This is a genomic window from Legionella sp. JM-2024 (assembly GCF_055389095.1).
This window is the reverse complement of record NZ_AP039388.1, coordinates 3,200,043-3,257,713: the sequence shown is the minus strand read 5'-3', so window position 1 is coordinate 3,257,713 and position 57,671 is coordinate 3,200,043. Positions and strand designations below refer to the sequence as shown.

Below are 57,671 nucleotides of genomic sequence, written 5' to 3'. Positions count from 1 at the left end.
TCTGGCTGCTAAAACTTTTAAAGATGGTACCTTCGATGTATTGATTGGCATTTGTCGACCTATAACTGATATTAGATTTCTCGGAAACTTATCAAAGTGAGTTTCTGAGAAGTCTATTTTTTAATTTTGACAATTTGACCATATTATTGTTTTTTTGTCCATTAAATAATACTTATGACTTGATTGATTTTTTATCCAGATCTGAGGTTAATTTAAATTATTTTTAACGGCTCAGTGTTGGGTACTATTTGAGTTTCCTGAGAAGATTCTGGAAAATCACTACTCCAAAAGGAATGAAATTTGCTTTTATTCTCTCTGTTAAGGGAGTCTTTTGAGACCGGCCGCACATCGGTTCGGTGAATTTTAAATGAACTTATCAGCTTACGACCTAATGAGAGAGGTAAAAGTCCTTGCTCGAGGAAAGTACGAGCCAAGTTCTGGTTGCCATTTCAGTTAAGCGCCAGGATACTCCTTAAATTTAAAAACAGTCCATTAGTGATGATAATTCAATCAATATAGGTTATATTAAGGCATTTTATTGGTTGTTGCTATCATGCCAAAGAATCTTATTTTTCAAAAATCCTTTCTAATTTCAGGAATTATGTGTTTCGATGGTTGTGGAAACACCATTCAAGGATTTCTTAAGACTTGTATTAGTGAATGTATAGAAAAAAAAGTTCTTCCTTCTGATGCCAAGCTTATCGTAGACGCCGAACCTGGCGGTTTAGGTATTCATGAGTTAACCATTTCAATTGAAAGTGAAATGGATGATTTTATTCCCATCAAAGATTTTCATTCTATTCTTTCTGCCAAGATTAAAGAGGATATTATTTTCGAGGTTATTGATGAGCAAGAAGAAAATGAGAATAAACCAGACCAAAAAAAGAATTGGATTAATATACTAATCAATTTGCTTTCTATGGGACTAGTACTAACTTTATCCCTTATATTTCCACCATCCATATTCTTAACTATTGGCTTGGCCTCTCTTACCTTCTTATCAACCTTGTTCACTTCTAGAGAATACCTATTTACGTTTTTTCAAAATTTTCGTACCAAGAACTTTGCAAATATGGCAACCACGATTAGCCTGGGATGGTTTTTATCTATGGCACACACTCTTTTTCATGCCATCAGCATGCCGTTGGCAAGCAATTTTTCCATGATTTTTATGAATTTTATAATGCCTACGATGTTAATTACTTGCATTAATGGTATGGATGAGATTAAGCGTATTATTATTGAAAAAGCCAAAAAAATTCAATTAAAAGGAATTAAGACATTATTTCCCCAAATGTCAGAAACTTATCGTTGCTATAAACTCCCTCAATCTGAATTAGAACTCTTGTCTAATGCGATTGAGTTCGCACTCAAATCATCTGGTTCATCAGAAACTTGTTCGCCCTTGAGCCAGGAAGAAGAGGAACGCTTTCATCGTTTGTTAGATCTTCAAGAAGTATCTGAAGAAAAAAGAAAACTTTTAAGAGAAGGACTTGTTATTGATGTAAACGCTGGAGAATGCTTTCCAGTTGATTGTATCTTAATTAAAGGAAATACGGTCATTGATGCCTCTCTTCTAACTGGTGAACCGCATCAATCAAAAGGATTATGGCAATCTATTCCTGCGGGGGCTATTAACCTCGGGCAAAAGGTTTCTGTCTATGCTGTCAAAAATTCCTATAACAGTACGGTGAATACATTGCTCTTTCGCTCAAATAGGGCTAAAGAATCCTCTGTTGGTAAAGAAGCAGTTCCCACATTCGCTTATTTTTATACAGCACTTATCATTGTTGGTCTTTTGGGAGCAGTTTTTACACCCATTGGGTTGGGTATCGCTACTATTCCTTTATTGATGCAAAACATCATTGGTATTTTGTTTTCCGTATGCCCTTGCACTATTGCCATTGCGCATCAATTACCACAACTGATTAGCCTCCATCATCGCAGCAGTAAAGGCATTCAATTACGAGATGATAGCTTAATTAGGCCTCAATCTGATGAGATTCATACGGTGGTTTTTGATAAAACAGGAACATTAACGACAGGGAATTCTATTGTTGAGTCCTCGGATATTCCCATTACTTCATCGCTATGGCAGAGAGTTTATCTATTAGAAAAAATTTATGGCAGAGAACATCCTCTTGCTAAAGCAATTCAAAAATACTACGAAAGCAGTATCAACCATGAATTGCTTTTTGATGAAGTAAACGAATTTATGAGAGACCCTAAAAGCCGAGGATTCTCTGCTCGAGTGCAAGGAAGAAAAATTCACATCGGAAATTTCGATTATTTTAAGGATAATGGCATTGCACTTCCTAAGCCTGAAAAGTCAAAAATTGAGCAAGGATTTTCAGCAGTCTGCGTAGCGGAAGATGGTGTCTATAAAGGGATTATCTATGTGAAGCATGAAGTAAGAAAAGGTGCTCTGGAAGCACTCACTCGGTTAAAAAAAGAAGGGAAAAAAATTATCATGCTAACGGGAGATAATTTTTTATCAGCCCAGGGCTTTAATAAGCAAATGAGCTCTATTTTTGAGGAAGAGGATATTCATGCGGGTCAAACACCGAAAGATAAAGAGGCGTTCTTATCAAAAATTTTGCATACAGGAGAAATCAACCCTAAAGGCGTGTGGTTTGTAGGAGATGGTTTAAATGACGCGCCATGCTGTCGGATGGTTTCCGAAAAAGGTGGGGTTAGTTGTGCTATGAATTCGAATGATAAATCAGCATTTTTTACTGATATTACTTTAAATGGCTCATTAGATTATCTATTCAAACACAATAAGCTAAATTATTCGCTACAGCAAAATATCACCCAGAATAAAAGTATACTTATTTATAGCACGGTTGCTTTTCTTGCTTTTATCATCAGTTTTTCTATAGCAGGCATAGCTGTTTCCCCATTAATTCCAATGGCTATTATGCTATCAACAACACTTTTTGTGCTGTTTAACTCTTACCGAACGCAACTTAATATCGATACAACCTTAGACAAAGAATGTGCATGGTATAAAAAACTATTAAGTTCCAATTTCTCTATTGGATTACTATTGGCAGCAAGCACTCTACTCATTGGTGCTACTCTAGTAGCCACTATTGCCACTGGAGGATTAACCTTGCCAGTTATCGCATTTACAGCAGGTGTGTCTGTGGCATTTAGCAGCGTATGTACACTATCTGCAATCGCTTTGTTAGGTATATTCGCTGGTATTCTATCGGCTTCTTTATTATCAGAACACTCTTTACAGAAACCAAGTGAGATCCCATCGAGGAGAATTTCACGTACCGATGAACTTTCTAAGCCAGCGCTAACTGATGCAGCCGTCTTGGGAAATACTAATGATTTTTTCCTTTGTAGAGCACGTAAGACAAAAGACCTTACTCTAACGGACATTCCGGTGGAAAGCGATGAGAGTTATTCCCCCATTCTTTAGTTATAAAATTCAGTGGTAGAACCAAAATATAAGCGCACTAACTCTAAGATGGTAAGTGCGCAATAAATAATTATAATAATGCCTATATTAAATTTTTCGTCCTGATAGAGGTTCTAGCTGTAATCGTTTTTTCATAAGTCCAGTATTATTTCATTGAGGATATTTCGTACGGTTTCTTTAGTTGTTTGGGCTCATACCATACCAGTTATTTTTTGCATCATGATTTAGAGAGCTAGTCGACATTTTATGATATTGTGGATTAAAAAGATTTTTGGGGGTCCATTATACCTTGAATTATTTATTATCCAGAAAAAAAACCATTTTAACAATTTTGATAGCACTTTATTGCATTTATGACTTGATTATCTCTCTGTATACAGCGTGGGATTTTACTACAGATGATGCTTATATTAGCTGGTATTATGCAAGACAGTTAGCAAATGGAAATGGCTTATTATGGCATACGACCCTAACGCCGGTAGAGGGATTTTCCAATTTTTTATGGGTTATGATTGCTGCATTAGTCATTAAGTTGCAGTTACCTCTCGTTGCAACTATGAAAGCGATTTCCTGTTGTAGTCTGGGGTTGTCATTATTGTTCTTATATCGTTTGGCTAGACTTTTTTTTAGTTCCTTGTTGTCTATTATCCCGGTTTTTTTGTTTAGCCATTATATTGGAGTTACTTGGTGGACTGTGAGTGGGATGGAAACTCTGTTTTATTGTGCCTTATCTTTGGCGCTAATATGGCAGTGTGCCTTAGCATTTGGTTATAAAACTGAAAATAAAAAGCAATTCATTAATCAAATTCCTCTTTATTCAACCAAGTATTGGATAATAACCAATCTTCTTCTTTTATTACTGAGCTTGACTCGATTTGAGGGATTAGTATGGATGATCCCTTTGATTTTTTTTATTGGATGTCAATATTTCAAATACAAACAGAACCTCATTTTCAAAGACTTAAAACGATTGTATTTATGGATTCTAATTGCCCTTATGTGTTTCGTATTGCCTTATCTTGTGTATTTTGCTTGGCGATTATTCTATTTTGGACATTGGATTCCGAACAGTTATCGCTGCAAAGCGTTAACCTATGGGCAAATTTTTGTGGTAGATTTTGATTATTTGATCGTTATTCTTCCTTTTCTTGTTTTATCCATACCTTATTTATTATCTGCCAATAAAGATTGCCGTCATGTTTTACTTTGGCTGCCCTCTGTTGTGTATGGTTTATTACTTTGGAAAGCAAATCCAGTGATTGCTTATTGCCTGCGATTATTTTTAGCTCCCTTTGCTCTTTTTTCTATATTGCCTGTTCTGGGAGTTAATCACTTGATAAAGTATATTGCTCACTTTAAGTGGGATCGAGACTATTTGGTAGCAGGGATAATGATATTTATGACCTGGTTTTTTATTCCAGGAAATGATTTAAACAATTTATCTAAAAGGGTTATGGAATACAAAGAGCGGACTCAAAACCGGATGTATATCGCTGATTTATTAAATTATCGGGCTAAACAGGACGCTAAGGTTCTTTTAAATGACTGTGGAATTATTCCATTTTTTTCTCGGAGAGACATTCGATTTATTGATGCGCAATGTTTGAATAATGCCGATTTAACTAAAAGTCCATTTAATAAAGATATGAGTCTTTATGCCAATTACCTGGATTCTGAATTGAAACCCGATTGGGTGATTATTAATTATTATCCCGAGGAATCACGTGGTGATTATTTGACAGATCTGCTAGAAGAAAAGGGTTTCTTTAAAAATTACCAATTAGTCACGGTTTTAAAGTCTGGTTATTATTTGAATGAAAAAGCCCCTGAAGAAGAAAAAATGATTGATTTCGTTTATCGAATTTTTAAACGTAGTCATTGATTTCTTACCAAACTACTACTGCTGTAGAGTTTGGTAAGAAGTCTGATGAAGTATTGAAATAGGCTCCAGGAATTAGCCCCGGGAGCCCAAGTGATAAAATTATTGCTCAGAAGGAGTACCTTGACTTGAAAAATCTGCGCTAGGTTGAGCGGCTTTTAGATTTTGCAATAACATGACACTGTTGGTCATTAAAATACGCTCTTGCAGCTGTCGATCCAGGTACATTTGATAATTAATTTCGGCAAGTAATATCGCAATTTCTTTTTGGACTGTCGCAGGAGACGCATTATTAATTTGTAGAAGCCATTGCGAATTTGGTTTGCCTGGATCATTAGAGGCATTGGGATCAAATAATCGTCGTGTAGCCATATTAAATTCATTCAATGCTTGGCTTGGTAAATCGGCGCTTTGTCCTCCTGAGGCCGATTCCAGTTTTTGGGGTAGTCTTTTTGATAAAATATAATAAAGATTACTCACTCCTACGGAGGTTTGAGCGGCGTAGACACGTAAGTTATTAAAATAACCGCTCAAAGTCGCTACGGCTTGTTTTTGCTGAACTTCATTATAACCTGAATCACCGGGTTTAGACTTTGCCTGATTATATAAGTTGGCGTAAGCAGTAAGCTTGGGAAGTGATGGGGGGGTAACCTGAGCACTGGCGTACCTAATAAAGTTAAGCGCTTGTTGAGCCTGACTTTTTGCCGTCAACCCTGATTTTTGATCGCTGGACACAGGAGAGGTATCTATTAGTAATGGAGCGATTAAAGAATTGCTGTTCAGTTGGCTAATCAGTGGTTTATTGTATTGATAGGTATAAAATGCTTCCTCGGATTGGCCGCCGGGGGGTATGGTACCTACTACTTGCTGCATTACCAGGTTTTGATACTTGTAATTACAATTGGGTAACCAGGATTGTTCATCATTAGCCATGCAAAAAGTATAATCAGGTGTTCCCAGAATATTGAATACTGCTTGACTGACTGGATCATCCAGATAAGATCCAGACGGTGTGGGTTGTAGGGCAGCAAAAACTCCAGTACCTCCCGTTGCTTGAACAGCGGATGTTGATTGATCAATTATGCCATTTGCGGATACTGTTCCATCTTGACCAGACGAAGGAGTACTGTATTTTTGAGTTTTAAAAGTGTTGTTAGCTAAATTATTGATCAATGAATTGCCCTGCACATTACTGGTTACAAAATTCATTAACCCTTGGGACATGGCATCCACAGGGATTGAGCCTAAAAAGGTATTAAAGGCGTAGTTTTGAATAAGCTGAGAAGCGTTAGAATTGAATAATTGTGAATAAGGCGGGTTAGGTGCTTTATCAGATTTAGTGATGTCGTATCCTAAATACTTTCCCAGATTGGTCAGGTAAGTGACCAGGTTGGAGGTATTCGTGCTGGTCTGTTGTCCAGTGAGATCAGGACCCTGAGCTGAAACAGATAGAGCGGTAAAACAAAACAGATTGGCCAGAGCCAGTTTAGGTAATACATTCATTATTCATCCCCTTCGAGTGCTCGTAAAACGAGTTTTAGGCGGTATTGACAAAAAACCCGCGATAATAATCTTAGTCTTTCAAATACAATATTCCGCTTTAGAAAAAAACCTGCTGGATCGTTACTGCTCAAACTTGTTTCTTCGGCATGGATTAACACACGAGAAGCGCTACCTGGATGAACTGTGTCTATAGCCTGTAGCAAGCGTAAGCCTCTGCCTGATTTAATATTACCAACGATACGAATAAATTTGTCTTCCTCTGCTAATAAGCCTAAATCAATTTTTTCAATATCATCAAGTTCTTGTCCTAACTGTTTCATGGCTTCTTCCAGCTCTGGATTTCCATCAAGAGTCCAGTTTTCTACACTTTCCATAAAAGTAATGACCCTGTAAATCATGGGATCAAGGTATTCAAACCAGTACTTTGCGGAGGCTTCATAGCTTAAATCAGGCATTATTTACTCTTTTTTTACTGAGTTTCGGTGATAGACGAAACAACTACATAATACTATAGTATATTATGATATATAAAAGTCCATTATTTAAAATTATGAAAAAGTAAAAAATATGAAAAAGAAGCCGGGATCAAGAATAGTAAGAGTGTTTACAAGGATTATTAATGTTCGTAAATGGTTCGATTGGGAACGAATGAAGGCATTTACTATGTATTTAGTAAATGGCATCAAACGTTTATTTGTGCCGCAAAATCCAACCCATGTTGAATCCTTTGATGAAGCAGCCAAGAAATTAAAATTAAATGAAACTGATTTGTTACTAAAACAGAATGCTTTATTTAGGCTTAGTATCATTATGCTCATCGCTGCTTTTATAATATTTGGCTATATGGGTTATCAACTGTTTTACGGCACATTCAAAGCAACAATAATAAGTTTAGTGGTAGTCCTGATCGCTTTGGTACTGGCCTTTCGTTACCATTTTTGGTACTACCAGATTAAACATCGCAAATTGGGATGTACTATTAAAGAATGGTACAGGCAAGGCTTATTGGGTGAGAAAGAATGAATAAATTAGCTATTACAATTCTCTTTTGTTTGTTTCCAGCTCTTGCTCTGGCTGATAATGGAGCCTTAAGCTTCGCTCCGCCACCAAGTGATTTATCTGTGATTTTCTTAGGAAATCTGTTCGGCGTGGTGGATGGGGTACTACATGGTACCGGAAGCCAAATAATGGGTAATATGTTTGGGGTTTTTAACTCTGCTGTTTTGGCCTTGGGTGGAATCATTATTATGTACACCCTCTTGGTTTCAACCATGAATACTGCTCATGAAGGGCAAATGCTTGGACAAAAATGGTCTTCTATCTGGATTCCTATTCGCTCCACATTTGGTTTGGCTTTGTTGATACCCAAAGCATCTGGCTATTGTATGATGCAGATTTTTGTGATGTGGGTGATTGTGCAAGGCATCGGGGCTGCTGATAAAGTTTGGGAGGCCGCCCTGAGTTATTTGAATCGCGGAGGTGTTATAATACAAGCCCAGGCAAATCCAACAGAACAGTATCAGAAAAATGATCAGTCTGAAGTGGCAACTGGGGCTATGACAATCCTCTCTGGCCAGGTTTGTATGTTAGGTTTGCAAAAACAGCTACAAGCTAAAAGGCAGAGCTATTTGGATGCCAAACAAAATAATAGCCCTCCTTGTGGCGGGAACCCTACACCTGAAATGGATACGTTTTGCAAATCTTCAATTCCTGATTTCTTAAGCACAGTGAATATTGTTAAAGCACAAAATGATGCTACGTCGGATAAAACGAAACCGCCCCCTGCGTATTATGATGTTTCAATGCCAAATTTTGAGAAATCATCCCCATTTTATTTTTTAAATGGCATTTGTGGAACTATCCATTGGAACAATATTAATGCGTTAAACAGCAATCAACAAGGCGGTAACATAAACCAGGGAAAAGTTGGTAAAATTAGTCTTTCTTCTTCAGAGTTAGATACTGCTCGATTGTCTCGCGCGATCGCTATTCAGCAAATGTATGTTACTTTGTCTTCTGTTGCTCAAATAATGGTTAATAATGATCCAGCCTTTTCCACGACAACAAGTACTGGAACTACCAACAACAATTTTTCTAAAATTGCAAAACAGCAATTTGGTGTTCCTTATACAAAAGGGGGGCAACCTTGCACCATATATAATCAGGTTTGTGAAACTTGGGGTGCTTCAGCGAGTGATACGGGAACCAGTTCGGCAGGAGTATTGTTTAGTGGATCAGAATTTTTAGGGGCCGTTAATGACTATAATGGCATCATGATGCCCACTCTAAATCTTTTAAACCAAGCCTTAATTGAAAAAAATGACGGTTCCTCACGAGCGTTTATTGCAGAAGCTAATGCCAAAGGTTGGATTATGGCAGGTTCCTATTTTTTTGATTTGGTTAAATTAAATGGCAATGCCGTAACGTCTGCAAATCAATTTGATTCTAATACTGGCTTGAATAAAAGTACATTTGATGAAACCAATCTAACCCAACCATTTGGAAAGGCCTGCCAAGGGAATCGTAAATTATTATGCACCTGGTTTCAAAATGACAGCTCTGGTCTTTCTCAAGTCCAGTCGTTAATTACTGGTGTGCCTGCTTTAGGTCAAGATGGAGTTCAAAAACCGGATTTAAATCCTAATGCTGATCGCAAATCAGATAATCAACAACTTTCTTCAACAGTGTATGGATTTATTAACAACTCTGTGATGATACAATTACCTGGTCAACCAGGAATACAACCGTTGACCTTTGCCAACCTCATTAATTTTAAAGTGGATACTTCTCTGTATTATATGAAGCATCAGGATTTCGATTGCGGCAGGGTTAAAATTATGTTTTTCTCTTTCTGTCTTGGTCGGATGATGGGAGATTTATTTTATAATTACATCTTTAGATACATATATAACTTCTTCCTGGCCATATTTGGAGAAATGATCAATTCCATAGTAATGGCATTTTTGATGATCCCTCTGCAAGGTATGAAAGATATTTTTGTAGTAGGTGTTAAAACCCTTTCAGAGCCTGGAGTTAACCCAATCGTAGCATTAGCTAATATGGGGACTATGTACATTAACTTTTCTGGTACCTTGTGGCTAACGCTATTGAACATGGCAGTAGTCAGTTCAATCATACCACTCTTTGGTATATTTATCTTTGCTTTAATTATGATGGCAATGCCGTTGTTGATGGCATGGATAGGAACCATGGTATCTATAGGATTTATTACAGCGTATTATATACCGGTTTTGCCCTATATGATTTTTACTTTTGGATCAATTGCCTGGTTGATTGCAGTCATCGAAGCTATGGTTGCCGCACCTATTGTTGCTTTAGGTGTTACTCATCCAGAAGGTCATGAAGCCTTTGGTAAAGGTGAGCATGCCATTATGATTTTGATCAATGTCTTTTTAAGACCCTCTCTGATGATAATAGGTTATATTACAGCAATTGCCTTGTCTTATGTTGGAGTTTGGGTGCTGAATGCCGGATTTGATCATGCCATAAGCTTTATCCAAAGCGATCAGGGTAAGGATACTTCAGGAACCGATTTTGGTGGATTTAAAACAGATACATCTCAGTGGGATAACTTTAAAGATAAATTGACGGGTGAGTATCAGACTCAGTCACTGCAGAGTGGGGCAGGGTACCATGGTTGGGCTGGGGTATACGCCTTCTTCTTCTCGATATTAATTTACACCACAATGTATTTGGTTATAGTTCAAAAAGCATTTACTTTGATTGCTGTTTTGCCAGATAAGGTGTTGAGATGGATTGGCGGTAACCCAGAGGGTGCAGGTCAAGAAGCTGCTCAATGGGGTGAGGAAGCCAAGGGTAAAGTAGCAGAGGCTGGCAAGGAAACTTATGGAGCAGAGAAAGCTATGGGTGACAAGCTGGGCGCTAAAGGACAACAAATGCTTGGTAAACTGGGACCTCAAGCTAAAAAAGTGACAGAAAATCAAGGTCAAGTTGAAGGGAAAGGTAAAAGCAGTGGTCAGAGCCAGACTGGTCCCAATTCTACTCAGTCACAACCACAAAGTACTGATTCTCCACTTGGCAGTAGTGGTGGTAGTACACCTCTTCCAGAATAGGATTCTAAACAGTAAAACAAGAAGGGCTCAAATGAGCCCTTCTTGTTGTTAGAAATTAATTGTAATGATGATAATGATTTTCTGTGTTGTCTGGAACACTAAAATGGGTGATAACCTAGGTCGTGTTGACAATTCAATCTAAAATGTCGACGTATCGTGGTTTATCTACGGCATCCATGGATGCCCGCGCACAAAGCGTGTGACGTAAGTTTTAGATCAAATTGTCAACAGGATCCAGGGATTTACAAAAAATAAGGATGAATGTGTTAGTAACTGAAGAAATAAAATACGAAGATGGCGATACAACTTGCAAGGGGTTTCTGGCTTATGATAACAGTTCCTTAAAGCCACTACCCTGTGTTATGGTTGCTCATGATTGGGGAGGTCGTGGAGAGGGGGCTTGTGATAAAGCGATACGAATTGCCGATATGGGCTATACGGGATTTGCTATTGATATGTATGGGAATGCGCGGATAGGGCGCGATAAAGTTGAAAAGAGGGCTTTAATGACTCCTTTCATGCAAAATAGAGAAAAATTAATAACTCGTATTAATGCTGCTTTCACTGCGGTGACACAACTGCCTCAGATTGATAGCGGAAAAATTGCAGCAATGGGATATTGTTTTGGTGGATTGTGTGTGTTGGACTTAATGCGTTCAGGGGCTGCTCTTAAAGGGGTAATCAGTTTTCATGGGGTTCTATCAGCCTTGGAGGGGGAAAATAACAAGCCATTAAATGCCAGGGTCTTGATATTACACGGTTATAAGGACCCATTAGTACCAATGGAACAGGTGAATCAATTTGCTGTTGAAATGTCAGAAAGAAAAGTGGATTGGCAAATACATGTTTATGGTCAGGCCGCTCATTCATTTACTGATCCTAATGCCAATGACGATGAAATGGGTTTGCATTACAATGAGTTGGCTGATCGTCGCTCTTGGAAAAGTACGCAGTTGTTTTTAAAAGAATTATTTGATTAATTTGTTGTTAGTAGAATAGACCTCTTGCATAACCTGTCTCTTTGGTTTTATTGCTGCGTTGCAAACGGTTCTGTGGTGCTCATTTACTATAATGTAAACTCCGTTCCTCAAAACGTTTGCGCCTTGTCCTAAAACAAAATAATCAGGTTATGCAAGAGGTCTAATTTTATAAACTTAATAATTTGATGGCATTGGTTAGGAATAGTTCTTCCTCGCGCTTTTCAGATAAATCCAATTCATGGAATATTTTCTTTGAGAAATTAAACCAATCCGGGATATCCATTTGGTTGGGTTGTCCAAGGTCAGAACTATAGACCACTCGCGGGAGATGCGTTAGTACTTGAGAGAAATCTTGTTTATCCTGGTGCCCAAGGATGAAGGTTAATGCGGTTTGTTCCACCCATAGCCATTCATTTTTAACCAGTTCACTGAGTTCGGAAAATTTTAAACCAGTTAAAGGATTTGCTGGCTGGTTTAATAATAATGAGGGAACATTGTATTGGTTACAAGCATCGATCAGTCTATAGACCTCCTCACGTGATGCATGACCTGAAGATAAAACGATAGGGTAGTCTTTAGTCATTTTTAAAATATCTATAGCTTCCTTACGTAGCTCTTGTTTTGAACTAAACAGGGTTTCACCCTTTTGGGTATATTTTTCCAAATCATTATGGGTTAACTGTCTTGATAGTTTTGATTGAATTTTACGTCCCGTGATGGTGGGAAAATGAACAATCATTTTACTTGCAATCTGCGGTTGATATTCACTTAAGGCATGGATAACTACCCTGTAATTTATTCCTCCACCAATATGATTTAGCACGAGAGAGGGTAAAACGGGGAGCCCCATCTCTTGTAAAAGCGTTGCCTGAATACTGGTACTGCCAGTGTGGCATTTTAATACGACTGCGCCATTTAAAGATTGATATAATGTTCCTGCTTCCATTGCATTCCAGCGACGAGTATAAAGATCGGGGTTTGCGTGATAGTGAATGTCTATGAATTTAAATTTTCCAAGTGAAAACACTATTTTCCCCTGTTTTTATTAAGACCTAACCAAGGTTGGTCGTAATGATAATCCTTCCGTGCTTGTTCCAGTGTAGAACCCGATTTAATTGCTGATTTAATACGTTCTTCAGTTAATCTTATTGATTGAATCTTACTTATTATTTCTGGAAGAAAAGAGCTAGGAAATACTAAAATACCATTATCATCACCAAAGAGAATATCCCCAGGATTTATAGTGATCCCATTAATGAATAAGGGACATCGTTCATTTGTTTTGTAAACCCGGTTTTTACCTGAACGCATATATACCCCCGTACAAAAAACAGGGTAGTTCGTTGCGCGAATTGCTTCTATGTCTCTGACTGCTCCATGTACTACAGTGCCTGCGATATTATTTCTTAGTGCAGTTTGCGTTAATATATCCCCCCAGACGGTACAGTCATTCTGACCATTGTTATCAATCACTATGACCGAATGTTCAGGTACCATATCAATATAATTTGCTGCATTATGGAAGGTTGCTTCTTTTTCCCTTCTGGGTAAATATTGGACAGTATAAGCTGGCCCAACAATTTTCATTCCTTGTGATAACGGTTTAATATTTAATAATCCACCTTCGACTCCACAAGCGTCCAGGGCATCAGAAATTTCTGCAGAATTATAATTCTTTAATTGCTGAAATAATTTTATCATAGTGTTACAGTCCATTAATTCTTCTTTAGTGAAAGGATTACGATTATTGGCCAATTGAGAAGAAGCATTTCGTGTGCAATGTTCAATAACTGCTTGAGCCATATCGGTGGTAGATGCCTGTCCTCCTATATCATAAGTAATAAAACGTCTCTCTTTAATGACCTGAATGACGGCATTACCAATTTTTTTTGCCTCGTCATGGTAACCAAAATGTTTGAGTAGCATGCTAATAGTAAAAAACATAGCGGATGGGTTGGCACAATCTTTTTGTATCCTTGGGCCACTTCCATGTACTGGTTCAAAATAGCTCCCTTTAACCCCAATATTGGCGCTGGGCGCAAAACCTAAACCACCCATGACTCCTGCACCAACATCCGACAAAATATCACCAAACATATTTTCAGCAACGATTACGCCAAATTTTTCTGGACTTCTTATCAACCATAATGCTACGGCATCAACGTTTAATATGTCAGCCTGGATTTCCGGATATTTTTTTGAGATGTCTTCAAACACTTTTCTTGCGAACTCTCCACTTTCTCTAAGAACATTGGGCTTATCAGCAAAAGTGACTCGATTCATGCCAGTTTGAACGGCATGGCTAAAGGCAAAATCGAATAAACGTGTTAAACCTGATTTTGATTGCAATCTTAATGCACAGCTTGCTTCATTGGCTGGAATAGTTTGCCAGTGCTGGCTGTCTGCTAATAAATCTTGTATTGCTCTTGGCAAAGGGAAATAATCAAAACCAGAATATAATCCTTCGGAATTTTCTCTAATAATACAAAAATTAAAAGGTTTCGTTTTTTCATCTAGAGCAAAACATGGCCTAATATTGGCAAAAAGGTCTAAACATTGCCTTAATTGAATAACGGGAGACACATAATATGGATTATTCTTTCTAAGAGCCTTGCTCAGTTCCTTTTTTGCTTCACGTTGCGGTTTGCTTGTAATCGCTCCTAATAACACAGTGTCAGAAGAAGCTATTAGTTGCCATGTTCTGGGAGGTATTGCTGTTCCTTCCTTTTTCCAAAATTCCCAACCAATGTCACCGTAACTCAAGATTGCAGGAATATTAAGGGCTTCAAAGATTGGAATTGTGGCATGGGTAACATCAATACCAATACCATCACCGGGGAGCACAGCAATTTTGATGGGTTCAACTGGGTTCATTGTTTAGACTCTCTAATAGGACTTCTTTGCAAAAAGTGAGATTGCTTTCCAGAACTCTCATACTCGCATTGGGAACTGTAATCAATTGACCACATGATGGTTTTATCACATTGTTAGCGTTCACCAATTGAGATTTTTCACCGATTAAATGAAGATGATACGTATAGCAATTGTTTAAAATGGCTTTGGAATCGGTCTCCAAAACTTTGGTTAAGCCAAAAATAAGTCTCTTGATGGCTAGTTCCCTATTTAAGCATTCTTGTGAAAAAGGTGGTATGGGATTAGGAGAATAAACGGCTTGATAGAGAGAAAATAGACCATCCTCCAATTTATTTTCAGAACAAAGAGTAATTACTTTTTCAAGTTTTTCTCTTAAGGAAAGATCTGCAAAAGTTGGTGTTGAAAAAAGAATGATTGGTTTGTTTTGCTTGCTCAATAGGGAAAAGCATTGTTGAAGGATCACGCCTCCAAACGAAAAACCAATAAATACATCATAAATTCCTACGCGTTGTTTTAACTGATTTTGCCAAATTTGATAATATTTTTTATTAGAACACTCTTGCATATCCGCAAGTGGGTCAATGTAATCAATAGAATAATAGGGGTTAAGAAAAGATAAATTTTTGCCAAGATGATTTAAATCAGATGCTTGAGGTGAAACTGGTCCGATAACCAATAATTTTTTTTTGGGGCATTTTACTCTCATTTCATATCATCCCAAGAGTTATTCACATTTCGTTAGCTTGAGCTTTACTCTCCCTTGTTTTTAAGCACCAGGTGCTGAAAATGAAGGTGTTGTGGCTCAAGATAATGGAAACGACAGCAAATCTCTAGAAATTGCCTGATTTATAGGCTTTCAGGTCAGCTGTTGATAGATCAGAAATTCCTCTTATAAATTCATTCATTTCAATAAGTTCATGACCTATTTTCAAGGTATCTCTTACATAATTAGCCGCAGTCAACACATCTTCTAAATTGTATTTTTTTATATTGTTTGCATGCAAATAGGCTATGAAAAATTCAGTTTTTAAATTACCTGTTCCTTTACCCATACCGGCAAGTGAGGAGTCAATAAAATGAACTCCTGAATGGACTGCCGCAAGAGCATTAGCTTGTGCCAAGCCAAGGTTATCATGAGCATGAAATCCAAAAGAAATTTTATATTTACTGGTATATTTTTGATATAGTGTAACGATCTTATCGGGAAATAAACTTCCATTAGAATCAGCAAAATAGATCATATCTGGTTCATGCTTGCATATTTCCTCAACCAATGTATCAAGTTCATTATCCGTGTAATAAGAAATATGGATTACATTGATTGATGTTTCTAAATTTAAATTTTTGGCTAGTTTAATGATGGGTATAGCATTGGCCATGTCATTTTTAGCAATACATATTCTTATTAATTTCACGCCACAGTTCTTTAATTCCAAAAGATCCTGCTCGGTTACATTGTTTGGGTGAACCATAACTGCAATTTTTGCTTTTTTTATCAGAGACTGGCAATAAAGTAAGTAGTCTTTTGGACAAATTCCAGCCTTTCCTATATTTTCAATAGGATGAAGAGAGCCATTACGATAGCCAATTTCAATGTATTCAATACCAGAATTATCAAGAGGAACCAGTATTTTTTTTAAATCATCGTCCTTGAAGTGAAAATTGGTCCTGTGTCCACCATCTCTTAATGAGGCATCTAAAATCGATATAGAACCCATTTAATACCTCTAATGTTAATAATTTAACCTCATTATTAATAAGTATAAACCTTAAGAGAGTACTTGCCAAAAACGACGACTAAAGTATTCTTTATAACATTACCAGACCGTTAAATAAATTAATCCCATAATCGTGATTAGAATAAAGCTTCGAACATAAAAAGCAGTATGCTGGTTATGATAGATTGAGTATAAATACGCTAGAGGATGGTGCATTATAAAACTACGCATAATTTTTTTAGTCACTCTTTGAGGAGTTCCTCTCATTGGGAATTCATGGATACGAATACTTGGTTTATGATTAACCTCAAGTATTACACCGTTTGATTGTTCTATAGGGGTATTGATGATGTCAGGGCACTCCACATCGATACCAACTAATTGCAAATTGAGTACTTCAGCTACATCAAGCAATAATTTACGATTTTGTCGACACATTTTTTTGTTTAAGGTGGCATATGAGCCGCCTCTTGTGGCATTACTTGTGTAACATAAAACAACCTGCTCTCCAAATGCCGGGATATAATTCTCTGTGATACCAAGCTCTTGAAGTTTGATTCGAATTTCATCATCAATAGTTATATCCCCCAAGGCTTCATTTATTTTTTTTCTGTTTAAATTTTCTAATTTAATTAGTTCCTTAATTGTGTGCACTCTGTCACCAGTTATAGTTGCAGGGTAACGTTGAACTATACCTATGATACGTTTATTGAAAACCAATACCCTATAAGAGTTTAACTTGCCATGAAATTCTTCTACTAATAAACACGGATAGGATGAAAAATATTTTGTTAAATGAATTTCAAGCTCATTCAGTGTTTGAATATTACATAAAACATCTATTCCTAATGAACCATCTATTGGTTTAATGACCAATGGAAAGTTCAATTGTGCTATTTTATCTTTGTGTAAGTTTTGTTGGAATTCAGTCCTGTTTAAAGAAATTGCTTTTGGAACGGGTATACCGGCTTTTTCTAGTAATTTAGAGGTGCAATATTTATCCACAGCAATATTAGCACTGCAGCTGTTATTAAAGGGTGTTTCATTTTTGCAAAAATGGTAATTATTCTTACCTAACTTTAGAATAAAGCCATCAATCTCAGAGATTGGTTTTACAGACAAGAACAAATCCTTTGCGCTTTCAAAATATTGCTGAGCATTCCTCTCTATGGCGGCTCCTCCTTTAATTACCAGATGCAATAGTAAACGAATATAGCATCATAATTGTAAAAATCGCTATATATTTAGCTTTGAAACACGTAGTTTACTTTTTTTATTTGTAAATTATCCATGATAAATTAGCTTTTTATTTTATAAATTGTCAGGAATTATTTTATAGTTCATAGTAACCCAAAACCATCGTTATTCTGAAAAACAGGAGTTTTTAATGAAGCAATCTGTTTATCTAACTAACCAATTTATTGAGCCAATCGTTCCTAGGCTTATTCCTGATTGGAATATTTTTCGTGGTTGGACATTCGTTTCAGAAATGGATAAATGCCAAATTGTAGCATTAGCTACAACAGTATGGGATACCATTGATAATTCGTTTTTAATACAATTCCCTAACTTAAAAATAATTACTCATTTAGGAATCGGAACAGATAATATCGATATTCATTTTTTAAAACAAAATAATATTGCTCTTCATTCACAGCCTAACGCCGGTGTTCACGATACAGCAGAGCTTGCAATTGCTTTATTGTTAACACTTTCTCGAAAGATAATTCTAAATGATCGCTATACTCGAAATAATGATTGGTCCGAAAAAAAAGCACGTTTTCTAGGAAATCATTTATTGGGGAAGCAATTGGGATTGGTTGGATTTGGCCAGATTGGTGTGAAAATTGCACAATTTGCAGAGCCTTTCGGCTTAAAAATTGCTTATACGGCTCGAAACAAAAAAAATAATCCTTATTTGTATTGTCCGACAGTCGAAACACTGGCATCTATTAGTGATTTTTTAATAATTTGTTGTTCTGGTGGCCTTGAAACACAACATTTAATTAATAAGCAGGTTTTAGATCATTTAGGCCCAGAAGGATACCTAATTAATGTTGCTCGGGGTAGTATTGTGGATCAGAATGCGATGATCCATGCCTTGCAACATCATACTATAGCAGGCGCAGGTTTGGATGTTTATCAGTCTGAACCAGAAGTGCCTTTAGCTTTAAGGCAACTTGATAATGTAATATTATCACCTCATATGGGTAGTTCAACCAAAGAAAACTTAAACCAGATGTTTGAATTGCAGGCAAAACAATTAAACCAATATTTAAATCAGGCATTGCGGCAAAGAAATACTCATCAAGCACTTATTGAAGAACAATAATTATTTTTTCATTATATAAGGATATATTATGACAAGCACTTACATTTTGAACACTAATGACAAGGCAAGAGAGCGTCTTTCTCTGCAGCATCAATTGTATGCTAAAAGTAGTCTGGATTTACTATATGAGATTGGACTTCCCAAGAAAATGTCTGTTCTGGAGATGGGATGTGGTTCTGGTGCTATGACTCTTGAATTAGCAAAATTAGTTGGCCAGGATGGCAATTTGCTTGCTATAGATTTGAGTCAAGATCAATTAGATCATACTCAACTACAGACTAGAGCGTACAACAATATCAGATTCAAGTTATGGGATGTTAATCACCTGTCAGATCTAGGGGAACAATTCGATTTAATCTATTGCAGAATGGTCTTACACCATGTTGCTGATGCCCGCTCTGTAATTCTTCAAATGAAAAACTGTCTTAATTCTGGTGGTTTCATTATATGTGAAGAGCCATCCCTATTTGATTCCACATTTTGTTCTCCACCTTCATCAGCCTATGAGCAATTTACTCAATGGGCCAAGTTATGTTTTAGTAAAAATAATCGGGATTTTCAGGTGGCTCATCGATTAGAACAAGAGTTCGCGGCCTGTGGCTTTGAAATAAAACATCATTCTTTATTTCAACCAGTGCTTAGAACTACTAAAGAAAAACTAATCTATTCAATGGCTCTTAATGATCTGACTCCACAGCTTTTAGAACTTGGGATAGCTGAAAGTGATGAGATTGAGCAATTAAATGATGAGCTTGAGCAATTAGCGAAAACAAATTCTACTATGTCCTGGATTAGGATGCATAGAATAGTAGCAAAAGTTAATTAATGTGAGTTCGATATCAAAAAATGATGCTATTTTTTGATATCGAACCAGACTGGGAGTGGATCCCGTATCGATGCTACGCATCCCCGCTTTCGCTGGGGCAAGCTTTACGAGATAACGTTCGTTTAGCGATATAAAAGGCAATGAATTGCCTTTTATATCGCTAAACGAACGTTAAATAATAAAAAAATGGGGCCGCGGTATGACATGCTTTGTATGTGCGACCTATATCGGTAACTGTTCAATCTGGACGCAACTCTGGTATTCCACCAAGATTCAAGATGTATATCCTGAAGGCTACTCTTTACTGTAGATATATTATCCAATTTTTTTTATCCTTCCATCAATTGACGAGTGGAATGGCTGAGGTAGGTTTTTGATGTATGCAATCACAGTATCATGATCACTTTTACCTATATTGATTATCTTTCCTCTTTTCATAACTGAAAACACACCATTCCCGCTCGCAAGAAAATCCGAAGTGGCTATAGTATAAATTTTTTCCTTAACTAACGGTTTATTTTGATGCTTAATTTCTATTATTTTATGTCCCAACGGTTTGCGTGAATCGTAGGTGTAAGTAAAACCAGAAATTTGCAGCATATTGATATAAGAACCCATCCATTGTTGCTCTAATAAGTCATAAATATCATTTCCGGTTAAAGTGACTGTAACTATCCAATTGGAGAATGGCAAAATGGAATAAATATTCCCCCAGTTCACTTCTCCTGATTTTAAATCATCACGAATACCGCTAGGGTTAGTCATGCCCATCTCTGTATTCATTACTGTTTTAAATGCATCCGCAACCAGGTTACCTAAGTTAGACTCTCCATCGTCATTTTGTTTTCTTAGTAAATCATATTGTGATGTTCCTACATGGCTGCTTATTATGGGTTCAATTTTATCTTCTGCCAATTTAACAATTTCCATGGCTTGTGCATCTGGATTTGTTCCAGGCCAACGATTGGCATACGTTGTAACAATTTTAGCAGATTTGCTTTTTACTTTATGATTATTTGCATTGATTTTGAGATCGATCTCGGCAAAGGCAGCACTATAACTATTGGCTTGGGTCACCAATATCTTGTGACCATTACGATTTGGGAGATAAGTATTTAAAAACTGATGCGTATGCCCACCCATCACTACATCGACCTCATCGTCAAGGTAATAGACTACTTCTTTAATATGCCCTTCGACTGTTCTTCCAGTTTGAGTATCTCCTTCATAAGGGGATTGATTTCCACCTTCATGAATCAGAACAATTATAATATTGGCCCCTCGTGCTTTAATTTCTGGTATGTAGTGATTAATACTTTCAGCCTCATCTAAAAATTTAACACCTTCTGCATTAGCAGGAAACATGGAGTCTGCGGCATTTTTTAAAACAGCACCTATAAAGGCTACGGGAATGTTATGGATTAGTTTGATTGTATAGGGTGGGAAAAGAGGTTGCCCTGATTGGGCATCAACAATGTTTGCAGAAACATAAGGATAAGATGAACCTGGATAATAGGGTAAAGGGAACCATGAGTCTGTAGGAGGGTTATTTGTACCATAAATTAAATCAAACATTGCTTTTTGCCCTTTATCAAATTCATGGTTTCCTACTGTTGCAACTATATTGCAAAGAGGATCCATTCTTGACTCGGGTTTGCATTGGTTGTTACCTAAGCTATTGATAAACAGAATACTTGGTTCATCATTAAGGAGTCCAGAAGAAGGAGGAGAGGCTCCAACTAAATCTCCCATGATAGTAATTACTGTGCGATCTTCCATTCCGGACTGAGCTTCTTTAAGATAGGCTGCAAGAACAGCTGCGCCACCAACAGGCTCATTTTTTACCGTTCTACCACTACTGATCTGACCATGAAAGTCGTTAATACCTAAAATTTTGATGTCGATGGTAGGTGAGTTAGGGTTTTGTTGATCAGTTGAAGCAAAACTTAGAGTGGTGCTAATGAGTAAAATAAATAATTTGAAATAATAATGTAGATTTTTCCTTTGGAACATAGTTAATCGAGTCCTTGATTTTGTTTATTTTATTAAGGTCTGTTTACATTTCTACTATCTTGGCCAAACTGGCTTGATTTTCTGCGTTCTGATGCTCACATACTATGTGTAGGCTGCGCTCCAGTACTCGAAAATCAACTCATTTTGGCTCATGCTAGCGTAATGTAAACAGACCCTGGGACATGTTGACCATTGTTTGAGTAAGTGCAAAAAGAGTACTCTTGATTATTGTTGATATTCTTTGGCTCCAGCAATGATTAGCTTATAAACTCGCTCACTGATAATGCCTTGTTCAAATTTCATTTTTGCATCCCAAGTCATGAGCTGGCCTTTTTGTCTTACCAATTTACGGGTAGCTGAAGTGACTTCGTTTGGATCGCCTTCTAAAAGTATGTCTCTAACTTCTTCATCGAAGACCAAATATTCTCTTAAAGCCACCCGTCTTTCATCTACGGTAGGAACCAGTTTTTGCCAAATGCAAAGTCTAATCGTTTCGAGAATATCAATGGTTCGGCCCAAGCGTTCCTCACCGCTAAAAGAGGTCACCAGACGTCGCATGGTTTCTGCTACACCCGATGTGTGCAGGGTTGTATAGACAGGGTGTCCTGTTAAGGCTGCTTCAAGAGCGGCACTTATGGTTTCTGCATCACGGCACTCACCCACCATGATTAATCTGGGCTTTCTTCTTAATGCATTTCTGACGCCATCGGCAAAATCTGGCAAATGTCGCGGAATTTCCGATTGACTGACTACTGCGGAAATGGTTTCAATTTCATCATAAACAAATTCTATCGGTGATTCGTAGGTCAATACCTTACGGTTGGAATCTGATGTTTCAATAAGCTCACGGATAATAGAGGCCAATAATGTTGATTTCCCTGAACCTGTCGCCCCTGTAATGAATACGATTCCTTCCTGGGGGGCTATTGCCTCAATAATATTATCAGGAAGGTTCATAGTACTAAGTTTTGGGGGGGTGGTTGGGATGGTTCTTAATGTGATTTGAATAGCATCATGTCCTTCAACCAGGCAGGCAGTAGCATTTACCCTGTATCGATAGCGTACACCGCGATTAGGTCGAAATTCATAATGAGTATCTATATCTTTACCAGAAAGTAATTGGGTTGTGGCATTCGGACCATAAATGGAATTAATAAGATCACCTAACTCAGTATTTGACAGTCGTCGGTTGGTAATTTTAAGGAGCCTGCCGTAAACCTCTGCAAAAATTGGTTCCCCAGTCTGAATGGTAATATCTGAAGCATTCAGACTCTCCGCATGCTCTAGCATTCTATCCATGAAAACAGGAGTGAAACGGGTTGGTTCATCAGGCATTAAATTAATATTATCCATAGACTCAACTTATTGGTGCTATAATGGGTTGCCAAGATTTGTTTGTTATAACAATTTTAGCCTGATTTGCCAGTTTTTCCATATTTTTGAAGCGCTCCAGAGCATTTTCATCCTTGGCTACAGCAGCCCTCCATTCCTCGCTGTTTATGTTAAGCGCAGGTAAAGCGGTAATGCGTAATACCCTGTCATCAATGTGAATTTCAGAGCCGTCTCCTGTCACGCCCAAGTCAGTATGAGAAACATAGGGAGGAGATACCATATTCATCGCCAGTAGTTTTCTATAAAGAATCATACCGCCGAAATCTTCTTTAATACGCGCAATGTTTTCTTCCAAAATAATATTCGCCTGGTCTATACCATTTTTCCATCCTCTTTCGGTATAGATACACCATATTTCCTTTTCGGCTTTGGTTTTAGGGAGTAAGGTTACGTTAGGAGCTTCAGGCTTTACATAATCCATCCACAAATATTGTCGCCAGGTGGGTGGCGCAGTAATAAAATGAGCTTGTTTCGCAACTTTATAAGTGCGATCTGAAATACGGATGCTTTGAGCATCTGCAAGATTCAGAGTATTTCTTCCTTCCAGTAACACAGGAGGTAAAATATTGTGCTCTAAAACCAAAGAGTTAAAATCATAAATTGTGTCAAGATTTCTTGCTTGTTTATTTAATTGAGCATCAATTATTTTGGCTCTCCATGCCAGGCCTGCCTGGGCCCCAACGCTTAGTGCTGTTTCCTTAAGAGCCATCTCGCGAATCTTACCCATTTTTTGTTTCTTTTGAGCTCGGGTGTATTTTGAATCAGCCATAGCTTGCAGTCCTGCCAAGGAACCTGTATCCCCGTTATAATGGCGAGCAGAACAAGCTATCAATAAGATAGATAGCAAAATAGATAAACTAAGAGTACATTTTCGCATAGCGTAATTCGACAACCTGACTGTTAGGATAAACATGGATGCTGGCTTTTACACCAGCTTGATAATCAATATTTCTAAGTATTTCAGCTAAACTTTGGTCCTTGATACTTAAGCTAATTAAAACTGGAACAGAAGGAGCTTTTCCTAAAATATGAATCCTGTAATGTGCTGCTTTAGCTATACGTGCAGTTACTTCTTCAATGGGACCAGACCAATCAACACTGGCTCTTGCCTGTAAATTATAGGCATTAGGTATGGTTAAAGTGTTATCTTTGCCAGGTGGAGTAATTACTTTTTCAACTTTAGCCATTTCAAGCATTGAGTCACTGACTGAAACGGCAGCTTCAGCTAACTTAATAGTTGCATCGTCGCTAGGATTATTGATAGGTGGCTTTTTAAATATTTTTCCAGCGCAGCCTACAAGTAGCACTGAAGAAATAAACATTATGACAAGCTTATTATTGTTCATCCAATGTTCTTTATAATTTAAGAAATATTAGTTTGATTGAAACAGGAGGAGGGCTTATTGTCAAGATATTGTTGGCTCGAGTTTTTCAAATAATCCATAGATGACTTGACCGGCTTGTTTTAATTTGAGTTGTTTCCAGGAGTCTGTTTTTAATTCTATGGGAGTTGATGATTCAATGTAGATAAGCCCCCCATGGCTAAGAAGATTATTTTTTACTATATAATCAAGACATTGAGGAATATAATTGAGTGTGTAAGGGGGATCTAAAAAAATGATATCGAATTGTTCAGTGTTTTGTTTAAGATAGTTTAACGTATCTGTTTTTATAAGTTTTAAGTTGGAACTATCAAATTGATCAATGATTTTTTGCAAGTTGGCATGAGCTTTAGGTGATTGCTCAATAAAAACAACTCGCGATGCTCCTCTGGAATAGGCTTCAAATCCCAAGGCACCGCTGCCTGCAAAAGCATCCAGACAGCGAGCATTTTTGATGTCGTTCATTAACCAATTAAAGAGTGTTTCACGAACTCTATCTGGTGTAGGTCTTAAGCCTTCCACTTCGGGGAAATGTATTTTTTTCCCTCTATACAATCCTCCAATAATGCGTATTACTTGTTTCAAGATTGCCCTACCGTCACAAGTAGCAATTTTTCAGGATTAACCTGTTGTTTGAACGCTTGTTTAATTTCAGCATCTGTTACCGCGTTGATTCTAGCCACGTAGGTGTCCAAATAATTATCAGGTAAATGGTAAAATGCCATTCTTAATAATAGATTTGCAATACTACTGTTACTTCCTAGAGAAAGAGGGAAGCTGCCAGTAAGGTATTGTTTTGCTGAAGATAATTCCTGTTGATCAGGCCCATTATTTATAAATTGTATCAAGGTGTCCTGTGTAATGTTTAGTGCATTTCTGGCTTCGGAATTTTTGGTTGATAAACTAATGATAAAGGGTCCCTCACCTAACATAGGAACAAATTGACTGTCTATACCATAAGTTAAGCCTCTTTTTTCCCTTACTTCAGTACCAAGCCTGGAAACTAAAGTACCTCCACCTAAAATGTAATTACCAACCATTAAAGGAAAGTAATTTGGGTTGTGATGATTGATTCCTATTTGTCCCAAACGAACTATAGTTTGTGAAGAAGGGAACGGCACATTTATTTTTTCTGCATCTGCTAGTTGGGATGCTTTGGGAATTGTTTCAGCCGGTCTCCCCTCGGATAGGTCCTGGGTCAGTTGCTCCGCTAATTGATGTGCCTTGGGACTATCAATGGCACCAACCATTACTAATATACCATTTTTAGCCACAAAATATTGCTTATAAAAATTAATGACTTGTTTTTCATTAATTGTCTTCAATGACTCAATTGTACCATGGACAGGATGAGCATAAGGATGTTCATGATATAAGGTTTTGAAGAAGTTCTGGATGGCTACATCATCAGGAGATTCTTCCGTTTGCTCAATAGCCATCAGCAGTTGATCCTTTTCCCTTTCGAAAGCACTTTTAGGGAAATCAGGATGACTAATGATTTGGCTGAAGGTTTTTGTTGATTGTTCCAAAGCCTCTTTGCTGGTAAGAGTTCTTAGATTAAGCACAATCATATCTCGACTTGTTTCTGCATTAAATTGTGCTCCAGTATCTGCCAAAGCTTCTGCAATAGCCGTAGCATCTTTTCCTGAATTTCCCTGGTTAATCAAATTAGTAGTTAATGCACTTAAACCAAAGTATTTGCCGTCATAAGCAGAACCAGCAGCAAATGCCAAGCTAATATCAAGCATCGGTACTTCCATTGCTTGATAAAAAATAACGTGTACTCCATTTTTCGTCTGCCATTTTTCTGTTTTGAACGAATTAGCTAACGAACTATGAGAAAAAATTACTATTAAAGTGAATATAAAGATTCTTAAAATGTTCATGGTCTTACCTCTTCCTGCCCGTTTGGCCTTAATTCAGCAACAGTCATGTTATTTTCTTGAAAATATCGTTGAGCAACTTGCTGAATTTGCTCAGGAGTTATTTCATTAATAGCTTTCGTGTATTTGTCTGTGTTTTGCCATCCAATCCCTATTGTTTCTAATAACCCCAGCTCCATGGCTTGGCCAAAAATCGAGTCTTTTTCAAAAGTTTTTTGTGCGATGATTTGATTTTTAATTCTTTGTAATTCTTTATTGCTAACAGGAGCTTTTTTCAAGGAATCCAATTCAGTAATTAATGCTTTTTCTAAATCCTTTATTTGATGATCTTGACTAGGTGCTCCATAGACAATGAATTGACTTTGATATCTTGAATAGAGGTTATAATAGGATTCAGCACCTGTAGCCACTTGATTTCCTCGGACCAGGTTTTTTGCAAATCGAGCACTTTCTCCGGCATCCAGTATTCCAGCAATAAGTTCTAATGCATAAGGTTCCCAGGCGTTTTTGGCGGTTTTTACACTGGGCACAGTATAACCAATCAGGAGTAACGGCAGTTTTGCTGGCGCATTCACATAGATCGTTTTTTTGCCTAGTGCCGATGGTTCTTGCTGGGGTTTACGAGCTCTAATAGGGCGTTTGCCTAGTGAACCAAAATATTGCTCCGCCAAAGCATGAACTTTTTCTGGATTCACATCACCTACTACCACCAATGTGGCATTATTTGGTGCATAATAATTTCGATACCACTTTTTTAAATCGTCTACTTTCATTTGCTTTAAATCATTCATCCATCCTATGACTGGATGATTATAAGGAGCGGTTAAATGGGCTGTAGCTAGAAAGCGCTCGAAAGCAAGGGCCTGAGGATTGTTATCAGTGCGTAAGCGTCTTTCTTCCTGAATGACTTTAATTTCTTTGGCAAATTCATCACTATTCAGGAGCAAGCCATTCATTCTGTCTGCTTCCAACTCGAAGCTTGTCGCCAAATGAGACGCATCCAACTTTTCATAATAGGCGGTATAATCGTTATTCGTAAAAGCATTTTCTTGTCCACCTAATGCGGCAATCGTTTTGGAAAATACCCCTACAGGATATTTTGCGGTGCCTTTAAACATCATGTGCTCAATCGCATGAGAAACACCAGTTATTCCTACAGGCTCGTCTGCTGACCCAACATTATACCAAACCATGGATACGGCTATAGGTGCTCGATGATCCTCTTTAACCAGTACTTTTAAGCCATTGTTCAAAGTAAACTCATGGATTTGGCTAAAAGCCTGAAATGAGAGCAGCATCATAAGAGAAATGAGTAATTTGTGCACAATGTCACCTCAAAGCTAAAAAGATGATAGAATTTCATATTTTTAAGGAATTGTACACTAAAATGATTAAATGGTTTAAACGAAATCAAAATTCCGGTTCAAATTCGGATACTGAAGAACAAAATACTCATGCTGAACAAAATATCGAATCCATGCCAGAAGAACCCCAGGAACTGAATGTCAAAGAAACCGGATCAAAGGAAAACATTTTTACTCGGTTTAAGAAAGGATTAAGCAAAACACGCCATCAACTGGGAGAAGGCATAAGTCGTTTGTTATTAGGTAAAAAGGAAATTAGCCAGGATTTACTGGAAGAGCTTGAGACTTTATTGATTAGTGCCGATTTGGGTTTAGATACTACTCATGAGGTACTAAAGCAATTAAATGAAGGACTGGAAAGAAAGCAACTGTCCAATGGTGAAGCAGTTTATCAGAGTCTAAAAACAAATTTGCAGAATCTATTGATTCGGGAAGAAAAACCGCTATCCATAGAAATTGAAGAGGACTCCCCTTTTGTGATTTTAATGGTGGGTGTCAATGGCGCTGGTAAAACAACTACGATCGGTAAATTGGCCAAACAATTTCAGAAGCAAGGTAAGAAAGTCATGTTAGCTGCTGGCGATACATTTCGTGCCGCTGCCGTTGAACAATTACATGTGTGGGGTGAAAGAAATGGTATCCCAGTTATTGCTCAACATACAGGTGCTGATAGTGCATCAGTGATTTTTGATGCTCTTCAGGCTGCCAAAGCAAGAAAAATGGATGTTTTAATTGCTGATACTGCCGGACGTTTGCATACGCAAAGTAATTTAATGGAAGAATTGAAAAAAGTAAAAAGAGTAATGCAGAAACTAGATCCTAAGGCACCTCATGAAACCATGTTAGTATTGGATGCGAGTATAGGTCAAAATGCTTTGGTTCAGGCAAGGCAGTTTCATGAAGCAATACAATTAACTGGAATTACAATGACCAAGCTTGATGGAACAGCCAAAGGCGGGATATTATTTGCTATAGCGAATGATTTGGGGATACCATTTCGTTATCTAGGAGTCGGTGAGGGCATTGAAGATTTGAGGCCCTTTGATGCAGCGCAATTTGTCAGTGCAATATTTGATGATGATCACATTTGACCAGGTTAGTAAACGTTATCCAGGCGGCTTTGAAGCATTAAGCCAAGTTAATTTTTCTTTACAAAAGGGCGAAATGGCTTTTCTTACTGGCCATTCTGGCGCTGGGAAAAGTACTTTTCTCAAATTAATCGCCCTACTTGAATGGCCTACTTCGGGTCAATTGACCGTGAATGGTTTGAAATTAAATCATCTTAAAAAGCGAGATGTCTCCGCTCACCGAAGTCAGTTGGGGATTACATTTCAAACGCCTCAATTGCTTAATGACAGAACTGTTTTTGATAACGTAGCTTTGCCTTTGCAAATACAAGGAGTAGCATACCCTATGATCGCTAAAAGAGTGCATGCTGCTTTAGATATGGTTGGACTGTTGAGTAAAGAAAAAATGTTACCAGCCCACTTATCTGTTGGCGAACAACAAAGAGTAGGTATTGCTCGGGCGGTAGTTCATAAACCCTCATTGTTATTAGCGGATGAACCCACTGGTAACCTGGATCCAAAACTTTCTTCTGAAATAATGAAAATTTTTGAACTGTTTAATCAGGTTGGTGTAAGTATACTAATTGCAACACATGATTTGGCGTTAATCGCAGGTATGAAACATCGCATAGTAATGCTTAAGGGGGGGAGACTGTGTTAAAACGCTCACAATCACTTCTTGCTTATCATCTGCAGGCCGCCACTAATAGTTTGAATCTTTTCTGCCGTAAACCATTAGCTACGATGATGACAGTTGCTGTCATCGCTATCGCTTTAGCTTTACCCACACTGTTTTGGGTGTTTACGGATAATTTAAGCGATTTAACCAATAGCTGGCAGCGTGGTGGTCATATTTCCCTGTTTCTAAAGTCTTCACTAACAGAAGCTGAGCAAAAGCTTTTCCTTGAAAAGGTGCGTAATACGGAAGGGGTTGGCCAGGCCAATATCAAATCTTCTGAGGATGGGTTATCCGAATTAACCCAACAGGAGGGAATGGAGGATATTATGCGATATCTTCCTGAAAATCCTTTGCCTGCAGTCATTGAAGTGGTCCCTGCAGTAACAATTGATTCACCGGCAAAGCTGGATTTATTATCTCGTAAATTCCAGGCATTTCCTCAGGTAGCAATTGCGAAGCTGGATATGGAGTGGATTAGTCGATTGCACGCTATTTTGAGTTTTTCAGGTAAAGTAGCCAATGCTTTAATTGCTTTGTTAGCTTTGGCTGTAGTGTTTATTATTGGTAATACGTTGCGTTTGGACATTCATAATAGACAAGAAGAAATTAAAGTTTTAAAACTTGTTGGAGCAACTGATCCCTATATCATTCGTCCTTTTTTGTACTCGGGTATTTGGTATGGAGTAGCCGGTGCTCTTTTAGCAATTTTTCTGGTTAATATTTTTATCCTGACTTTGGGTGTTGCAGTGAATCAGTTAGCGAGTGCCTATCAAATGCACTATCCTTTAGCTTGCTTATCATTAAGGCAAATCTTGCTACTTGTATTATTTGCCATTATACTCGGGTGGCTAGGAGCTCTATTGTCGGTAAAACGACGGTTGGCTTCTATAGAACCCTATAGTTAATGTATAATACTAGTAGGTATAATAGTATTTATTTTAACCAGTATTCTAATAATTTCAGAGTGTTCTATAAAAGGGTAGAAAACCATCTATGGATTTCGAATATTATAAAACATTGAAGGCTTTTGAAATAATGGCTGAAACTGAATTATCGCTATAGTGGTGTTAAGTTATGAGTTTTTACCTAACTTACTGTGTTTGAAAATTCATAACTTAGAGTTCATTTTAGTGAATCACTATCAGTTAAATTAAGTTGTGAATTTTAATACTATTTCAGTGTTAATGACCGGAGGAAGAAGTATGAGTCAACAATTGCAACTTGCTGCAATGAATCTACCTGTTGGTAGTCTTGATTCTTATATCCATCGAGTAAATCAGATTCCAATGCTGACTTTGGAAGAAGAAATTGCTTATGCCGAGCGTTTTCATTCTGAAGGAGATATAGAAGCAGCACGACAATTGGTTCTTGCCCATTTGCGCTATGTAGTTCGTGTAGCCCGAGGTTACCTGGGGTATGGGTTACCTTTGAGTGATTTAATTCAGGAAGGTAATGTGGGTTTGATGAAAGCAGTGAAGCGTTTCGACCCCAAAATGGGTGTACGTCTTGTTTCTTTTGCTGTTCATTGGATTAAAGCAGAAATCCATGAGTTTGTTTTACGCAATTGGCGAATTGTTAAAATTGCAACAACCAAGGCGCAACGTAAATTATTTTTTAATTTGCGCCAAATGAAAAATCGTTTAGGTTGGTTTAGCAATGAAGAAGTAGATGCTGTAGCTAAAGATTTGGGTGTAAGTCGAGAAGATGTACTGATTATGGAAGAACGTTTAAATGTTATGGATTCTTCTTATGATGCTCCGGATGTTGATGATCATGATGAGGCTTATAAAGCGCCTGAGCGTTACCTTTTTAATGTGAATGATGATCCCGCCGTTTTGTTGGAAAAAGAGGATACTGGTGATCAGGGACGAGAGAAATTGATGTTTGCTTTGGAACAACTTGACGAGCGTAGTCAGGATATTTTACAACAACGTTGGCTGGCTGAAGAAAAGCTAACTTTACATGATTTGGCAGAGAAATATGGTGTTTCGGCTGAGCGAGTCCGGCAGTTAGAAAAAAATGCCATGAAAAAAATTCGCCAATATATGGAAGGTTGACGGGAAATATTCAACTTGTTTACAGTTCCTTAGTGTCTGTTGACATTTCATCGTAGACTCTACACCCCGTGGCTTGTCTCCAGGTACATGCCGTGGACAAGCCACGACACCTAGGCCTTGGCAAATATCAACAGGCCTTACTGCTTAAAAAATCCAAGGCAATTTGTTCGACACGTTCATCCATTAATACACTCACATGATCAGCATCAGGCAAAAGAGATAAGCTGGCGTTTTTGTAATTTTTGCAAAAGTCTATGGATTCTTTAGGATTAATAGTAGCATCCAATTCTCCATGGATGCATAAAAAATACGTATCAGGTTCCTGGGAAATAAAATGGCTTAAACGAATCCGATTAGGGTCAACTGGGGCTTGTTGGCGGATTAGTTGGCGCAGTTGCAAATAACCGTGTCCACTTAATTTAAAACGTCTGGCAATTTTATTAACAGGAGTTCTCATTTGTGTTGGAGATGCAATTAAAATAGCTCTTTCAGGTTTATAATTTAATTTCCATTCCGAAAGTTGGCCCGCCAGATTCAAAGTATTTAATATCATAGAGCCGCCAAAAGAATGGCCAATGACTCCATAAAAAGGCCCGAATTGGTTGATTGTTTCTTTGATGATGGCAATGGCATCAGTCCACGGAAGCTGAATACCTTTTGCTTCACCATGAGCAGGAAAATCTATCGCATACACTTCATACCCTTCTTTATGAAGAAGTCTGATTAAGCGGACCATATAAGCAGCACGAGACATCCAACCATGAGTAATCAGTATTTTTTTTGCGTTTGACTTATTGACTGGGCTAAATCGATGTAAAACATGATGGCGTGGGTATTCGCGATGTATGATCTCATCTCGCCTTCCTTCTATGAATTCACAAGCCATTTTGGCAAATTCTCTATATTTCCTATCTATAGGAAGATGGATAGGAGTAATAAACATTTGATAACAAAATTGAGCATGTAACAAATCCCTTATGTATATTAGCGAATCAGTCATCATGGCAATATTCCTTACAGAATTTATTTTTATTTTAGACCAAATTAATTACTCACGTTAACTAATGAGTAAGTTGACAGTTTATACAGAACAGATTAGACAAGATGTGTCAGAATATCATGCTAATATTATTTATCTTTCTTTTATTAATGAGACATTATAATGAGTCTATTCGGGCATATTGGTTCTTATTTTATGCTAGCTGTACTTTAATGCGAGCACACCCGAAGTGATGGCTGTCGTAATACGGTTAGTTATTTCCAAAGCAGCATAAGATGAATCATCGGGGGGTTAAAGTCAATAAAGCAGTACTGACTGCAAACATTCCGCGATAACTTCCTCTGTCCAAATAAAAAATACATTGAGATTGCCAATCAAAACTGACGTTAATGACTGGACTTTTAATTATATTGCCCTAGACTATTTTTAAATAAGTTATGGAGAGATTTTATGTATTCAGCAAATTATATTTATCATCATGATGACCAAGAGTTGCACGGATTTTTAGCCCACAAAGAAGGTATGGAGCGGTCTCTCCCTGCGGTAATTGTGGCTCATGATTGGACTGGACGAGGTGAGTTCGCCTGTCAGAAAGCAAAACAACTAGCTGAGATGGGCTATGTCGGTTTCGCCTTAGATATGTATGGGCAAGGACAAATTGGTTCTAACAATGATGAGAAGATGGCGTTAATGCAACCTTTGTACAGTGATCGCTCTTTACTTAGAAAAAGGTTGCATGCCGCATTTGAGGCAATTAAAACAATTCCAGTAGTTGATAACAATCGTATAGCAGTTATAGGGTTTTGTTTTGGGGGTTTATGTGCTCTTGATTTGGCAAGAAGTGGTGCGGACATCAAAGGAGCAATAAGCTTTCATGGGTTGCTTAATAAACCTGAACATCTTAAATCAGAGAAAATTAAAGCAAAAATTATGGTTTTGCATGGTTACGATGATCCTATGGTGAAACCAGAGCAGGTTCTTACTTTTTGTCAGGAGATGACAGAAGCCAATGCCGATTGGCAAATGCATATGTATGGTCAAGTAAAGCATGCTTTTACTAATCCCCAGGCGCATGATGATAATTTGGGGTTGATTTACGATGAGGTTGCCGCACGTCGCTCCTGGCAAGCAATGAGCCAATTTTTACAAGAGATTTTTTAATGTTTAAAAAAATTCTGGTAGCCAATCGAGGGGAAATCGCACTGCGCATTGTCCGGGCTTGTAAGGAGATGGGAATAGCAGCAGTCACCATTCACAGTGAGGTGGATAGATTTGCTTTGCATGTAAAGAGAGCTTCACATTCACATTGCCTTAGTAAAAAACCTCTGGATGCTTATCTTAACGGGCGACGTATTATCGAGTGTGCAAAGGTTGCCGGGTGTGAAGCAATCCATCCAGGATACGGTTTTTTATCCGAAAATGCTGAATTTGCTGAGGATTGCAACAAGGCGGGGATAGTATTTATTGGTCCCTCTTCGTCAGTGATCGCAACTATGGGTTCCAAGATTGCAGCAAGAGAAGCTATGATAAAAGCAGGTGTTCCTACCATACCTGGAAGTACGGGGAATTTGGAAACCATAGATGAGGCTCTGAGTTGCGCTGACTCTTTAGGGTATCCTGTGATGCTTAAAGCGACTTTTGGGGGAGGTGGTCGAGGGATCAGATTATGCCATGACGCCAGTCAAATAAAACAACAATTTGCTCGAGTGCAGTCTGAAGCAGAAAAATCGTTTGGGGATGCACACGTCTATATGGAAAAATATATTACTAATCCTCGTCATATAGAGGTGCAAATTTTAGCAGATCATCATGGAACAGTACTTCATCTTTTTGAGCGTGATTGCTCAATTCAACGACGCCATCAGAAACTAATAGAAATAGCTCCATCCCCACATCTAGATAATGCCACTCGTAAAATTCTTTTGGAGTATGCGATCAAGGCAGCAAAGGAAGTGGGGTATACTAATGCGGGTACTGTTGAATTTATTTTGGATAAAGATAATCATCCTTACTTTATGGAAATGAATACTCGATTGCAAGTCGAACATCCTGTTACAGAACAGATTACAGGTATTGATATAGTGCAAGAGCAAATTCGTATTGCAGCTGGCGAACGCCTTACCATGTCCCAAGAGCAAATTAATTATAATGGCTTTGCTATAGAGTTTCGTATTAATGCGGAAGATCCTCAAAACGATTTTTTACCAAGTTTTGGTAGGATTACCCGTTATTACGCACCCGGAGGACCTGGTGTAAGGACAGATAGTGCTATATACACGGGATATCAAATTCCGCCTGATTACGATTCCTTATGTGCCAAACTTACTGTGTGGGCACTTGATTGGCCATCTGTCCTTAGAAGAGCCCGTCGTGCACTGGAAGAAATGCGTATGTTTGGCGTGAAAACGACCATTCCTTATTATTTGGAAATGATTAAATCTGAGGAGTTTCAGCAAGGGTTATTAAATACAGGTTTAATAGAGGCACATCCTGAATGGTTAAGATATTCCAACAAATCGTTACCTCAACATAAAGCAGCTGTCATTGCTGCAGCAATCGCTCTAAAATATAAGACCACTCATTAATATTCCCCTACATTTTATGTACTGCAAAGCGGGGTAGTTTCATGCACTATTAACTGACATGAGATAAAATAATTTCTAATCGTTTTTCTATAGAGACTGCAGGCAGTTCAATAATTGGGTAGTTAAGGTCAACATAGGCTTTATAAATGTGGTCGCTGATTTTCTTCGCAGTGACATCATCTTCATCTCTTATTAAATCAGGAACAACTGGTAGTGGATGACAGAAAAAAATCTTTTTGTAACGTAAATGTTGGCATGCTTTAATAACATGAATTTCATTCAAATGATGAAAACGAAAATAACCTATACTGTCAGGAGTGCCTCGGTCAAAGAAAATTAAGTCACTCTTGGGTAATTCTCTTTCACGCCTTAACATAATGTTAAGAATTTTTCTTTGTAACCAAAGAATATCCTGTTTCACTTCTTGCAAAGTCTTTTTTTGGTTATGTGCCAAAAGTTGGTTAATATAGAGTCTGGCTATTTCAGGTGAGGTTTTATATCCCAGTTCTGACAAATGGTTAATTAAACTGGTTTTACCCGAAGACGGCCCACCTGTAATGACACACCAATTGGTTTGAATCATAGTAAGTAATTATCGATTAAACGAATATCTCCAATTTTCACCGCAGCAAAACGCCTGCCTTGAAACTCTTCAACATATTCTACTGATATCCCCAGGTTTTCCAATTCTTTAGTTATCATGACACTGGGTTTGTTTTGATGAAATATTTTTGCAAACTCATCAGCAATTTTTCTTTGCTCTGGAGTCAACCTATTATTGCGAGAGCTGTAGGCCAAACCACTTTTTTCTCTTACCGTAGGGCAAGATTTTACTTCAATATTCATGAATAAGGCTTTCACCATTCCCTGAATTAATAAAAATTGCTGGTAATCTTTTTCGCCGAAATAGGTTCGGGTCGGTCTTGTCAAATTAAGGAGTTTCAGGACGATGGTCAGTACCCCATTAAAATGCCCAGGCCTGTATTTCCCTTCCATATGTTGAGAAAGTTGGTTTTCCTGAATTTGGTAGGTATATCCCTCAGCATAGATCTCTTTCTCATTAGGAAGGATGCAATAATCGACACCGCTCTGAGTCATTAATTCGAGATCAGCATCAAGTGTACGTGGATAGTGAGTAAAATCATCAGAATTATTAAACTGAGTAGGATTAACAAACAAACTTGAAATCGTATAATTATTTTCTTTGCTACTGGCCAAGAACAATGAAGCATGTCCGGCATGCAAATTACCCATGGTCGGAACAAATCCTAAAGAAAGTTCGGAATGCAGAGTATTTCTAAAGTTAATCCACTCATTTAAATTATGAAAAATTTGCATCAGTAATTTTCCTAAAAAGCATGCTCATTGGTTGGGAAATGCATTTGTTGTACTTGTTCAGCATAAGTGTTTAAAGCGTCGATAAAATGATCTTTGGCCCTAAAAAATTTTTTTACGAATTTGGGATTAAACGAAGTTTGCAAGCCTAACATATCGTGCCAAACGAGGACTTGTCCATCGGTTCCTGAGCCTGCACCAATTCCTATAGTCGGAATGGTCAAAGAATCAGTGATAATTTTTGCCAAACTTTGTGGAACACATTCAATGACAACCGCAAAACAGCCTGCTTGTTCCAGGGATAAAGCTTGTTGTACCAGCATTTCTGCTTGTTCATCATTTTTTCCCTGTACTTTATAGCCACCTAATTGATGAATGGCTTGAGGAGTTAAACCGATATGTCCCATTATCGGTATTCCGGCGTTAACCAGATGAGAGATGGTTTGACAAGTGTCTTTATCAGCACCTTCGATTTTTATTGCTTGAGCCCCTGCTTGTAGCAGTTTTTTAACGTTTTCAACCGTATTGGTTTGAGACGATTTATGAGCTAAAAATGGCAAGTCAGTGATTAAAAATTGTTTATTTAAACCACGGGCTACTGCTTGGGTATGTAATTCCATCATTTCTATAGTAGCCATTATCGTTGTGGAATGACCGTGTACCGCCATGGCCACTGAATCACCTACTAGAACACAATCGATATTTGATTCAGCAATAATGCAGGCGGAAGGATAATCATAGCAGGTCAACATGGAAATCTTGCTTTGTTCTTGCTTTTTTTGTTTAAAATCCTGGATTTTCATGCTGCTCTCCCTAAACAGGGAAAGTGGTTAGGCATCGATACGAATAATAGTAACACAGGTACCTGTCTCATGGATCAAGTCCTCCTAGAAAGTTAATAAGTCGCCGCCAACAAAATACAACCTTTATGCAAGAGGTCTATTGGGGGTCAACGCATCCATTGCTATAATATCCTAAGTCTTTTAGTTAAATCCACCTTAAATTTGAGTTATTAAGGGTTGTTATGTATTTTACCGACAAATTAAATAGCCCCGGTGAGCATGAGTTAATGCTTAAAGGATTGGTTGGTTCATTGGAAGCAATACTGACTGTGCCACAGGAAGCTAATACCACTTATGTTGCATTTCTTGGTCATCCACATTCTTTACAAGGTGGGACAATGAATAATAAAGTGGTCACTACTATGTCCAGAGTGTTTAAAGACCTTCATATTCCTGTATTGCGGTTTAATTTCAGGGGAGTAGGACAATCTGAGGGGCGCTATGATAACGGTATTGGTGAGAGTGAGGATATGCGCAGTCTTGTAAAACAATGGCAATCTGAGCAACCCCATACCAAATTTATTTTTGCAGGCTTTTCATTTGGATCTTATGTGGCATACAGAACCGCATCGCAATGCGAACATGTTATGCTAATTACCGTAGCTCCTCCTGTCCATCACTATAATTATAGAGAATTTGAACCAGCTCCTTATCCTTGGCTTATTATACAAGGCAAAGAAGATGAAGTAGTTCCATTTAAATTAGTTATAGAATTCGCCAAGCAGTCCTCACCAGTATTACCTGTCATTGAGTTTGATGAAACGGGTCATTTTTTTCATGGTAAATTATTAATATTAAAAGAGAAACTAATGGAGAGTGTTCGTACTCAGGTTTTTTTATCATGAATTTATTAGCACATTATGACGCAGCAATTCATAGAGGTGAAATAGATAACAATTCTGCCCAGAGAGAAATTCTCGAACATATGCAAAGGATTACAGAAGATTTAAAAAAGGCAGACAAATCATGGTTTCCCTGGAAGAAGAGATTCCCCATTAAAGGGTTATATATTTATGGTCCTGTTGGAGTTGGCAAGACTTATTTGGTGGATTTATTTTATCAATACGTTGAAGAAGAAAAAAAAGCAAGATTTCATTTTCATCATTTTATGCAGCAAATTGATGTTCAGTTAAGACGATTGCAAGGCAAAAAAAATCCTTTGCACTCTATTGCCAAAGAAATTGCCAAATCGATTCGTATTCTCTGCTTTGATGAGTTCTTAGTCCATGATGTTGCTTATGCAATGATTTTAGCGGAGTTATTGCAAGCACTGCATAAATACGGGATTGTTTTAGTTATTTCTTCTAATACTATACCAGATGAGTTGTATTTAAACGGAGTGCATAGAGAGCGATTTATCCCCGCTATTGAGATTATTAAAAAAGATTGTGAAGTATTAAATCTTAATTTAAAACGTGATTATCGTTTAGGGCGACAACCTCTATTGGAGGCCTATTTATACCCCTTAAATGAGCAAACTCAAGAAGCAATGGATCAACAATTCGCTGCGATAACTCAAGAGGAGGATAGGAAAGGCTTTATTACTGTACAGAATCGCGATATTCCTTATATTAAATATGGCACACGTTCCATTTGGTTTGCTTTTGATGTGATTTGTAATTTTCCCCGTAGTCAATTGGATTATTTAGAAATCGCTGATCGATTTGATAATGTTTTCTTAAGTGGTGTTCACAAGTTAACCGAGAGCCATACTGCACAAGCCATTATGTTTATTCATTTTATAGACGTTATGTATGATAGAGGAATTAAACTCATTATCTCTGCTGATGTACCCGTGGAAGAGTTGTATGTTAAAGGTGAAATGAAAGAAACATTTAAACGCACTTTGAGCCGATTGATTGAGATGCAATCTGTGGATTATCTAAGTCGGCACCCTCGGCGTCTGATAAAAGAAATGGCTTAATTTTGTATAAATTTTTTTCTGGTGAGAATGATTCTCGATATCATTTGTGTTAAAATTAATTTAATGAATTATATTTTGTTGCCCTATTATGCAAATTAGTGAATTAAAACAAGGAGATAAAGTGCGGTTAGTCGACTTTGGGTTGACTGATATGCAGTATAGACGCAGGCTTTTATCTCTAGGTATTACTTGTGGAGTTGAGTTTTCTATCGTGAGGATTGCACCATTAGGATGCCCAGTACAAATTGAGGTAAGAGGAACATTTTTAACTTTGCGTAAAGATGAAGCGAGTCAATTAGTATTGGAGTACATATGACTCATGTCTTATTAGTAGGAAATCCTAATTGCGGTAAAACAACCTTATTCAATGCCTTAACTAATGCTAATCAACGGGTAGGAAATTGGCCAGGTGTCACTGTTGAGAAAAAAACAGGGGAGTTTTTATCAGGTGGTCGTTTAATTGAGATCACTGATTTACCAGGAGTCTATTCACTCGTCGCCAATGCTGAAGGAATAAGCCAGGATGAGCAAATTGCCGCTCAGTCAGTGATTGATTTGGAATTTGATTGTATTATTAATGTGATAGATGCTTGCCATCTCGAAAGACATTTATATTTAACCAGCCAATTATTTGAATTAAGAAAACCCATTATTGTAGCACTTAACATGATGGATATTGCTCAGCAACGGGGTATTTCTATTGATATAAAAGCATTGGAAGAAATATTAGGTTGTTCCGTTATTCCCATTCAGGCGCATAAAAAGATTGGCATTCCTGCACTTCAACAGTCATTACTTCATTTACCTCGCGAGATTAAACCATTAGAGCTTTCTCTACCAGCCTGTGCGCAAAAAGCTTTGGATAGTTTGCAAAATCGTTTGATCGCTGAAGGCTATGAAGAGTCGCGTGCGTATTATTTCTCGCGCAGACTTGCTGAAGGGGATACTTTGATAGGGAACGAGGCAAGTAAAGTGGGGCTTGTGGAAATAAATGAAACTGACCTGAATCTTGATGTGCTGTTGGCAGATGCACGTTATCAGAAAATTCATGAAGTCGTCGCCTTAGTGCAACAAAAGCGCAGTGATGCCAGTGAACATTTTACTGCTAAGCTGGATAAAATTGTTTTGCATCGTTTTCTGGCATTACCCATATTTTTCGCTATGATGTATTTGATGTTTTTGTTTGCCATCAACATCGGCGGAGCATTCCAGGATTTTTTTGATATTAGTACAGAGACTATATTTGTTCAGGGTAGTGGTTGGTTATTACAACAACTGCATGCACCTAACTGGGTGATTGCTCTTTTAGCCAACGGAGTAGGAAAAGGGATTAATACTACCATTACTTTTATCCCTGTTATTGCTTCTATGTTTTTCTTCTTGTCTTTATTAGAAACTTCTGGATATATGGCAAGGGCTGCCTTTGTAGTAGATAAAGCAATGCGAGCTATGGGTTTGCCCGGGAAATCGTTTGTACCTATGATCGTTGGTTTTGGATGTAATGTTCCTGCAATTATGGCAGCACGTACTCTTGATTCGGAGCGAGACAGATTATTGACTGTTATGATGAGTCCATTTATGTCTTGTAGCGCGCGATTGGCTATTTATGCCGTGTTTGTTGCGGCATTTTTTCCCTCCGGAGGGCATAATGTTGTTTTTTCGTTATATCTAATCGGTATTTTAATGGCAGTGTTTACCGGATTTATTTTACGAAAAACTACATTGAAAGGACATGCCTCTCCATTGATATTGGAATTACCTGCTTATCACAGACCCTCCATCAAACGACTAATTAGAGAAACTATGATGCGATTGAGGTTTTTTGTTTTTCGTGCCGGTAAGCTTATTATTCCTATTTGTGTGATTCTGGGAGGGCTAAACGCTATTACTTTGGGGGGCGGTATTAGTTCCGGGGAGGCGAATACTGATTCTTTATTGTCATTGATTGGCCAGTGGATTACGCCTTTGTTTACCCCAATGGGAATTCATCAAGAAAATTGGCCGGCTACTGTTGGTTTATTAACTGGTATGCTAGCTAAAGAAGTAGTAGTTGGTACTTTAAATTCACTTTATGCTCAAGTAGGTCATTGGGGAGGGACGGTGGCTAGCCATTTTGATTTTTGGAGTGGCATCAAATCCGCTCTATGGTCTATTCCAGAGAATTTATCAGAATTGGGTTCCGCTTTGTGGAATCCTATTTCTGCCAGTGCTGCCGATAGCGACTTATCTCAATCGGTTTATGGCATTATGTCCCAACGTTTTGACGGTGCGATAGGGGCTTATGCTTATTTGCTTTTTGTCTTGCTGTACATCCCTTGTGTTTCAACTATGGCAGTGATTCGTCAGGAGGCAAATAAGCAACTTATGTGGACCTCCATCATATGGTCATTTGTCGTAGCCTACGCTACAGCAGTTGTTTTTTATCAAGGTGCTAAATTTTTAGAGCATCCACAACAAAGTATTATCTGGATTGTTGCTATGTTACTGAGTTTAGTACTGGTTTTAACAGTATTCCGTTATAGTGAGCATAGTATGGAGAAGCAAAATGTTGCTGCAAATACGTGATTTTATCTGTCGGGAAGGGGTAGTAAGTACCCAACAGTTGAGTAGAGAGTTTCGGTTGGATTTGACAGCATTGCAACCTATGTTGGATTTATGGGTTAAAAAAGGCGCAATAAGACAATGCGAGGGAGGAACCAATTGTAAAAGTGCTTGCTTTAAATGCCGTATTCCTCCTGATTATTATCAGTACGTCGCGTAACATTCATAGTAACTGTTCACGCTGTATCGCCGGAATGCCATATTTGGTCTGTCTTAAACAAAAAATTAGTATTCAACCAAGGTTCAAGATATATACCCCGAACAGTTACCATTAATATTCTGATGCAGAGAAGAGTCTAATAATTTCTTTCCAGGGCAAATTTAGCTAAATCGATTAGAGCTTCTTTATAAATGGACTCAGGGAGTATTTCCAGAGCGGTTAGTGCTGAGTCAACTTCTTGAGCAGCAATTCGTTTGGTAAACGGTATTGCTTTTGTTTGCTCAATAGCAATTAAAATATCAGGCAGGTAACTTAGGCTGCCTTTCATTAAACTCTCTTTTATTTGCTTTTGTTGAGTAGCGTTACCATGTTGTAATGCATGGATAAGTGGTAAAGTGGCCTTCCCATCTGCTAAATCGTCACCAATATTTTTGCCTAAAGTAGTAGCATCCGAGCAATAATCCAGGGCATCATCAATTAATTGAAAGGCATTTCCCAGGTGCAAACCATAGGTATATAGACTATTTTGAACATCAATAGGTGCATTAGTAAGTATTGGGCCTATACAAGCAGCAGCAGCAAATAAAAGTGCTGTTTTGGCTCGGATTACATCGAAGTAATCATCCAGATTAAGGGCAGGATTATGACGATTAGCAAGCTGTTTTACTTCGCCGCAGGTAATCTGGTGGGAAGTATTGGCTAGTAGATTAAGAATCTCGGTAATACCAACTTCTACCATTAGTTGTACGGATTGAGTAAAGAGATAATCACCGACTAAAACACTGGCTTTGCTCCCCCAAATACTGTTTGCGGTCTGTTTTCCTCGTCTTAAAGTAGACTCATCAATAACATCGTCATGCAATAAGGTGGCAGTATGAAAAAATTCAACCATAGCTGCAAGTGAAATATGATCTTTTCCTTGGTATCCACAAGCATTACTTGCCAAGAGTACAACCAGAGGGCGTAGACGTTTTCCACCACTTTCGACTATGTGTTGTGATAAGTCATGAATTAAACCGACTTGAGATTGAATTTTATCAATAATTAAATTATTAACCGCGTTAAAGTCCTCACTAACCAGCGCTCGTATACGGTCAATAGTCATTCATTTATCCCCTGATGTTTAATCAATGCATGCTAAGGTCGTATAAGTTAATTGTCAAGTGTGAGGCAAATTGCTTCGCATAGTGAATAGTAAAATGATAATCAAATAATACTTGTAAGGAATTAGGCATATTGACTAAGAGCTTTGTTTAAGAGTTGCATATTTCTTCTTTTTATTTTTATACATTATTTTATCAGCCAATTTTAATAAATCCTCAACACTTTGCGCATTAATGGGGTAGTTTGCCATTCCAACGCTAATAGTACACTGTATTTCCTGATTTTTTATTAGAAAAGGTTGTTTAAATTCCTGCTCAATTCTTTGAGATAAAGCGGTAGCAATTTTATCCTTGGGTTTGTGGATGATGGTTGCGGTAAATTCATCACCTCCTAATCGTGCTATGAAGTCATTTTCCCTAAAACAGGATTGCAGGCGTTTGCTTGTTAGCAACAAAAGAAGATCACCAATTTCATGCCCGTATTTATCATTAATCGATTTGAAACCATCTAAATCCATAAAATAGAGAGTGACGGCATTGTGATTAGGATCTGTTGTGTCCAAAATAGTTTGGAGATAGGTGTAAAAATAAGCTCGATTTGGTAAATTGGTTAGCGAATCATGTTGTGCCAGGTAATGAAATTTTTGTTTGTCGGCCAAAAGTAAATAATTTTGCTCTTTCAAGAGAGATTCGTACCGTAAATTCTGAATTAGAAAATGATAAAGAACTGTAAAAATAAGCAAAAAAATAAATAAATGATTCGTATTATCCAGGAAGAATATGTATTCTTTAGAAACTGAATAAATTGGGATATAAAACTCAAATACAAAAATAATCATTGAGCTAATAGCTAGCAAGCCATATATTAGTAACCCATTTAATCCAAGAGTTGCAAAAGCTATAATTGGAGAAACATAAAACCACCCCAAATAAGACATGGTAATTTTCCCGGCAATAAGATTTCCTCCAATGATTATAGACAGCACAAGAATATTCAAAACGTGCCCACTAAAAGTAAGATTGTAATTTTTTTTTATTAAAATTAAATTTCCAAGTAGAATTAGGATACCAGCGGTTAACATCCCGATTATGAACCGTATTTTTAATAAGTAGATGTTTGTTATTATCAGTAAGATACCCAATATTATAAGTTCTATCGAAATAGCGTATAGTAAATGATATTTTCTTTGTTGGTCAGGAGATATCACTTTTGTCTGTGAATCCCGCTCTTTTGTTTTCATTTGCAATGACATCCACCACCTCAATAATCTCAGTCGGTAAAGAATGAAATTCATTCCTATTATCAAGTATAGAATAATATAGTCACTTGAATTTTAAATGACCGATTCTCTACGTACCGCTGCTTGACAGCGGTATCCACAAGGTGCGCTCTGGATACCTCGGACAAGCCAAGGCGCGTAGGCTGTTTAACGGGTCATTTAAAAATCAAAGAACTATATAATCTTATATTGTTTCATTATGTCTATCTGAAGCAATTATTGTATGTTGGGTATTGCAAAATGTTCGGCACATTCATTGATGCAAACAGATAAGAACGATTTAAATGGAATAAACAGCTGCTATCATTACGCTCGTTGGGAGATCTGCATCGGTTGGGCAATCCATAACCGATTGCCACACCAATTCATTTCCAAATTTGGATTACTTTGTCAAAACTCGTAATGACGAAGTGAGTAATTAAGTCCCTTTATTACAAGATATTAGTAAGGCTGGACATGGATCGCAAACAATTTAAACATTAAAACGAAAATGCATGACATCTCCATCACAAACTACATATTCCTTACCTTCAAGACGTAATTTGCCAGCTTCTTTAGCGCCTTGCTCCCCTGAAAAGCGAATAAAATCATCATAAGAAATCACTTCAGCTCTGATAAAGCCTTTCTCAAAATCCGTATGAATTACACCAGCAGCTTGCGGCGCTGTTGCACCTTTATGGATGGTCCAGGCTCTTACTTCTTTCACTCCGGCGGTGAAATAGGTTTGTAACCCTAATAATTCGTACCCTGCGCGGATGACTTTATGTAATCCGGGTTCAGTAAGTCCCAAATCAACCATAAATTCTTGTCTGTCTTTTTCATCCAGTTCTACCAACTCCGCTTCCGTTGCCGCGCAAAGTGCTACTATGCTTGCCTGTTCCTGGACAGCTAAAGCCTGGACTTTATCGAGTAAAGGATTGTTCACATACCCATTATCGTCTACATTAGCAATATAGAGAACTGGTTTGGCGGTCAATAAAAAAAGGCGTTTGGTCGCTTGTTCTTCTTCAGGAGAAAGCTCGAGTGTCCTGACAGGAGAACCGGCATCAAGATGTGCTTTAATTTTTTCCAGGGTTTTTAGTTCAAAAATGGCTTCCTTATTTCCACTTTTGCTATTTTTCCCAACCTTTAGTATCGCTTTTTCCAGAGTTTCCATATCCGCTAAAGCCAATTCCGTATTAATGACTTCTATGTCACTTAAAGGGTCAACCCGACCTTCCACATGAACAACATCTGAATTGTCAAAACAACGAACAACGTGAGCAATCGCATCAGTTTCTCTGATATTCGCCAGAAACTGATTGCCTAGTCCCTCTCCACTCGATGCTCCTTTAACTAATCCGGCAATATCGACAAATTGCATGGTGGCATGAAGAACTTGTTGAGGCTTGACTATATTACTTAAAGCATCCAGTCTTGAATCAGGTACAGTGACGATACCTATATTGGGCTCAATGGTACAAAATGGGTAATTGGCTGCCTCTATTCCAGCCTTAGTCAATGCATTAAAAAGAGTTGATTTACCGACATTAGGTAATCCTACTATTCCACATTTAAATCCCATGAGCCGTACCTCATTCTGTTAAGCATTTAATTGATTCATTGCCCGGGCCATATCCCCAGACAATACCATAGGTATTATTGCTATGCCTCTATCTATTGCATCATAAATTTGTTGTCTGTCATGCATAGAGGGTTTGCTTAGCACATATTGATGGACCAAATCCTTATGGCCAGGATGACCTATACCAATACGCAATCGATGGAATTCTCCTGTTCCCAATTGAGCTGTTATGTCTCTCAGGCCATTATGCCCACCATGGCCACCGCCTGTTTTTAATTTGAGACGTCCAACAGGTAAATCCAGTTCATCATGAACTATTAATATTTCGCTGGGTTCAATTTTATAGAATTGACTAATTATTCTTGTGACTTGCCCGCTATGATTCATAAAAGTTAAAGGCAGTGCAAGTCGGCACAGCAGACTATTAATATTCAGTTCAGTTAATTCAGCTTGCATTTTTTTGTCAATTTTAAAATGCGAATTATGTCTTTGAGCCAAAGCGGTAACCAACCAACCTCCAGCATTGTGCCTGGTTTGTTCATAAGCAGAACCGGGATTGCGTAAACCGATAATGAGTTTAATGGCCATAAATTATTATTATATTAAAAATTGAATTAAGCAGGTTATAGTTGAATATTCTAGCATTAGATTTTATGCCAATATTCAGATTGAACTCAGAATATTGGCATGAGTATAAAACAGGAGAGTACTTATTCCGCACTTTCCTCTTGATCTGTAGTTGGAACAGCTGATGCTGGAACTTCTGGTGTTTCTTCTAGTTCGGCTGAGCTCACTTTGGGGGCATGTATACTCACTACTGGAGCATCATGACTACCATCTGAGAGGTCGACAGTGAGTTGAGCGCCTTTAGGAAGTTTTAGATCGGATAAGTGAACTACGTCATCCATGCCTATCTTGGACATATCGACTTCAATGAATTCAGGCAAATCTTTTGCTTGGCAACGTATTTCGACTTGGGTCATTGTATGTTGTACAATTCCGCCGGCTTTAATTCCCGGAGATTGTTGCTCATTAATGAAATGAATAGGAATCAATTTAACCAGAACATCCTTCCCGGAAACACGCTGTAAATCCATGTGCATCACAATGGGTTTGAAGGGATGACGTTGTAGTGCTTTTAAAATGACATGTTCTACTTTACCGTCTACTGTAATATCAAAAACACTGGAATAAATACTTTCTGTTTCCAGAGCTTTAATTACTTTATGGTGGTGAAAATGGATTGATACAGGTTTTTTGTTTCCACCATATAAGACAGCAGGGACTTTATTTTCAAGTCGACGTAGGCGGCGGCTCGCACCTTTCCCCATATCCGTTCTTGATTGCGCTTCTAATTGAATAGTTGACATTATAAATAACTCCAAAAATTTAAGGGTTCCCTTTAGGGCTATTGAAAGTCAATAGTTCCTAATTAATCCGCGACCAGATTAAAATTTACCAGAGAGCTTCAAAATACTAAGTCAATCAGTAAAGGGTGGTGAAGTATACAATATTTTAAAATGAACTTGAAGTAATAGTCATAATTTCATAGAATATGGCACTTTGTTGGAATTGTGATAGCCAATCAGGCGAATTGGAGAATAGTTATGTATGCGGTAATTAAGACTGGCGGTAAGCAATATACCGTGAAAGAAGGTGATGTTTTAAAAATTGAAATGCTGCCTGAAAATGTTGGCAATGAGATTAAGTTTTCAGAAGTATTGATGTTGGCTGATGGTGATAAAATCATTTGTGGTACGCCTTTCATTGCTAAAGCAACGGTTAAGGCTGAAGTGCTTGATCATGGTCGTCACAAGAAAGTTAAGATTATTAAATTCCGTCGACGTAAGCACCACATGAAGCAAATGGGGCACAGACAATATTATTCGCAAGTTAAAATTACTGCGATAGGTAAATAAGAGGGGATAGCAATGGCTCATAAGAAAGCAGGCGGTAGTACTCGTAATGGCCGCGATTCGAATCCAAAATACCTTGGTGTGAAACGTTTTGGTGGTCAATTTGTAAATGCTGGCGAAATTATTGTAAGACAGCGTGGCACACGTTTTCATCCTGGACCTGGCGTAGGTTGTGGTCGCGATCACACATTGTATGCTTTGGTAGAAGGTTTGGTTCAGTTTACTATTAAAGGCGAAAAAAATCGTAAATACGTCACTATAGTCCCTGAGCAAAGAGAAGAGGCTGTAAGTTAAGTTTTTAAAATTAAGGCTATTTCCAATAGCATCATAATTCGATTTGTTTAACCCCGGTAACGGGGTTTTTTTTTACAGGACCTACGCAAAATCCCAATTGCTTTGTTAAAAAATGTTTTTAATTCGGTCATTTAGTTTATCTAAACTCCCTCATTCAAAACATTTTTTGCCTCGATCTTGGAATTTTGCGTAAGTCTTATTTTATTCTAAGGTTAGGCATGAAATTCGTCGATGAAGCAATTATTACGGTAGAGGCCGGTAAAGGTGGAAATGGTTGCTTAAGTTTCAGGAGGGAAAAATTTATTCCTCGTGGTGGCCCTGATGGTGGTGACGGCGGTGATGGTGGAAGTATTTATTTTGAGGCAAGCAGTGATTTAAATACCTTGATTGACTTTCGTTATACTCGCCATTATAAAGCCAAGAATGGCCAACCAGGTATGGGTGGAAACTGCACTGGGAAAAAAGGAGATGACTTACTTATTAAAGTGCCTGTAGGAACTATGGTTTATGATACAGATACGGGTGAGTTACTGGCTGATGTCAATAAACCAGGAAAACCCGTGCTTATTGCTCAGGGTGGATTTCATGGCTTGGGTAATACACGCTATAAAAGCAGTGTTAATCGATCACCAAGACAAACAACACCAGGCAGCCCAGGTGAGTCTAGAAATTTGCGCCTGGAGCTCAGGGTTTTGGCTGATGTTGGTTTATTAGGACTTCCCAATGCAGGAAAATCTACTTTAATAAGAGCCGTCTCAAGTTCAAAAGCAAAAGTAGCTGATTATCCTTTTACAACCTTACATCCTGGTTTAGGTGTGGTCCGAGTTTCTCAGTATAAGAGTTTTGTCATGGCGGATATTCCAGGTCTTATAGAAGGAGCTGCTCAGGGCGCAGGATTAGGACATCGGTTTTTAAAACATCTTTCACGCACATGCGTGTTGCTACATGTTATTGATATTGCCCCATTGGATGGGAGTGATCCAGTAGCTGACGCAAAAGCGATTATTAATGAGTTGGCTCAATATAATCCAGATCTACTGAACAAACCCAGATGGTTGGTATTAAACAAAATCGATATGTTGCCAGATGAGAAAAGCAGGCAAGAGACGATTCAAACCATAATAAAAAGTCTTAATTGGAAAGACAAAGCGTTTGCTATTTCGGCTATAGAGGGTAAGGGGACTCAAGATCTTTGCTATGCTTTAATGCAATTGATTGATGAGATGAAAGAGTCGGAAGCTTAGCCATTCAGCAGCATAATACACAACCATAGGACTTCGATAAGGAATCTGATGCGTTTCTCGACCTTCCTGCAGTTGATTACTGTAGTGAATAATTAATTTGGTTGTGCCTTCAGACGGTAGTTGTGACCAATAGTCTTCTAAACCGCTGAGATGGAAATATAATCTGTTCTTACTAAGATTATGAAAGTGTAACAAATGATAATTTTCTGGTTTAACCAATATGGATTGCAACAATCCTCCTGTGACCTCATCAATAATGGTCACAGGTTCATTAATACGTAATAGAAGATCTCTTAGTTGATCGGATGCTTTGGCTTCTACCGGTGAAATAATATGTGGTTCTACAATCGGATCTATTATGGATTGAATTTTTTCAACTAATTCTTTTTTGCATCGAACCTTGAATTCAAGATAAGGAGTTTCCAATCGATATCCAGTTTGACAGTCTATCCCTTCCAGTGCCTCTTCAAGGATTTGAGCTATTTCACTTTCAGCCAAACCAAAAATTCGCCATTTTAGGATTTGTTTATTGCTATGTCTGGTTTGCAATAATAGAGGAAGTACATAATGATTAAACATAGGTAGGCATTCACGTGGAGGTCCAGGTAATAGAATAAAAGTTTTACCTTTCCATAAATAAGAGCATCCCATCGCAGTGCCATAAGGGTTAGGTAGGAGTCTGGCATTGGCTGGAAAGAGGGATTGCTGCAAATTACCTTGATTTAGCGATATTTTTGCTGCATTTGCTTTGTTTTCTATATGATTCAGCGCCTCTGCATGTTGAATGAGAGGCTCTTTTGTAAATTGTGCTAAAGCAAAGCGAGTAATATCATCTTTTGTTGGCCCAAGCCCGCCAATCGAAATGAGGATATCATGACGTTCAGTCAGGAAATTCAGGCTATCTATAATCTCTTTTTCCTTATCACTGCATGCTACTTGCAATCCAAGTGGTAATCCTTCAGAGCAAAGGGCATGAGCAATATCATGAGCATTGGTATTGAGAGTATCTCCATGTACTATTTCATCACCGGTAGCCAAGATCGCTATTGTCATTTTATGTATTCCAATATGTCATTTCTGAAATGAATTTTATAGCAGAATCTGTAAAATAAGTAATAATTAAATATATAAGGTATTAATGTTATCCGTTTTATCTGTTATTTTTGCGATACTTGAAGTGCTTTGCAAACGTCCATAAGGCAATTTTACCTTTTCCAAAGGCTAACAATAGCTTTCTATGGTTTATAAAACAGTCCAGATATAGCAAAGATGATTAAAACCAGGTTGACATTTAGTTTACTGTTAGGTAATTACTAAAACAAGCTTAGAGGATTTAGTTAACCATTGAAGCCAATCTGAAAAAATGTCTTAGCAATGGTAGTATACCCAAAAATAAAGCAATTTTTAGACAATATTCTTTTTGACTTTATAGGTTAACTTAGCGTGAAAATAGACGTTATTATCCTGAATTACTGGTTTTTGAATAAATACGAGTGAAGGAGAAATTATGGAGTTTCGTAGCCGATATGTAGCACATGTTCCTGACGCTCAGGGTTTAGTCAATTATTCGGCAGAGGAAAACAGAGTTTGGAGTATTTTATTTGAGAGACAACTCCAATTATTACAAGGAAGAGCTTGTGATGAATTTATGTCTGGATTAGAGACCTTGGGTCTTAATTCATGGAACATTCCACAACTTCCAGAAGTAAGTCAACGGTTAAAAGCCAAAACTGGATGGCAAGTAGCACCAGTAGCAGCTTTAATTTCTGCTCGAGAATTTTTTGAATTATTAGCCAAAAAATATTTTCCAGCTGCGACTTTTATTCGGAGTGAAGAGGAACTGGATTATGTGCAAGAGCCAGATATTTTTCATGAACTTTTTGGTCATTGCCCAATGTTAACAGATAAGGTTTATGCTGAATTTGTGTATGATTATGCGTGTAAGGTATTAACTTTTCCTGAGCAGGACTGGGCTCTATTACAAAGGATGTTTTGGTTTACAGTAGAATTCGGGTTGATTAAATCATCCAAAGGGCTTAGAGCCTATGGCGGAGGTATCTTATCTTCTATTAGTGAAACTGTTTATTGTGTGGAGAGTGACATTCCTGTTCGGATTTTATTTGATCCAGTTGTAGCATTTCGGATGCCCTATCGGATTGACCAGCTACAACCAGTTTATTTCGTTATTGATAGTTATCAGAACTTATATGATTTTGTACTTTCTGATATAGGTAAATTAATGGATCGTGCCCGAGAGTTAGGTGAACTTCCGCCTTATTTTAAAGTGGATCCGGATAATCCAAATATTCATATAAGAGCTTGTTAGTGTGTAATTTTCAAAATAGTGGGAATTAGTGGATTAGAGGTACTATGTATTGTAATGATTATCGAGTCTTGTTAACATCAACCAACACAGTTTGTTCATTGACTGTTTGGTCAAGGAGCATCATTTGATTAAGGTATTAATTGTTGATGACCATGCATTGGTTAGAATGGGTATTCGACGATTGCTTGAAGATATGTCGGATGTAGATGTGGTTGCAGATGCCGAAAGTGGTGAGCAAGCTTTGGCATTTGTAAAAACTCATTCCCCGGATGTTGTATTATTAGATATGAAAATGCCCGGGATAGATGGGTGGGAAGTAACACGCCGTTTAAAAAAAACAAACCCAAACATTAAAGTTATTGCTGTTACAGCAATTTGTTCAGATCCTCTCCCTACACGAGTATTACAATTAGGCGCCATGGGTTATCTAACTAAGGAATCCGGAGCTGAAGAAATGGCAGCTGCAATTCGTAAAGTAGCCAAAGGCGAAAAATACCTGAGTGCTGAAATAGCGCAAAAAATGGCAATTAATAGTATCCAGGAATCCCAGGACTCTCCATTTGATCTGTTATCTGAAAGAGAAATGCAAGTCATGTTGATGATTACAAGTGGCATGAATGTGCAAGATATCGCTGATAGATTATTTTTAAGTAGTAAAACCATCAATGGTTATCGATACAGGATGTTTGAAAAATTGGGAATTAAAAATGATGTAGAGCTTACCTATTTGGCTATGAAGCACCGCATTATTGAGCATCCCAATGATTTGTCGCAAGATGATTAGATGTTAATTTCATGAATGATTTACGGCTTTCCGCTGAACTCGCTTTATTTCTTACCAAACTCCCAAGTGATCCAGGTATTTACCGGATGTTGGATAGAGAGGGTACTGTGTTGTATGTGGGTAAAGCAGCCAATCTCAAAAAAAGAGTCAATAGTTATTTTAATAAACAAAATACGGGGGTTAAAACACGTTCATTAGTAAGTCAAATTTCATCTATAGAAATTACAGTGACCAGATCAGAGACAGAGGCCTTATTATTAGAGAGTAATTTGATTAAGGCTTTAAGGCCCAAATACAATGTTTTATTGCGTGATGATAAATCTTACCCTTATATTCATCTGTCAAATCATCCTGATTTTCCAAGAATCGAACTCTACCGTAGTAAAAAGAAGCCGCCCACTGGTAATTTTTTTGGTCCTTATCCTAGTGTCGCTGCTGTAAGAGAAACAATAGTAACAATTCAAAAAGTATTCAAAATTCGCAATTGTCGCGATAGTTATTTTAATGCTCGCTCACGTCCTTGTTTGCAATACCAAATAAAGCGTTGTACCGCACCTTGTGTTAATTATATTTCTCCTGAAAACTACAAGCTATCTGTAGAGGATGCCATGCGTTTTTTACAAGGGAAGTGTCAGATAATTCTTGATGAATTCGCTGAACGTATGACCAAAGCAGTAAGTCAATTGAATTTTGAGGAAGCTGCTATTTTGCGAGATCAGATAAAAAGTTTGCGCCTAATTCAAGAACAGCAAGGAGTTGTACAGTTGCGTGGTGATGCTGATGTCATTGCAATAGAAGCTCGTCCTGGTTTTGCATGTATTCAGTGTGTGACTATTCGTGAAGGGCAAATATTAGGCAGCCAAAGTTTTTTCCCTTCAGTTCCTTTAACGGTATTAGATGAGGAGTTTGATACGAACGCACTCTGGCAGCAGACTTTTGAGGCTTTCATTGGCTTTTATTACCTGGATACACCTGGAAGGATTCCAGACTTGATTATTGCTAATCAACCCATTAAAGAGAATTGTTCATTAGAGGATATCTTATCACAGCAACGTGGTAAATCTTGTAAAATTCAAGTTAACCCAAGAGGAGTGAAATCCAGATGGATGGATTTTGCTGTTAATAATTTACGAATTTCGATAGCAGAATACGTCAATAAACATTCTACTATACGCTCACGATATCAGGCATTAAAACAGCTGTTATCACTTGATAAAAACATAGAGCGAATGGAATGTTTTGATATTAGCCATACTCAAGGAGAGGCAACTATTGCATCTTGTGTTGTATTTGATAAAGAGGGGCCCTGCACTAATGAATATAGGCGTTTTAATATTGAGGGTATTACTCCTGGAGATGATTATGCTGCAATGGAACAGGCTATCTCTCGCCGATTCAAAAGATTGATTGATGCTCAATCATTGCCAGATGTTTTGATTATTGATGGTGGTAAAGGTCAGGTTTCTGTTGCAAAACGAGTATTGATTTCTCTGAATGTGACAGATGTTACTCTATTAGGGATAGCGAAAGGCCCGTCCCGAAAAGCAGGCTGGGAAAAATTAATATTAGTTAATGAAGGCAGAGAGTTTGTCTTACCTGATGACTCCAAAGCACTCCATCTTTTACAGCATATTCGTGATGAGGCTCATCGTTTCGCTATTACTGCTCATCGTAGGAAGAGACAAAAAGCACGTGTTGAATCAACTCTTGAAAGTATCGAAGGGGTTGGAGCTAAGCGACGACAGGCATTGCTTCAGCGTTTTGGAGGATTACGAGAGTTGGCTAAAGCTCCATTGGAAGAAATATCTAAGGTTCAAGGAATCAGTGAGCAGTTGGCAAAAAGAATTTATGAACACTTCCATGCTTGACTGAAATTTGAGTTTTGCCATGCTTAAACCTAAATTCAGCAGTTTAATCTTCTGCACATTAGTTGTTCTCGCTACGATTTAACTGCCGAATTTAGGTTAAAAGACTCTTACCGCGCGGACAGCTGCGGTTTTATTTTTGCCAATATCTTTAATTTCCCCAGTTTTAAAATTAAATACCCAACTGTTTGCAGATGATTTCTCAGTTGAACTCCAGTAATTGCCCTGCAAGAAATTTCCGAGCTCATTACGCATCATATAAATTAAATTCAATTCAAAGCGAGAGGGAATTCTCCAGTCAGAATATAATTTGCCGTCGTTGTCAAAAAGAGCGGGGTTAGTTATGGAATCTTGGGCATCCCACCAGTTGCTTGAGTTATCTTGATCAGAGTTTGCTACTATAAGTCCATGGGTACCTAATGCATTAACATAGATAACAGTACCGCCTAGAATTTTATCACCTAATTGCCGCTTTATACCAGAATTTGCCGGATCCACCCAAATTGTGTTGAAATCAAGATCATTTGATTTAGCGAGTACTTGGCCAACCTCACCTCCTGTGGGTACTCCTCGACCATCAGCACCTGTTTCGCCTTTAGGCCCCGGTATACCTTGAGGTCCTACTGCCCCAGTTTCTCCTCGTGATCCAGTATCACCCTTAGGACCAGGTAATCCTTGAGGCCCAGCCTCACCTCTATCGCCTTGAGGTCCGGGTAGACCTTGAGGCCCAGCCTCACCTCTATCGCCTTGAGGTCCGGGTAGACCTTGAGGCCCAATTTCACCTCTATCGCCTTGAGGTCCGGGTAGACCTTGAGGCCCAATTTCACCTCTATCGCCTTGAGGTCCGGGTAGACCTTGAGGCCCAGCATCACCTCTATCGCCTTGAGGTCCAGGTAGTCCTTGAGGCCCAGTTTCACCTCTATCGCCTTGAGGTCCAGGTAGTCCTTGAGGCCCAGTTTCACCTCTATCGCCTTGGGGTCCAGTTAGTCCTTGAGGCCCAACTTCGCCTCTATCGCCTTTAGGTCCAGGCAGTCCTTGAGGTCCGGATGGGATGCTGCTAATTTTAGCGGTTAATTCATTTTTTAGTTCAGATACTTTATTATCTACATAGGCTTGGGATGCCGGATTACTTTTAGCAAACGTTACTTGTCCCGAGAACAAAACTAATAAAATACTAATGAGGATTTTATTTTGATTTATCATTTTTTTGTTCCTGCAGTCAGCTAATTTTTTAAATACCCAGAAAATTAGCTAAATCATTAAAATAATACCCAATAAAATAGCATGTTGAACAGGAATATTTTGCACATGCCCAATACCACTTTCCAGATCAATAGTGAAGTCTGGTTTAGATCCAAATATACCTTGATACGATAAGGTAATACTGGCGTTTGGTGTAATGGTATAACCGCAGCCCACCATTATTTCACCTGCCAATTGAGAGATGTCGTTAATCGTATCTCTATCCATTTGCCATTGTCTATAAACACCACCAGCCTTAAGTTGAAGAAATACTGGTGCAGTAAACTCGGGAGTAATGCGGACAGTAGTCAAGGTATCTACCATAGGTTTCAAAGTGGTTTGCACCAGAAGGCCTCCAAGGGCATTGACCTCTTCCTCCGTCATTTGCAGTCGCATTTGGTTTCCACTTTGTAAACCTAATTCAAGTCCAAATAAAAAGGGACCTTTTTTTAATAAATCTCTTCCTATAGCAAACCGACCCATTGCAGTGATATGATCGCCTCGGTGTACGTATTGATAATCGGCATAACCCAAACTGGCAGAGACTGTCCAGGGATAATTTATTGTTTTTGAAAGACTCGCATTGCTAAAAAAGAAAATAAATACAAGTATATTAAGAATAAGAATTCTATTTAAAATGTTTGATTGTTTGGAAAAGCAAAAACACATAAGTTAACTTCCACTGCAATTAATGATTGTTGCTTCGTTTGTTTATACCAGTACTTTTTAAATCAAGTAAATGTAGATTCTGTTGAGATTTCTACTATCTTGGCTGAAAAGCCTTGATTTTTCTGTGTACCGTTGCGTACATACTTCCATTTAAAAATCGAATAGAATCTTATAGGATTATTTTATGTTAAGCTATAAAAATAAGTTAGAATTATTAATTGATTAGAGAGTAATTTTTATAAAATGTTGTAATTCTTTCGTAAACTTGGTGTCATTAAAGCTGCATAACTTCATAGCCTATCAAAGGCAATTCTACTATCTTGAGAATCTGTAAATAACCTTTCAATAGCATTTTTCCCTATACGTGACAAAAAATTCTGTCATATGTATAGAGAGAATTTTTTATGGCTTGAGAGTTGATTATATTATTGGAATGCTTTGATTTATTTCTATTTTTTAAATACCTCATGAGTGGTTAAGCCAATCAGTACTGATTTAAATATAGTAATAATTTCAAAATTTTGTTTTAGGTCTAAACTTATATTAAAAATGACCGAAAAAAAGATAAGCAGAATGAAATTTAATTTTTAGCACAAATTTTGCATGACATTATAAAAAATAGGCATGAGGGGGCGGCACCATGAGAAAAATATTATTAACAACATTCATGATGTCAATGGTGACTGTACTTAATGCGGGGCATTTTTATGGAACGGCATTATGTGGTTATCCTCAGTATGAATGTATTAAGGTAACAGGAGGACAAAGTTGGGAAAAATTATTTCCTGATCCAGTTCAGCGCGATATCGTTCAGAGAGTCAATCGTACTTATAATTATCTTTGGTCGGGACGAGAAATAGCCATACCGAAGAATTTAGCCAATATCAATATTTTTGATGTCTCTCCTTTTCCGCTTAAAATTCAAAGTGAAAATGAAAAACAAATTATTGTAGACCAAGAGAAGTTAGCCTGGGGAGCATATGATGCCGCGGGCAATTTAGTCTGGTGGGGACCTATTTCTTCCGGAAGTGATAAATGTTCAGATTCAAATAAAGTTTGCCGTACTTTGACGGGAATTTTTCGTGTATTTAGTAAGGAAAATGTTCGTTGTACTTCGGATGTTTTTCCTATAGGCAGAGGCGGTGCCAAAATGCCTTATTGTATGTATTTTCATAAGGGATTTGCTTTGCATGGCTCCGATGATATTCCTGGGGTAAGGGCTAGCCATGGCTGTGTGCGCATGTTTATCCAAGATGCCAAGTGGTTAAACGAACATTTTGTTGAGTTGTCTAGTGAGCGTAATAATTTTATGGGGACAAAGGTTATTGTACGTCCCTTAAATGACAGTGAGAATAAAAAATGAACAAAATAGCTAGAAGTTCAATAACCATAATCGTGTTGGCGCTCTTAACTGGCGGGTTAAATATATCGGCCTATGCAGCCAAATCTTATAAAGCAAAA

53 protein-coding genes (2 of these 53 cut by a window edge) are annotated in these 57,671 nt (G+C 37.8%); 26 read left to right on the top strand and 27 right to left on the bottom strand.

Annotated features, from left to right (window positions below; all coding sequences use genetic code 11):
* Nucleotides 1-51, bottom strand: the 5' portion of a protein-coding gene (locus ACZ5EK_RS14210; protein WP_464430359.1) for a lpg2692 family Dot/Icm T4SS effector. The gene continues 483 nt to the left of window position 1, outside the view; only the first 51 of its 534 coding nucleotides appear in the window; its start codon is at nucleotides 49-51; the stop codon falls past the left edge of the window.
* A gap of 502 nt (nucleotides 52-553) precedes the next feature.
* Here ACZ5EK_RS14210 and ACZ5EK_RS14205 point away from each other — a divergent pair.
* Together ACZ5EK_RS14205 and ACZ5EK_RS14200 are read left to right on the top strand one after the other, a co-directional pair.
* Entirely contained in the window at nucleotides 554-3,433 is a 2,880-nt protein-coding gene (locus tag ACZ5EK_RS14205; RefSeq protein ID WP_464430358.1) for an HAD-IC family P-type ATPase, read from the top strand.
* 289 nt (nucleotides 3,434-3,722) lie between these two features.
* On the top strand, nucleotides 3,723-5,315 hold the full coding sequence (locus ACZ5EK_RS14200) for a protein LphB (RefSeq protein ID WP_464430357.1): 1,593 nt from the start codon (nucleotides 3,723-3,725) through the stop codon (nucleotides 5,313-5,315).
* 99 nt (nucleotides 5,316-5,414) lie between these two features.
* Here ACZ5EK_RS14200 and icmX read toward each other — a convergent pair whose 3' ends face one another.
* On the bottom strand, nucleotides 5,415-6,815 hold the full coding sequence (icmX, locus tag ACZ5EK_RS14195) for a type IVB secretion system protein IcmX (RefSeq protein WP_464430355.1): 1,401 nt from the start codon (nucleotides 6,813-6,815) through the stop codon (nucleotides 5,415-5,417).
* Nucleotides 6,815-7,270 (bottom strand): type IVB secretion system protein IcmW, encoded by a 456-nt coding sequence (gene icmW / locus ACZ5EK_RS14190; protein WP_464425390.1) that lies wholly within the window; start codon nucleotides 7,268-7,270, stop codon nucleotides 6,815-6,817. Before icmW ends, icmX begins: the two co-directional genes overlap by 1 nt.
* Nucleotides 7,271-7,382: 112 nt before the next feature.
* On the opposite strand from icmW, the gene icmV reads away from it, so the two are divergent.
* The 3 genes from icmV to ACZ5EK_RS14175 all read left to right on the top strand — a co-directional run bounded on the left by icmV (nucleotide 7,383) and on the right by ACZ5EK_RS14175 (nucleotide 11,889).
* On the top strand, nucleotides 7,383-7,838 hold the full coding sequence (gene icmV / locus ACZ5EK_RS14185; protein WP_464425389.1) for a type IVB secretion system protein IcmV: 456 nt from the start codon (nucleotides 7,383-7,385) through the stop codon (nucleotides 7,836-7,838).
* Nucleotides 7,835-10,909: a type IVB secretion system protein DotA gene (dotA, locus tag ACZ5EK_RS14180; protein ID WP_464430354.1), complete on the top strand. Its 3,075-nt coding sequence runs from the start codon at nucleotides 7,835-7,837 to the stop codon at nucleotides 10,907-10,909. The genes icmV and dotA overlap by 4 nt, the downstream gene beginning before the upstream one ends.
* A 263-nt stretch (nucleotides 10,910-11,172) precedes the next feature.
* Entirely contained in the window at nucleotides 11,173-11,889 is a 717-nt protein-coding gene (locus ACZ5EK_RS14175; RefSeq protein WP_464430352.1) for a dienelactone hydrolase family protein, read from the top strand.
* 166 nt (nucleotides 11,890-12,055) lie between these two features.
* Here ACZ5EK_RS14175 and ACZ5EK_RS14170 read toward each other — a convergent pair whose 3' ends face one another.
* The 5 genes from ACZ5EK_RS14170 to ACZ5EK_RS14150 all read right to left on the bottom strand — a co-directional run bounded on the left by ACZ5EK_RS14170 (nucleotide 12,056) and on the right by ACZ5EK_RS14150 (nucleotide 17,609).
* Nucleotides 12,056-12,916 carry a DUF6282 family protein gene (locus ACZ5EK_RS14170; RefSeq protein ID WP_464430351.1) on the bottom strand — a complete coding sequence of 287 codons (861 nt, stop codon included), beginning with the start codon at nucleotides 12,914-12,916 and terminating at the stop codon, nucleotides 12,056-12,058.
* Nucleotides 12,916-14,763 carry an isocitrate/isopropylmalate family dehydrogenase gene (locus tag ACZ5EK_RS14165; protein WP_464430350.1) on the bottom strand — a complete coding sequence of 616 codons (1,848 nt, stop codon included), beginning with the start codon at nucleotides 14,761-14,763 and terminating at the stop codon, nucleotides 12,916-12,918. Before ACZ5EK_RS14165 ends, ACZ5EK_RS14170 begins: the two co-directional genes overlap by 1 nt.
* Nucleotides 14,750-15,469: a hypothetical protein gene (locus ACZ5EK_RS14160; protein ID WP_464430348.1), complete on the bottom strand. Its 720-nt coding sequence runs from the start codon at nucleotides 15,467-15,469 to the stop codon at nucleotides 14,750-14,752. Before ACZ5EK_RS14160 ends, ACZ5EK_RS14165 begins: the two co-directional genes overlap by 14 nt.
* A 124-nt stretch (nucleotides 15,470-15,593) precedes the next feature.
* Nucleotides 15,594-16,481, bottom strand: coding sequence for an aldolase catalytic domain-containing protein (locus tag ACZ5EK_RS14155; protein WP_464430347.1), 888 nt, complete (start codon nucleotides 16,479-16,481; stop codon nucleotides 15,594-15,596).
* A gap of 99 nt (nucleotides 16,482-16,580) precedes the next feature.
* A complete protein-coding gene (locus ACZ5EK_RS14150; protein ID WP_464432507.1) occupies nucleotides 16,581-17,609 on the bottom strand; it encodes a sugar-transfer associated ATP-grasp domain-containing protein in 1,029 nt (342 codons plus the stop codon).
* A 259-nt stretch (nucleotides 17,610-17,868) separates the two neighbouring features.
* Between ACZ5EK_RS14150 and ACZ5EK_RS14145 the strand changes: the two genes are divergently transcribed.
* Nucleotides 17,869-18,813 (top strand): NAD(P)-dependent oxidoreductase, encoded by a 945-nt coding sequence (locus ACZ5EK_RS14145; RefSeq protein WP_464430345.1) that lies wholly within the window; start codon nucleotides 17,869-17,871, stop codon nucleotides 18,811-18,813.
* Between the two features lie 28 nt (nucleotides 18,814-18,841).
* Nucleotides 18,842-19,639, top strand: coding sequence for a class I SAM-dependent methyltransferase (locus ACZ5EK_RS14140; protein ID WP_464430343.1), 798 nt, complete (start codon nucleotides 18,842-18,844; stop codon nucleotides 19,637-19,639).
* A gap of 315 nt (nucleotides 19,640-19,954) precedes the next feature.
* Here ACZ5EK_RS14140 and ACZ5EK_RS14135 read toward each other — a convergent pair whose 3' ends face one another.
* The 7 genes from ACZ5EK_RS14135 to ACZ5EK_RS14105 form a co-directional block, all read right to left on the bottom strand.
* The gene (locus ACZ5EK_RS14135; RefSeq protein ID WP_464430342.1) at nucleotides 19,955-21,652 is read right to left on the bottom strand and encodes a bifunctional metallophosphatase/5'-nucleotidase; all 1,698 of its coding nucleotides are present in this window, start codon (nucleotides 21,650-21,652) and stop codon (nucleotides 19,955-19,957) included.
* Between the two features lie 225 nt (nucleotides 21,653-21,877).
* A complete protein-coding gene (gene dotB / locus ACZ5EK_RS14130; protein ID WP_464427755.1) occupies nucleotides 21,878-22,987 on the bottom strand; it encodes a Dot/Icm type IV secretion system ATPase DotB in 1,110 nt (369 codons plus the stop codon).
* 22 nt (nucleotides 22,988-23,009) lie between these two features.
* Nucleotides 23,010-23,921 carry a type IVB secretion system protein DotC gene (gene dotC, locus ACZ5EK_RS14125; RefSeq protein ID WP_464430341.1) on the bottom strand — a complete coding sequence of 304 codons (912 nt, stop codon included), beginning with the start codon at nucleotides 23,919-23,921 and terminating at the stop codon, nucleotides 23,010-23,012.
* The gene (gene dotD, locus ACZ5EK_RS14120) at nucleotides 23,902-24,390 is read right to left on the bottom strand and encodes a type IVB secretion system lipoprotein DotD (protein ID WP_464430340.1); all 489 of its coding nucleotides are present in this window, start codon (nucleotides 24,388-24,390) and stop codon (nucleotides 23,902-23,904) included. The genes dotC and dotD overlap by 20 nt, the downstream gene beginning before the upstream one ends.
* Before the next feature lie 60 nt (nucleotides 24,391-24,450).
* Nucleotides 24,451-25,011 (bottom strand): 16S rRNA (guanine(966)-N(2))-methyltransferase RsmD, encoded by a 561-nt coding sequence (rsmD, locus tag ACZ5EK_RS14115; protein WP_464430339.1) that lies wholly within the window; start codon nucleotides 25,009-25,011, stop codon nucleotides 24,451-24,453.
* The gene (locus tag ACZ5EK_RS14110; RefSeq protein ID WP_464430338.1) at nucleotides 25,008-26,312 is read right to left on the bottom strand and encodes a M16 family metallopeptidase; all 1,305 of its coding nucleotides are present in this window, start codon (nucleotides 26,310-26,312) and stop codon (nucleotides 25,008-25,010) included. The genes rsmD and ACZ5EK_RS14110 overlap by 4 nt, the downstream gene beginning before the upstream one ends.
* The gene (locus tag ACZ5EK_RS14105) at nucleotides 26,309-27,634 is read right to left on the bottom strand and encodes a M16 family metallopeptidase (protein WP_464430337.1); all 1,326 of its coding nucleotides are present in this window, start codon (nucleotides 27,632-27,634) and stop codon (nucleotides 26,309-26,311) included. Before ACZ5EK_RS14105 ends, ACZ5EK_RS14110 begins: the two co-directional genes overlap by 4 nt.
* Before the next feature lie 62 nt (nucleotides 27,635-27,696).
* Here ACZ5EK_RS14105 and ftsY point away from each other — a divergent pair, with 62 nt between their 5' ends.
* The 4 genes from ftsY (at nucleotide 27,697) to rpoH (ending at nucleotide 31,476) form a co-directional block, all read left to right on the top strand.
* A complete protein-coding gene (gene ftsY / locus ACZ5EK_RS14100; RefSeq protein ID WP_464430336.1) occupies nucleotides 27,697-28,764 on the top strand; it encodes a signal recognition particle-docking protein FtsY in 1,068 nt (355 codons plus the stop codon).
* Nucleotides 28,751-29,401, top strand: coding sequence for a cell division ATP-binding protein FtsE (ftsE, locus tag ACZ5EK_RS14095; protein WP_464427752.1), 651 nt, complete (start codon nucleotides 28,751-28,753; stop codon nucleotides 29,399-29,401). The genes ftsY and ftsE overlap by 14 nt, the downstream gene beginning before the upstream one ends.
* Nucleotides 29,395-30,324 (top strand): permease-like cell division protein FtsX, encoded by a 930-nt coding sequence (ftsX, locus tag ACZ5EK_RS14090; RefSeq protein ID WP_464430335.1) that lies wholly within the window; start codon nucleotides 29,395-29,397, stop codon nucleotides 30,322-30,324. The genes ftsE and ftsX overlap by 7 nt, the downstream gene beginning before the upstream one ends.
* Before the next feature lie 297 nt (nucleotides 30,325-30,621).
* Nucleotides 30,622-31,476: an RNA polymerase sigma factor RpoH gene (rpoH, locus tag ACZ5EK_RS14085; RefSeq protein ID WP_464430334.1), complete on the top strand. Its 855-nt coding sequence runs from the start codon at nucleotides 30,622-30,624 to the stop codon at nucleotides 31,474-31,476.
* Between the two features lie 127 nt (nucleotides 31,477-31,603).
* Here rpoH and ACZ5EK_RS14080 read toward each other — a convergent pair whose 3' ends face one another.
* A complete protein-coding gene (locus tag ACZ5EK_RS14080; RefSeq protein WP_464430333.1) occupies nucleotides 31,604-32,479 on the bottom strand; it encodes an alpha/beta hydrolase in 876 nt (291 codons plus the stop codon).
* A gap of 447 nt (nucleotides 32,480-32,926) precedes the next feature.
* Here ACZ5EK_RS14080 and ACZ5EK_RS14075 point away from each other — a divergent pair, with 447 nt between their 5' ends.
* A complete protein-coding gene (locus tag ACZ5EK_RS14075; protein WP_464430332.1) occupies nucleotides 32,927-33,637 on the top strand; it encodes a dienelactone hydrolase family protein in 711 nt (236 codons plus the stop codon).
* Complete coding sequence (locus ACZ5EK_RS14070; protein ID WP_464430331.1) at nucleotides 33,637-35,061, top strand: acetyl-CoA carboxylase biotin carboxylase subunit; 1,425 nt, start codon at nucleotides 33,637-33,639, stop codon at nucleotides 35,059-35,061. The genes ACZ5EK_RS14075 and ACZ5EK_RS14070 overlap by 1 nt, the downstream gene beginning before the upstream one ends.
* Before the next feature lie 49 nt (nucleotides 35,062-35,110).
* On the opposite strand, the gene ACZ5EK_RS14065 is transcribed toward ACZ5EK_RS14070, so the two are convergent.
* From ACZ5EK_RS14065 to panB, 3 genes are read right to left on the bottom strand one after another with little or no spacing between them, the layout of a single operon-like run.
* On the bottom strand, nucleotides 35,111-35,644 hold the full coding sequence (locus tag ACZ5EK_RS14065; protein WP_464430330.1) for an AAA family ATPase: 534 nt from the start codon (nucleotides 35,642-35,644) through the stop codon (nucleotides 35,111-35,113).
* Entirely contained in the window at nucleotides 35,641-36,399 is a 759-nt protein-coding gene (panC, locus tag ACZ5EK_RS14060) for a pantoate--beta-alanine ligase (protein ID WP_464430329.1), read from the bottom strand. The genes ACZ5EK_RS14065 and panC overlap by 4 nt, the downstream gene beginning before the upstream one ends.
* Before the next feature lie 11 nt (nucleotides 36,400-36,410).
* Nucleotides 36,411-37,199, bottom strand: coding sequence for a 3-methyl-2-oxobutanoate hydroxymethyltransferase (gene panB / locus ACZ5EK_RS14055; RefSeq protein WP_464430327.1), 789 nt, complete (start codon nucleotides 37,197-37,199; stop codon nucleotides 36,411-36,413).
* 221 nt (nucleotides 37,200-37,420) lie between these two features.
* Between panB and ACZ5EK_RS14050 the strand changes: the two genes are divergently transcribed.
* From ACZ5EK_RS14050 to ACZ5EK_RS14030, 5 genes are all read left to right on the top strand, one after another.
* The gene (locus tag ACZ5EK_RS14050) at nucleotides 37,421-38,083 is read left to right on the top strand and encodes an alpha/beta hydrolase (protein ID WP_464430326.1); all 663 of its coding nucleotides are present in this window, start codon (nucleotides 37,421-37,423) and stop codon (nucleotides 38,081-38,083) included.
* Nucleotides 38,080-39,162 carry a cell division protein ZapE gene (gene zapE, locus ACZ5EK_RS14045; protein WP_464430325.1) on the top strand — a complete coding sequence of 361 codons (1,083 nt, stop codon included), beginning with the start codon at nucleotides 38,080-38,082 and terminating at the stop codon, nucleotides 39,160-39,162. Before ACZ5EK_RS14050 ends, zapE begins: the two co-directional genes overlap by 4 nt.
* An 88-nt stretch (nucleotides 39,163-39,250) precedes the next feature.
* Nucleotides 39,251-39,478 (top strand): FeoA family protein, encoded by a 228-nt coding sequence (locus ACZ5EK_RS14040; protein ID WP_464425352.1) that lies wholly within the window; start codon nucleotides 39,251-39,253, stop codon nucleotides 39,476-39,478.
* Complete coding sequence (feoB, locus tag ACZ5EK_RS14035; protein WP_464430323.1) at nucleotides 39,475-41,727, top strand: Fe(2+) transporter permease subunit FeoB; 2,253 nt, start codon at nucleotides 39,475-39,477, stop codon at nucleotides 41,725-41,727. Before ACZ5EK_RS14040 ends, feoB begins: the two co-directional genes overlap by 4 nt.
* Nucleotides 41,708-41,923: a FeoC-like transcriptional regulator gene (locus tag ACZ5EK_RS14030; protein ID WP_464430320.1), complete on the top strand. Its 216-nt coding sequence runs from the start codon at nucleotides 41,708-41,710 to the stop codon at nucleotides 41,921-41,923. The genes feoB and ACZ5EK_RS14030 overlap by 20 nt, the downstream gene beginning before the upstream one ends.
* Nucleotides 41,924-42,059: 136 nt before the next feature.
* Here the strand turns inward: ACZ5EK_RS14030 and ACZ5EK_RS14025 are convergent, their stop codons facing one another.
* The 5 genes from ACZ5EK_RS14025 to ACZ5EK_RS14005 all read right to left on the bottom strand — a co-directional run bounded on the left by ACZ5EK_RS14025 (nucleotide 42,060) and on the right by ACZ5EK_RS14005 (nucleotide 47,240).
* A complete protein-coding gene (locus ACZ5EK_RS14025; RefSeq protein WP_464430318.1) occupies nucleotides 42,060-43,028 on the bottom strand; it encodes a polyprenyl synthetase family protein in 969 nt (322 codons plus the stop codon).
* Between the two features lie 135 nt (nucleotides 43,029-43,163).
* Nucleotides 43,164-44,279, bottom strand: coding sequence for a diguanylate cyclase domain-containing protein (locus ACZ5EK_RS14020; protein WP_464430316.1), 1,116 nt, complete (start codon nucleotides 44,277-44,279; stop codon nucleotides 43,164-43,166).
* Between the two features lie 499 nt (nucleotides 44,280-44,778).
* Entirely contained in the window at nucleotides 44,779-45,870 is a 1,092-nt protein-coding gene (ychF, locus tag ACZ5EK_RS14015) for a redox-regulated ATPase YchF (protein ID WP_464430315.1), read from the bottom strand.
* An 18-nt stretch (nucleotides 45,871-45,888) separates the two neighbouring features.
* Complete coding sequence (gene pth / locus ACZ5EK_RS14010; RefSeq protein WP_464425339.1) at nucleotides 45,889-46,458, bottom strand: aminoacyl-tRNA hydrolase; 570 nt, start codon at nucleotides 46,456-46,458, stop codon at nucleotides 45,889-45,891.
* Nucleotides 46,459-46,580: 122 nt separating this feature from the next.
* Entirely contained in the window at nucleotides 46,581-47,240 is a 660-nt protein-coding gene (locus ACZ5EK_RS14005; RefSeq protein ID WP_464430313.1) for a 50S ribosomal protein L25/general stress protein Ctc, read from the bottom strand.
* Nucleotides 47,241-47,477: 237 nt separating this feature from the next.
* Here ACZ5EK_RS14005 and rplU point away from each other — a divergent pair, with 237 nt between their 5' ends.
* From rplU to cgtA, 3 genes are all read left to right on the top strand, one after another.
* Nucleotides 47,478-47,789 (top strand): 50S ribosomal protein L21, encoded by a 312-nt coding sequence (rplU, locus tag ACZ5EK_RS14000; protein ID WP_464430311.1) that lies wholly within the window; start codon nucleotides 47,478-47,480, stop codon nucleotides 47,787-47,789.
* A 12-nt stretch (nucleotides 47,790-47,801) separates the two neighbouring features.
* Nucleotides 47,802-48,080: a 50S ribosomal protein L27 gene (rpmA, locus tag ACZ5EK_RS13995; protein ID WP_464425334.1), complete on the top strand. Its 279-nt coding sequence runs from the start codon at nucleotides 47,802-47,804 to the stop codon at nucleotides 48,078-48,080.
* A 218-nt stretch (nucleotides 48,081-48,298) separates the two neighbouring features.
* On the top strand, nucleotides 48,299-49,324 hold the full coding sequence (gene cgtA / locus ACZ5EK_RS13990) for an Obg family GTPase CgtA (protein WP_464425332.1): 1,026 nt from the start codon (nucleotides 48,299-48,301) through the stop codon (nucleotides 49,322-49,324).
* Here cgtA and ACZ5EK_RS13985 read toward each other — a convergent pair.
* Nucleotides 49,283-50,377, bottom strand: coding sequence for a competence/damage-inducible protein A (locus ACZ5EK_RS13985; protein ID WP_464430310.1), 1,095 nt, complete (start codon nucleotides 50,375-50,377; stop codon nucleotides 49,283-49,285). The genes cgtA and ACZ5EK_RS13985 overlap by 42 nt on opposite strands.
* Before the next feature lie 454 nt (nucleotides 50,378-50,831).
* On the opposite strand from ACZ5EK_RS13985, the gene phhA reads away from it, so the two are divergent.
* The 3 genes from phhA to uvrC all read left to right on the top strand — a co-directional run bounded on the left by phhA (nucleotide 50,832) and on the right by uvrC (nucleotide 54,302).
* Nucleotides 50,832-51,650 (top strand): phenylalanine 4-monooxygenase, encoded by an 819-nt coding sequence (phhA, locus tag ACZ5EK_RS13980; protein ID WP_464430308.1) that lies wholly within the window; start codon nucleotides 50,832-50,834, stop codon nucleotides 51,648-51,650.
* A 124-nt stretch (nucleotides 51,651-51,774) separates the two neighbouring features.
* Nucleotides 51,775-52,434, top strand: coding sequence for a two-component system response regulator LetA (gene letA, locus ACZ5EK_RS13975; protein ID WP_464425329.1), 660 nt, complete (start codon nucleotides 51,775-51,777; stop codon nucleotides 52,432-52,434).
* 11 nt (nucleotides 52,435-52,445) lie between these two features.
* Complete coding sequence (gene uvrC / locus ACZ5EK_RS13970) at nucleotides 52,446-54,302, top strand: excinuclease ABC subunit UvrC (RefSeq protein WP_464430306.1); 1,857 nt, start codon at nucleotides 52,446-52,448, stop codon at nucleotides 54,300-54,302.
* A gap of 96 nt (nucleotides 54,303-54,398) precedes the next feature.
* Here uvrC and lcl read toward each other — a convergent pair whose 3' ends face one another.
* Complete coding sequence (lcl, locus tag ACZ5EK_RS13965) at nucleotides 54,399-55,502, bottom strand: collagen-like adhesin Lcl (RefSeq protein WP_464430304.1); 1,104 nt, start codon at nucleotides 55,500-55,502, stop codon at nucleotides 54,399-54,401.
* 48 nt (nucleotides 55,503-55,550) lie between these two features.
* Nucleotides 55,551-56,210: a hypothetical protein gene (locus tag ACZ5EK_RS13960; protein WP_464430303.1), complete on the bottom strand. Its 660-nt coding sequence runs from the start codon at nucleotides 56,208-56,210 to the stop codon at nucleotides 55,551-55,553.
* A gap of 640 nt (nucleotides 56,211-56,850) precedes the next feature.
* Between ACZ5EK_RS13960 and ACZ5EK_RS13955 the strand changes: the two genes are divergently transcribed.
* Both ACZ5EK_RS13955 and ACZ5EK_RS13950 read left to right on the top strand, forming a co-directional pair.
* Complete coding sequence (locus ACZ5EK_RS13955) at nucleotides 56,851-57,573, top strand: L,D-transpeptidase (protein WP_464430300.1); 723 nt, start codon at nucleotides 56,851-56,853, stop codon at nucleotides 57,571-57,573.
* A protein-coding gene (locus ACZ5EK_RS13950; protein WP_464430299.1) for an endopeptidase IV crosses the window boundary here: on the top strand, nucleotides 57,570-57,671 show its 5' end (the start). It continues 465 nt past the right edge of the window; only the first 102 of its 567 coding nucleotides appear in the window; its start codon is at nucleotides 57,570-57,572; its stop codon lies beyond the right edge, outside the window. Before ACZ5EK_RS13955 ends, ACZ5EK_RS13950 begins: the two co-directional genes overlap by 4 nt.

Excerpts from the sequence above, each read along its gene's own strand:
- ACZ5EK_RS13985 (WP_464430310.1), bottom strand. The coding sequence starts at position 50,377 with ATGACAATAGCGATCTTGGCTACCGGTGATGAAATAGTACATGGAGAT.
- panB (WP_464430327.1), bottom strand. The coding sequence starts at position 37,199 with ATGAAAATCCAGGATTTTAAACAAAAAAAGCAAGAACAAAGCAAGATT.
- dotA (WP_464430354.1), top strand. The coding sequence starts at position 7,835 with ATGAATAAATTAGCTATTACAATTCTCTTTTGTTTGTTTCCAGCTCTT.
- ACZ5EK_RS14110 (WP_464430338.1), bottom strand. The coding sequence starts at position 26,312 with ATGAACATTTTAAGAATCTTTATATTCACTTTAATAGTAATTTTTTCT.
- lcl (WP_464430304.1), bottom strand. The coding sequence starts at position 55,502 with ATGATAAATCAAAATAAAATCCTCATTAGTATTTTATTAGTTTTGTTC.
- ACZ5EK_RS14070 (WP_464430331.1), top strand. The coding sequence starts at position 33,637 with ATGTTTAAAAAAATTCTGGTAGCCAATCGAGGGGAAATCGCACTGCGC.
- panC (WP_464430329.1), bottom strand. The coding sequence starts at position 36,399 with ATGCAAATTTTTCATAATTTAAATGAGTGGATTAACTTTAGAAATACT.
- dotC (WP_464430341.1), bottom strand. The coding sequence starts at position 23,921 with ATGCGAAAATGTACTCTTAGTTTATCTATTTTGCTATCTATCTTATTG.
- dotB (WP_464427755.1), bottom strand. The coding sequence starts at position 22,987 with ATGCCTGATGAACCAACCCGTTTCACTCCTGTTTTCATGGATAGAATG.
- ACZ5EK_RS14065 (WP_464430330.1), bottom strand. The coding sequence starts at position 35,644 with ATGATTCAAACCAATTGGTGTGTCATTACAGGTGGGCCGTCTTCGGGT.
- icmX (WP_464430355.1), bottom strand. The coding sequence starts at position 6,815 with ATGAATGTATTACCTAAACTGGCTCTGGCCAATCTGTTTTGTTTTACC.
- ACZ5EK_RS14165 (WP_464430350.1), bottom strand. The coding sequence starts at position 14,763 with ATGAACCCAGTTGAACCCATCAAAATTGCTGTGCTCCCCGGTGATGGT.
- ACZ5EK_RS14080 (WP_464430333.1), bottom strand. The coding sequence starts at position 32,479 with ATGATGACTGATTCGCTAATATACATAAGGGATTTGTTACATGCTCAA.
- ACZ5EK_RS13960 (WP_464430303.1), bottom strand. The coding sequence starts at position 56,210 with ATGTGTTTTTGCTTTTCCAAACAATCAAACATTTTAAATAGAATTCTT.
- rpoH (WP_464430334.1), top strand. The coding sequence starts at position 30,622 with ATGAGTCAACAATTGCAACTTGCTGCAATGAATCTACCTGTTGGTAGT.
- ACZ5EK_RS14030 (WP_464430320.1), top strand. The coding sequence starts at position 41,708 with ATGTTGCTGCAAATACGTGATTTTATCTGTCGGGAAGGGGTAGTAAGT.
- ACZ5EK_RS14135 (WP_464430342.1), bottom strand. The coding sequence starts at position 21,652 with ATGTTCCAAAGGAAAAATCTACATTATTATTTCAAATTATTTATTTTA.
- rplU (WP_464430311.1), top strand. The coding sequence starts at position 47,478 with ATGTATGCGGTAATTAAGACTGGCGGTAAGCAATATACCGTGAAAGAA.
- ACZ5EK_RS14075 (WP_464430332.1), top strand. The coding sequence starts at position 32,927 with ATGTATTCAGCAAATTATATTTATCATCATGATGACCAAGAGTTGCAC.
- ftsE (WP_464427752.1), top strand. The coding sequence starts at position 28,751 with ATGATCACATTTGACCAGGTTAGTAAACGTTATCCAGGCGGCTTTGAA.
- ACZ5EK_RS14155 (WP_464430347.1), bottom strand. The coding sequence starts at position 16,481 with ATGGGTTCTATATCGATTTTAGATGCCTCATTAAGAGATGGTGGACAC.
- phhA (WP_464430308.1), top strand. The coding sequence starts at position 50,832 with ATGGAGTTTCGTAGCCGATATGTAGCACATGTTCCTGACGCTCAGGGT.
- zapE (WP_464430325.1), top strand. The coding sequence starts at position 38,080 with ATGAATTTATTAGCACATTATGACGCAGCAATTCATAGAGGTGAAATA.
- ychF (WP_464430315.1), bottom strand. The coding sequence starts at position 45,870 with ATGGGATTTAAATGTGGAATAGTAGGATTACCTAATGTCGGTAAATCA.
- ACZ5EK_RS14140 (WP_464430343.1), top strand. The coding sequence starts at position 18,842 with ATGACAAGCACTTACATTTTGAACACTAATGACAAGGCAAGAGAGCGT.
- uvrC (WP_464430306.1), top strand. The coding sequence starts at position 52,446 with ATGAATGATTTACGGCTTTCCGCTGAACTCGCTTTATTTCTTACCAAA.
- ACZ5EK_RS14205 (WP_464430358.1), top strand. The coding sequence starts at position 554 with ATGCCAAAGAATCTTATTTTTCAAAAATCCTTTCTAATTTCAGGAATT.
- ACZ5EK_RS14145 (WP_464430345.1), top strand. The coding sequence starts at position 17,869 with ATGAAGCAATCTGTTTATCTAACTAACCAATTTATTGAGCCAATCGTT.
- ACZ5EK_RS14050 (WP_464430326.1), top strand. The coding sequence starts at position 37,421 with ATGTATTTTACCGACAAATTAAATAGCCCCGGTGAGCATGAGTTAATG.
- ACZ5EK_RS13955 (WP_464430300.1), top strand. The coding sequence starts at position 56,851 with ATGAGAAAAATATTATTAACAACATTCATGATGTCAATGGTGACTGTA.
- feoB (WP_464430323.1), top strand. The coding sequence starts at position 39,475 with ATGACTCATGTCTTATTAGTAGGAAATCCTAATTGCGGTAAAACAACC.
- rpmA (WP_464425334.1), top strand. The coding sequence starts at position 47,802 with ATGGCTCATAAGAAAGCAGGCGGTAGTACTCGTAATGGCCGCGATTCG.
- ACZ5EK_RS14005 (WP_464430313.1), bottom strand. The coding sequence starts at position 47,240 with ATGTCAACTATTCAATTAGAAGCGCAATCAAGAACGGATATGGGGAAA.
- icmW (WP_464425390.1), bottom strand. The coding sequence starts at position 7,270 with ATGCCTGATTTAAGCTATGAAGCCTCCGCAAAGTACTGGTTTGAATAC.
- ACZ5EK_RS14025 (WP_464430318.1), bottom strand. The coding sequence starts at position 43,028 with ATGACTATTGACCGTATACGAGCGCTGGTTAGTGAGGACTTTAACGCG.
- cgtA (WP_464425332.1), top strand. The coding sequence starts at position 48,299 with ATGAAATTCGTCGATGAAGCAATTATTACGGTAGAGGCCGGTAAAGGT.
- ftsY (WP_464430336.1), top strand. The coding sequence starts at position 27,697 with ATGATTAAATGGTTTAAACGAAATCAAAATTCCGGTTCAAATTCGGAT.
- ACZ5EK_RS14160 (WP_464430348.1), bottom strand. The coding sequence starts at position 15,469 with ATGAGAGTAAAATGCCCCAAAAAAAAATTATTGGTTATCGGACCAGTT.
- icmV (WP_464425389.1), top strand. The coding sequence starts at position 7,383 with ATGAAAAAGAAGCCGGGATCAAGAATAGTAAGAGTGTTTACAAGGATT.
- dotD (WP_464430340.1), bottom strand. The coding sequence starts at position 24,390 with ATGAACAATAATAAGCTTGTCATAATGTTTATTTCTTCAGTGCTACTT.
- pth (WP_464425339.1), bottom strand. The coding sequence starts at position 46,458 with ATGGCCATTAAACTCATTATCGGTTTACGCAATCCCGGTTCTGCTTAT.
- ACZ5EK_RS14040 (WP_464425352.1), top strand. The coding sequence starts at position 39,251 with ATGCAAATTAGTGAATTAAAACAAGGAGATAAAGTGCGGTTAGTCGAC.
- ACZ5EK_RS14020 (WP_464430316.1), bottom strand. The coding sequence starts at position 44,279 with ATGTCATTGCAAATGAAAACAAAAGAGCGGGATTCACAGACAAAAGTG.